Below are 56,194 nucleotides of genomic sequence, written 5' to 3' on the forward strand. Positions count from 1 at the left end.
CGCATAGGCGCCGCCGGTGGTTGCTTTCAGGTGATGTGAGTCAAAAGCAACAGCCCGCGAGCTGTTGCCTTTCAAATCTCCGCAAAGCCACAACACGCGCGCTCAGCGGGCGATAACGCCGGGGAGCGCCGTTCGTACTGATGTGCCGGAGCGCACAGCGCGACAGGATGCCGCGCGCCCGCGACCAGCACATGGACGTGCTGTTCGCGGGAAGCAGAGGTACATCGGTGCGAACGGCGCAAGCCTGTGCAGTCCACCCGCTGAGACAGCGCGCGCCTTACTGCCCCGCGCTCCACGCCTTCGGCATGCGATCGGCATCGAGGCCGCCGACTTCGAATTCGCCGGTCTGCTTCGGGCCACCCTTCACCGGAATCTCGATCGTCAGCACCTTGTGGTGCTGGATCGCCCGCCACAGCGCGCGATCGGGATTGATGAACATCGAGATCGCTTCCTTGGTGTCGGGACGCAGGCCATCGAGCATCTTCGTGGTGCCGTCGACCGTCACCTTGACCTTGCAACCCTTGTAGCAATCGATGTCGCCGCGCGACAGCACGATGTAGGTGCTGCGCTTCCATTCGGGATGGTCGCGGAAGATCAGCTGCACGTGCGACACGCCACCAGCGATCGTGATTTCGTTCTTCGAAACCAGCGCCGCGCTGATCTGCTGGCCCTTGCCCTCGGGATTGGTCTGGTAATCCCATAGCGAACGCAGGCGATCGTCCTCGCGACGCGCATCCGACTTCGACTTGATCTCGTCGTAATGCGCCATCGCCTGGGCCTCAGCCTTGGTGCCGGCGTGTTCCTGGTGCAACTCATCGGCCTTCAGGCGCGCACGCCCCCAATCACCCGCCGTGTAGGCGCTCTGGAAATCGGCAAGGACCGGGGCGGCATCCTGTTCGCGTTGCGCCGCATCGGCTTGCGTATTGGCGGGCGCATCGCCCTGCCCGCACGCCGACAACGCGAGGGCAAGCGCGACCACGACGGGCATGGCAGAAGCCGGCGAACGGTGATGCATCGTCACTTCGCCTTGTCCTTCAGCGCCGCCGACTTGTCCGCCTTGTCGATCAGGTCCTGCACGCTGCCGGTGGTGATCGGGTGGTACGACGGCTTGGCGCGCGCGAACACTTCCTTGGCGAACGCCAGTCCGTCCGGCGTCTTCACCAGCTCGGCATAGGTCGGCATGATCAGCTTGCGACGGCCGACGCGCTCGATGAACTTGCCGAGTTCGGTGCGCGCTTCGACATAACCGCTGCGCACGGTGAGCGGATACCAGCGCATCGCGATCTCGCCGTTGGGCGTGCCGGTGAAGTGGTAGGCATCATCCAGCGCCTTGAGCTGCTCGGTCTTGAGCGTCTGCGGCAGGCCTTCGAGGAAATGCACCCATTCCTGCGTGCTGTATTTCGCGGTGACCGCCTTGGGCGGCAGGATCCCGCCATCCAGCCAGGTCTTGAGCGAAGCATCGACGGCGTCGAACTTCTTGGAGTCGGTCTTGGGCGCATCATCCGGAATGCCGGGCTCGTAGACCCACTTCTCGACTTCCGCCATCGTCACCTTGCCCGGATGCGCATCGACCAGGTTGGTCTTGAGGTAATCGAGCATCTGCTTGGTGGTGATGCTCTGGAAGGCGAAGTGGTCGAAATAGCCCTTCAGGAAGGGATCGAACACGTCGCGGCCGTACTTCTGTTCCAGCCACTGCCAGAACCACGCGCCCTTGGTGTAGACGGTCGCGCTCGACGAACCATCGGGGTCGGCCAGCGTGCCCGGCTTCAGCGACAACAGCTGCAGCTTGGAATCGAGCGTCTTGTATTCGTCGGCCAGCTCGCTGCGGTCGATCGAGTTTTCCATGTCCTTGGCATCGACGCCGTACAGCGCTTCGGTGATGCGGCTCTGCACGTAGGTGGTGGTGCCTTCGTTCAACCACGCATCCTTGTCGGTCGCGAAGGTGACGAGGTTGCCCGACCAGCTGTGCGCGAGTTCATGCGCGACCAGCGACACCAGCGACTTGTCGCCGACGATCACCGTCGGCGTCGCGAAGGTCAGGCGCGGATTCTCCATGCCGCCATACGGGAACGATGGCGGCAGCACCAGCAGGTCGTAGCGATCCCAGCGATACGGACCGTACAGCTTCTCGGCGGTGTCGATCATCTTGCCGGTGTCTTCGAATTCCTTCTCGGCCTTGCCGACCATCGAAGGCTCGGCCCACACACCGCTGCGCTTGTTGATCGGCTTGAACACCAGGTCGCCCGCGGCGATCGCCAGCAGGTAGGACGGAATCTTCTGCGGCATGCGGAAGGTGTAATCGCCGGTGCGCTTGGCGTCCGGCTTGTTGTCGGCGCTCATCAGCACCATCACGTCCTTCGGCGCGGTCACGTGCGCCGAATAGGTGAAGCGGATCTGCGGCGTGTCCTGCAGCGGCACCCAGCTGCGCGCATGGATCTGCTGCGACTGGCTGAACATGAAGGGCGTCTTCTTGCCTTCGGTCATCGCCGGATCCAGCCATTGCAGGCCGGATGCGTTCGGCGAGGTGACGTAGGTGAGGCGCACCTTGGCGGGACGGTCCGGCGTTTCGACCGTGAGCTTGCTGCCGAGGATCTTGTCGCTCGGCGCCAGCGCGAACTTCAATTCCTTCCACTGGCCGTCGGCGCCCTGCCCCTCGGCCTTCTGGATGGTGATGTCGCGGGTATCGAGCACGAACTGCGTCGCGTTCTTGTCGAGCCAGTCCAGCGTGTAGGTCGAGGTGCCGGAGATCGTCTTCTTGGCGAAATCGAGCGCGAGATCGAGGGCGAGATCGGTGGTGCGGACCTTGTCCGGCTGCGAATAGGAATGCTCGTCCACCACCGCCTCCGTGGATTGGGGTGCCGGCGCGCTGGCCGCGGCCGGAGTCGTCGTCGCGGGCGCACTGGCCTGCGGCGCCTGCTGCTGGCAGGCGGCGATGCAAAGGGTGATGGAAGCGGCGAGCAGCGACTTGCGCATGGGAGGCACCGGGTGACGGAAACCTCCGAGTTTAGCGCCGCAGGTCTGATGCTGCCGTTGGCGCGACATGACCATCGTCACCCCGACTTGCAGCACTCCTGTTTCTTTCCGCATTCATGCACCGTTGATGCAAGCCCACCACCTTGCACCGACGCATGCTTCCGATTCGACACTGCGCCCTTGCGCTCGCCTGCCTGTCCGCCCTGAGCAGCCCCGCCTTCGCGCAGACGTCCGCCACGCCGGCCGCGGATGCCGGCTACGTGCCCGGTGGCAGCATCCCCAAGCTGCAAGGCGACATCACGATCGACGGCAAGCTCGACGATGCCGCGTGGCAGGGCGCGTTGGTCCAGGAGATCGCCTACGACATCCAGCCCGGCGACAACACCCCGGCGCCGGTGAAGACCATCGTGCGCATCGGCTACACCGCGGATGCGCTGTACGTGTCGTTCCACGCGCTCGATCCCGATCCGGCATCGATCCGCGCGCACCTGCGCGATCGCGACGCGATGTTCAACGACGATTGGGTCGGCGTGTTCCTCGACACCTTCAACGATCACCGTCGTGGCTACGAACTGGTGACGAACCCCCTGGGCGTGCAGGGCGACATCATCCGCGACGAATCCAACACCGACAACCAGGAGGATTCGAGCTGGGACGGCAAGTGGGAGAGTGCCGGGCGCATCACTGCGGAAGGCTATGACGTCGAGATGCGCATCCCGTTCTCCACCCTGCGTTTTCCCGTCGGCAGCGGCGAACAGCATTGGGGCATCTCGCTGTTCCGCAACTGGCCGCGCAACAAGCGCCACCAGCTCACCAGCCACCTCGTGCCGCGCTCCTCGAACTGCTTCGAATGCGAATGGGGCAAGTACACCGGCCTGGCCGGTGCGCGACAGGGTCGCAATCTGGAGATCGTGCCCACGCTCGTCGTCGGCAAGGAACAGACCCGGAGCGTCGCCGGTTCGGCGTGGCACAGCGAGAAGACCTCGATCGAACCCGGCGTGGACGTGAGCTGGGCGCCATCGCCGGCGATGACCTTGAACGCCACCATCAACCCGGATTTCTCGCAGGTCGAAACCGACCAGTTGCAACTCACCGTCAACAACAGCTTCGCCCTCTTCTACCAGGAAAAACGCCCGTTCTTCCTGGAAGGCGCCGATTACTTCAACAGTCCGTTCAACGTGCTCTACACCCGCCAGATCGCCAGCCCCGATTACGGCCTGCGCGTCACCGGGCGCAGCGGCGGCAATACCTACGGCGCGATCATTGCCCGCGATGCCGAACCACAAGTCCTGGTGCCCGGCACGCAAGGCTCCGGCTTCAGTGCGCTGAACGAAAAGGTCGACGTGGCGGTGGGCCGCTATCGCTACGACTTCAACACGCACCTTAGTGTCGGCGCGATCGGCACCTTCCGTCGTGGCGACGATTACGACAACAGCGTGGCCGGACTGGATGCGCGCTGGCAGCAGGGCTCGCATACCGCCAGCGCGCAATTCCTGCACAGCCAGTCCGAGTATCCGGCGGACATCGTCAGCATCTACGCGAATGACCTCGGCAACAACGCAAAACCGACGGGCGATGCCTGGCGGGTGGCGTACAACTTCGGCAACCGCAACTGGGGCTTCACCACCTGGCATGAAGACATCGATCCCGGCTTCCGCGCCGACCTCGGCTTCATCGGCAGGGTGGGTTACGACAAATCGCTGGTCGGCGGTGAACACACCTGGTACCGCGACGACTCGGCCTTCAACAAAATCAACCTGTACGCCGACTGGGACATCACCCACAGCTACGACGGGCAACTGCTGGAACGCGAGCTGGAAGCGCAGGTCACCGTGCAGGGACCGATGCAAAGCAATATCCGCCTGCATGGCCTGACCCGGGTGGCGTACTGGAACGGCAAGCTGTTCGACGAACACTATTCCGACATCAACGCCAACTTCCGCCCGACCGGCAACCTGCAACTCGGCGCCTACCTGCAAGCGGGCACGCTGATCGACCAGGGTGCGAACAAAACCGGCCAGCGCACGATGATCGAACTGTTCGGCAATGCCAATATCGGTCGCGGCATCGCGGTGGACTGGGACATCATCCGCCAGCGCATGCGCCGCGACGGCGGCACCGCGTTCGAGGCCACCGTGGTCAATGCCGGCGGCAGCTGGCAATTCGATCCGCGCCAGCGCCTGCGCCTGACCCTGCAAGGCAGCGAAGTGCTGCGCAACCAGGCGCTCTACCCCCAGGCGGTCAACGCAACCGCGCGCGACTGGGCCGCGCAGCTGGTGTATTCGTACAAGGTGAATCCCCGCACCGCGCTATACGCGGGCGCTTCCTACGGCGCCTTCATGGACGACGAACACCTGAACATGTTCGGCAATACGCGCAGCGTGTTCGTGAAGCTGAGTTACGGCTGGCAACCGTAGGCCACGAACCTGCGGCTACGCGGGCATCGCTGCATCAGACCTTGTAGCCCGTATGGATGGCGACGATGCCGCCCGACAGGTTGCGGTAATCGCAGCGCGCGAAGCCGGCCGCCTGCATCATCGATTTGAGCTCGCCCTGCGGCGGATGCTTGCGGATCGATTCGGCGAGGTACTGATAGCTGTCGCTGTCGCCGGCGAACAGCTTGCCGAGGTGCGGCAGCACCTTGAAGCTGTGGAAGTCGTAGATCGGCTTGAACCAGTCGGCGGTGACCTGGGAGAACTCGAGCACGCGCGCCTGCCCGCCCACCTTCAGCACGCGATGCATGTCGCGCAGGGCGGCGTCCTTGTCGGTGACGTTGCGCAGGCCGAAGGCGATCGTGACCAGATCGAAGCTGGCGTCCGGGAACGGCAGCGCCTCGGCGTTGCACTGCACGTACTCGAAGCCGTTGACGTTGCCGCGATCGGTCATGCGGTCGCGACCAACCTTGAGCATGGCGCCGTTGATGTCGCCGAGCACGATCTCGCCCGCATCGCCGACGCGATCGCGCAGCAGGGCGGCGATGTCGCCGGTGCCACCTGCGAGATCGAGCACGCGATCGCCGCGTGACACCGAAGAGGTGGCGACGAAGTAGCGCTTCCACGCCCGATGGATGCCCAACGACATCAGGTCGTTCATCAGGTCGTACTTGCCGGCCACCGAGGTGAAGACCTCGCCCACCAGCTTCTGCTTCTCGTCCCTGGGGACGTCGCGGTAGCCGAAATGGGTGGTGCCGGACTTGTCACTTGAATCGTTCATGGCGGGATTATCGCATCCACCGCCGGAACGGGCCGTGGCAGCCCTGGTGATGCTGTAATGCAGCATGCCGGCAATGGTCCAACCACGGGCCGATTCGATGCTAGCCTAGGTCCGTTTACGCACTCCCACCTCCCGACGACGAAACCATCATGACGAAGCAACAAACCCGCTGGTCGCAGTTCGGTGTACTCATTACCGTGTTCTTCTTCTGGGGCTTCGTCGCCGCCAGCAACGACATCCTGATTCCGGTGTTCAAGAAGGCCTTCAACCTCACGCAGGTGGAAAGCCAGATGGTGTCGTTCGCGTTCTATGTCGCCTACGCGGTCGGCTCGATCATCTACTTCTTCATTTCCAAGGCGCTGAAAGCCGACGTGCTCAACCGCATCGGCTACAAGAACGGCATCTGCATCGGCCTAGTGATTTCCGCGCTCGGCACCCTGCTGTTCTACCCCGCCGCCAACAGTGGTTCGTTCGCGCTGATGATCTCCGGCCTCTTCATCGTCGGGCTCGGCTTCTCGCTGCAGCAGATCGCCGCCAATCCGCTGGCGATCGTCATGGGCGATCCCAGCTCCGGTGCGCAGCGCCTGACCATGGCCGGCGGCGTCAACAACCTCGGCACCACCATCGGCCCGCTGCTGGTCAGCCTCGCCATCTTCGGCAGCGTCAGCAGCGGCAACACCAGCGCCAGCATCGAGAGCGTCAAGACGCCCTATCTGATCCTCGGCCTGGTCTTCGTGCTGGTCGCGCTGTTCATCAAGTTCTCGGGCGTGCCCAACCACATCGACCTCGAGCACCTCGCCGCCGAGGAAGCCGGTGACGGCGCCGGTTCCGACAAGCTGATCCACAGCGATTCCGCGTTCGCGGCCTTCAAGTACCCGCAGTTGGTGCTGGGCATGATCGCGATCTTCGTCTACGTCGGCGTGGAAGTGTCCACCGCATCCAACCTGCCGGCCTATCTGGAACTGGCGAAGGACAAGGGCGGGCTCGGCCTCGAGACCGCGGTGATCGCACCCTTCATTTCGTTGTACTGGGCGAGCCTGATGATCGGCCGCTGGTCGGGCGCGGCTGGCGCTTTCGACGTCGCCTCCTCCACCAAGAAACTGCTGGGCATCGTCCTGCCCTTCGTGGCCTTCGGCGTCTTCCTCGCCGTGAACACCATCGCCGGCCACGACGTCTCGATCTTCCTGCCCTACGCACCGGTAATCGTGGTGATGATCGTCGCCGGCCTGCTGGCGCGTGGCAATCCGGCGCGCATGCTGCTCAACTTCGCCATCTGCGGCATCGCCGCGCTGGTGATCGGCATGTTGACCACCGGCATGGTCAGCACCTTCGCCTTCATCTCGTCGGGCCTGTTCTGCAGCGTGATGTGGCCGTGCATCTTCGCGCTGGCGATCGCCGGCCTCGGCAAGAACACCAATGAAGGTTCGAGCTTCCTGATCATGATGATCATGGGCGGCGCCTTCGTCAGCATCTTCCAGGGCTGGGTGTCCGAGCAGATCGGCATCCACATGAGCTATTGGGTCGGCGTCGCCTGCTTCGCCTACCTCGCGTTCTATGCGGTCAAGGCCACCCAGGTGCTGCGCAAGCAGGGCATCGACCTCGACAAGCTGGCGGCATCCGGCGGCCATTGAGCCCCGCTATCCATGCAAGGAAAAAGCCGCCCGATGGGCGGCTTTTTCGTCTTGCGGCACCGTTCGCTTTCAACGGATGTTTTCTTCCTCGTGGTCTTCCGGCGCCATGGCGACAAGCAGCGGACGCCAGGCCGCGACCTTGGGATCGAGCGCGAGCGTATCGATCGCGACATGCTTCCTGCCCGGCACGCAGGTCTTGCACTGGCGATCAATTCCGTCTTGCTTCGCCCGGACACAGGCGTGGCGCTCGGTTCCGCGCGCGTCGACCACGCTGACGCACACTTCGCAATCCACCGACTCGCCCATGTCGGTTTCCAGGTACAAGCGGTTTCCGGAAACCCGGTACGCCAGCGGACCGTTTGTCGTGTCCAGTTCGCCTTGGCCTTCTTCGACGCGATGCCCGCACACGCACCAGGCGTATTTCGCTGGGAACGGCACCAGTCGCGTTTGCGCTTCGAACACGCCGCAGCGACTGACCGGACCTGAAACGCAGTACTCGCAGTTGTCCGTGATGTAGCTGGTCTGTTCCCCGCGCGCGATCACCGACCAACGCTGGACAAGTTCCAGCGATGCGACGGGCGTATCGAATGTCACCCATTCGAGGTTGAGCGCTTGCGTGAAGATATCGATCCAGGCCCGCACCTTGGCGAATCGCCCTTCCGACGTTCTCACGCCGAACACCACGGCATGCAACGGCATGAACGGGAAGTTCTGCGGGAAGGACACCGGGATCTGCCCGGATGCGATCTGCGTTCCGGAAAGCGGCATGCGTGCCACCTGCACCGGCGTCAGCGCGGCATAGGACGCGCCGGTGATCGTCAGGCCCGAAGCAGCATGCGTCCGCAGCACCCGATCGACGCCCCAGACGAGGTCCGACTTGGAGCTGGCCGTGGCGCTCACGACCCCGGTATCGAGATCGATCGCGAACGGTCCCGAGGCAACACGCGTTCCCTGCGACTTGATCGGCACGGACACCGATCTGACGATGCTGGAGCGCAACTCCAGATCGTCGAGCACGACGTTCGTCAGCGACAGTCCGCCACCGATCGGCCCGAGCGGGATCGAAGGAATCGAACCGATCGATCCGCTGATGCCACCCGACACCAGGCCACTGACGATGCCTTCGGCGACAGCCTGGACAACCGCCAGGACGACCGCGGCGATGATCGCGCCGGTGATGCCGCCAAAGAGCGCACCCAGTCCCAGCGACACCAGCCAGACCCACCAGGCGAGATCGACATCGGTCTCGGTTTGCGGCGTCGATGCGGTGACCGTGATCGATCCTCCCGAGATGCCCAGCGTGATGAAGAAGGTGAACTTGCATTCGGCATCCCAGCCGGTACCGGAATCGACGGCGCGGCCGGTGATCTTGATGCGATTGCCTTCCACGACGGCGTCGAGGTTGGTCAACGTTCCGTGTCCGCCGGGCGCCGGGACGTTCCGGTTCAAATGCATCGGCAGATCGAACGCACTGAGGGGCTGGCCGAGCGAACTGGCGACGCGCGGCCGCATGATCCGTCCGAGCAGCCATCCGTTGCTCATCATCACCAGGGACTGCTGGCCAGCCGGGATCATGCTGGTGGTGATGCCACCGATGTTGCCCGCGCTGCCCCCGCCCATCCGCACGCCGAAGGACAGGCAATCCTGATCCGCCGCCGAGGTGTCGTTGACGGTGCCGACGCTGATGTCGGCGACCACGATTGGATCTTCGCCATCGGTCACCGGGATCGCCGGCGTCAGGTTGATTTGGCGAATGCTGGTCCGCAATTGATCGCGAACGACGCCCGCCATGAAATTGCTGGCCTGGGCGAGATTCATTCCCGCCGCGGCAAGCAAGGGCGCCAACGCCGCCGCCGATGCCGCATCGAATGTCACGTGGACATCGGGCGACGTCGTTGCGAAGTCGAGCGCGGCCGTCTGCGCGCCGCCCGACGCCAGCATCACGATCGGCTGTTCGATGTCGATCGTTCCACCCAGGGGCGCGATGGTCAGCGGCAGTGGCGCGGTCAGCACCAGTTCCGAATTGAGGAACGGCAGCCTCAGTCCCATCCGCGGCGAAGGCCGATCCAGATCCGCGATCGGGATGCCGAAGTTCAGGTTGGCGGTGCCGGATGCACCGCCGCCCATGAAGGGCACGCTCAACGACGGCGAAACAACACCGCCGGCGAGGAACAGGGTTTCCAGTTGGTCGTTGATTTCGGCTTCCGAGATCTGCACCAGCATGTCGAAGCCGGAGGTACGGTCGAGTGACATGATCAGCCCTCCTTTCCGCAGCAGTTGGACGCATCGGACGCCGGTTTGCGTCCGCCACCATCTCCGCGGCCCTTGCTGCCTGGCCGGCGATCCGTTGCCGAAATGACGACTTCGGAAAGTCGCACGCCCGGCATCACGACGGCCTGGTTGCTGGCGTTGGCATGCGCGCGCGCAATCGCCTTGGCATCGCCGCGTTCCAGTTCAACGCCGGCCTTGGCGAGCGCGGCGACCGGATCGGAGAAGAACAGGCGCGCGTTCTCGTTGCTCTTGGCAAGCCACGTGGTGACTTGCTTGTCCGACGCCTTCAGTTTGTCGATCAACGCGGGGGACAGCGACGAAAGGCCTGGCTTGGTGTGCCCGAATCCGCACGGATCGGGATTCGGCAATGCGACGTCGCGTCCCGGGATGAGGCGGATACGAATCGCGGCGTCTTGATGTGGCGATATCTGGATTCGTGCCAGGGTGTCTGCGGCAGGGCTCCCAACCTGCGCTTGCGGTTCATGGCAGTTGCATGGCTTTTCCGTATCTTTTTTCGCTTGCGTTTGCATGGTCTCGCTCCTGAGTAGGCTCCGGAAGCGGACACGTCTGCAGTGCATGAGCACGCAGAAGATGCCCAGCAGCCGAAAATTGGATTAACGAAATGAACACGATCAGGGCTACGGGAGTCGGCCAGGCCACCCGTCCAACCGGGGTGGCTTTCCTGTGTGTTCGTTCGCGAGCGTGGACCTTGGGTGTTGCTGCGGCTATCGGTCCAGGCCGCGCCGTGGGGTAGGAATTTCCTGAACCTGTTTATTTCCGCGTAACGCTCTCGGCAAGCGCGGTGACGAGCTCGCGCACCAGCTTGCGTTGCGGCGCGGGCAGCATCAGATAGCCGTCGACCATGACACGGTCCTGCGCGGCCAAGCCAGCCGCCCATTCCTGCCTGCCCTCGCCCACTTTCGGCGTGCCGCCGAACTGCAATTCATGCGGATCGAGCCCGACGATCCCGGCCAATACGCGGATCTTGTCCTGGCGCGGCATGACCTTGCCGTTGAGCCATTGCGACACGACCTGCGGACTGACCGGCGCGCCTTCGTAGCGGGAGTTGAAGCGTTTCTCGACCACGGCGGCGCTGGCCTCGATGTCGGCCGCTTTCAGGGCCGCGCGAAGCCGTTTCGCAAATTCCGCTTTCTCGTCCTTCATGGATCAGGACGTTAGGAGGCATTGCGTGCGGATTGGAAAGTTGTGCTTTCGCTTGATTGAAAGATTTCCTTTCAACGAAAAAGGGCGACTGGTCGCCAGCCGCCCGTTGGCCGTCCCGGACGCCTTCCGGCATCCGGGATGCATGTCATCGGCCGCTTACGGCCACTTGATGTTGAACGACACGCCGACGATCCGCGGATCGTTGTAGACGGCGGCCATGTAGTTCTCGATCACGCCCTTGAGGTTCTTCTGGTTGGTGATGTTGCGCGCGAACAACGCCACTTCGTACTGGCCGTTGTTGCCGGAGTAACCGACCTGCAGGCCGCCTTCGAAGTTGCCGTTGGTGGTGAACTCCGGCGACTTGTAGAGCACGAAGCTGGTCTTGCCCTGCTTGTTCCAGTCGGTCGAGATGAACACGTCGCCATTGCGGCCGACCGGGATGTCGTAGCGCGCGGCCAGGTTGATGTTGTAGGTCGGCGCGTTCGGCAGCGGGTTGCCGTCGATCTGCGCGAAGGTGTTGGCGCCAATCTTGATGGTCGGATTCTCCACCGTGCACACCACTACGCCGTTGAGCGCGCACACCTGGGCGTAGACGCGCTTGTCCTGGATCTTGCTGCGCAGCACGCTGGCGCCGGCATTGATCGTCAGGTTCGGGATCGGACGCCAGTCGAGATCCGCTTCCAGGCCATAGGCGCGCGCCTTGTCGGCGTTGAACAGCACACCGTTGCCGTTGGAGTCGTTGCCGTTGAGCTGGATGTCGCGCACCGTGTAGGTGAAGCCGGCGACGTTCAAGCGCATCTTGTGGTCGAGCAGGTTGGTCTTGATGCCGCCTTCCCACGACAGGATGGTTTCCGAATTCGCGGTGGTGAAATCGGAATTGAACACCGCGGAACGGCCCTGGATGGTCGGGCCGCGGAAGCCCTTGGCGACGCGACCGTAGAGGCTGACGTCCTTGTTCACCGAATACAGCGTGCTCAGATCCCAGCTCGGCTTCTTGTCGTCCAGGCGCACGTCGGTGCGGCCCTTGTAGGTGACGACACCGGCGGCGGTATCGGCGGTCTTCAGCAAACGGGTGCGCTTGCTGTCATCGGTTTCGCGCACGCCGGCCGTCACCGTCCACGCATCGGACAGGCGATAGCTCACCTGGCCAAACAGCGCCCACGCGGTATTGTCGTCGCGCAAACGCACCCAGTTGTTCGGGTTGTGGGCGGCGGTGGTGAGGAACCATGCGCGCTGATAGAACTCGGTGATGTCGTGGCCGTTGAAGTAGTAGGCGCCGGCCTGCCACTGCAGCGCATCGTGGCCTTCGCTGGCGAGACGGAATTCCTGGGTGAACTGGTCGAGTTCGCGCACGCGGCCCATCGACTGGCCATAGCCATTCGGAACGCCACCAACCGGATAGTCGGCGGCGGCGCCGCCATCGGTATCGCCGCGGCTGTAACCGTGCGTGGTTTCGTAGGCGGTGATCGACGTCAGCGACACCTTGCCGAAATCGTATTTGGCGTTGAGCGAACCGCCGCTGGTCTTGTAGGCCTGCGGGTTGTTGTCGGCTTCGTCGTAGGCGACCTTGTCCCACGGCGTGTCGGCATTGCTCGATCCCTTCTTCAACGCGGCGCGACGGAACAGCGTCGAGGTGCCGGAGTAGTCGCGCACATGCGCCGAGGCCAGCAGCGAGAACGCCTTGTTCGGCGCCAGCAGCACCTGCAGGCGCGCGTTGCGGTCGTCGTAACCGCCCATCGCGTTGCGCTTGGGCGAAACGGTGCCGTCGGCACTCGGGCCGGTGTAGGTGTTGTCGACCCAGTTGTCGCGATGCTGCACCAGCGCGGAGACGCGGAACGACAGCACGTTGTTGATCGGCCCGCCGAAACCGGCGTCGACGACCGAGGTGTTGTAGCTGCCGTAGCTCAGCATGGCGCGGCCGGAATATTCGCGCGATGGCTTGATGTTGTCGAACTTGATGATGCCGGCGGTGGTGTTGCGGCCGAACAGCGAGCCCTGCGGACCACGCAGCACTTCCACCTTGTCGACGTCATAGACCGGGTTCGATTTCAGCACCACGTGCTCCAGCACGACATCGTCCTGGATGATCGACACCGGCTGCGAGGCGCCGAGGTAGAAGTCGATGTTGCCGAGGCCGCGGATGTAGAAGCGCGGGAAGATGCGACCGGTCGTGGTTTCGGCGTACAGGCCCGGCACGCGGCCCGACAGCGCGAGCAGCGTGTCGTCGCCGGCTTGGGTGTAGACGCGCATGGCATCGCCCTGCACCACGCCGACCGAGACCGGCACCTTCTGCAAGTCCTGTTCGCGACGCTCGGCGGTTACCGTGATGGTGTCGAGTTCCTTGGAATCGGTCTTGGCCGGACGATCGTTCGTCGCCACCGGCGTTTGCTGCGCGGGTGCCGGCGCGTCTTGCGCGGCGCTTTGCGCCTGCACGGAGGTCGAGGCCAGGATGCCGGCGCATGCCAGCGTGAGCAGGCTGAAACGCGGGCCGTTGAAAATACGGCGATGGGCAGCAGCGGCGCTGGACGCCGGCGTGGAAAGCGATGTCATGGATGGAACCCCCGTGGGCTGCCTGGATCGAATCCTCTCGGCATGCGCGGGGCCGGGGCAGCGTGACGAACAAGATGCGCGGCTGGAGATTATGCCGTTTTCGTGACATCCGGGTTGCAGTGCAACACGCCCGGCAAGCGATCAATCGCGTCGGATTAACAAAGGGAGGAGAAGAATCCGCGTGGGCAGCCGACATTGGCGCCGCCGATGGTCGGGACGGCCCCGGGGGGATCCAAAACGCAACGGAGATGCAGATGAAATTCGTGACCCTCTTCGGCGCCTGCCTGCTGCCCTGCTGCCTGCTCGCTGCCGAATCGCAACACAAATCGATGCCGATGCAGTCGCATGCAGGCATGCATGCCGCGTCAATGCAATGGGGCGATGCGCCACCGGGATTGCCCAAGGGCGCCAAACTCGCCGTGCTCTCCGGCAATCCGGGCGCTGCCGGCATGTTCACGGTGCGACTGAAGATGCCGCCGGGCTATCGCATTCCGCGCCACACCCATCCGACCGACGAAATGGTCACCGTGATCCAGGGCCACCTCGACTTCTCGATGGGAGAAGCTGCAAACGCGCACGGCGGCATGTACGGCGCGGGCGATTTCGTCAACCTGCCGACCGGCATGCAACACGCCGTCTCGACCAAGGGGGGCGCCATCGTCCAGGTGCAGGCGATGGGTCCGTTCGAAATCAATTACGTGAATCCCGCCGATGATCCCCGCGGCATGGCAAACATGAAGAAGTGACGCAACGATCGGGCAGCGGCGCGACGACGGCACCGCTGCCCTTTCCTCACAGGATGTAACGACTCAGGTCCGGATCCTTGACCAGTTCGCCCATGTGACCGTCGACGTAGGCGCGATCGATCACCAGCGTGCCGCCGCGATCGGGCGCTTCGAAGCTCAGCGTTTCCAGCAACCGTTCCAGCACGGTATGCAGCCGGCGCGCGCCGATGTTTTCCTGGCGCTCGTTGACATCAGCGGCGATCTCGGCGAGGCGATCGACGGCATCGTCGCTGAAACTCAGGTCCATGCCTTCGGTGCGCATCAGCTCGACGTACTGCTTCGTCAGCGCGGCCTTGGGTTCGGTGAGGATGCGCACGAAGTCGTTCTTGCTCAACGCGCCGAGCTCGACCCGGATCGGGAAGCGGCCCTGCATCTCGGGAATGAGATCGCTGGGCTTGGCGAGATGGAACGCGCCACTGGCGATGAACAGGATGTGGTCGGTCCGCACCGGCCCGTACTTGGTGCTGACCGTCGAGCCTTCGACCAATGGCAGGAGATCGCGCTGCACGCCCTCGCGGCTGACGTCGGCGCCATGGCCTTCGCTGCGCTTGGCGACCTTGTCGATCTCGTCGATGAAGACGATGCCGTGCTGTTCGCAGGCTTCGATCGCCGCTTCGCGCACTTCGTCCTCGTTGACCAGCTTGGCGGCCTCCTCGTCCTGCAGGAGCGTGCGCGCGGACTTCACCGTCACCGTCTTCTTGTGGGTCTTGCCGCCGGACAGCTGCGAGAACATCGAACGCAGCTGCTGGCCCATCTCCTCCATGCCCGGAGGCGCCATGATGTCGACGCCGACGTTCACCGCGGTTTCGATTTCGATCTGGCGTTCGTCGAGTTCGCCGGCGCGCAATTGCTGGCGCAGCTTGCGGCGGGTGTCGGACTCGACCGCCGACGGTTCGTCGCGCACGTCCGCGGCATTGAAGCCGAAGCTGGTCGGCGCACGCTGCGGCAGCAAGGTGTCGAGGATGCGATCCTCGGCGCGTTCCTCGGCCTGGGTGCGCACGCGCTGCTTGGCCTGTTCGCGATAGAGCTTGACCGCGGTATCGGCGAGATCGCGGATGATCTGCTCGACATCCTTGCCGACGTAGCCGACCTCGGTGAAGCGCGTCGCCTCGACCTTGACGAAGGGCGCATTGGCGAGCGTCGCCAGGCGCCGCGCGATCTCGGTCTTGCCGACGCCGGTCGGGCCGATCATCAGGATGTTCTTCGGCATCACCTCGTGGCGCAGCTCATCGGACAGCTGCGCGCGCCGCCAGCGGTTGCGCAGCGCGATCGCGACCGCGCGCTTGGCCTGGTGCTGGCCGATGATGTGGCGATCGAGTTCGGCGACGATTTCGCGCGGCGTCATCGACGAAGAATCGGTATTGATCACAGCTCCTCCACCACGATGTTCTGGTTGGTATAGATGCAGACGTCGCCGGCGATCTTGAGCGCTTCGGTCGCGATGGTCTTCGCATCGAGATCGGTGTGCGCGATCAGCGCGCGCGCCGCCGACAGCGCGTACATGCCACCGGAACCGATGGCGATCAAGCCGTCTTCCGGTTCGATCAGGTCACCGGTGCCGCTGATCACCAGCGAGGTTTCGGCATCGGCGACGGCGAGCAAGGCCTCGAGCTTGCCGAAGCGACGTTCGGTCCTCCAGTCCTTGGCGAATTCAACCGCCGCGCGCAGCAACTGGCCGTGCTTCTCCAGCTTCGATTCGAACAGTTCGAACAACGTGAAGGCATCGGCCGCCGCGCCGGCGAAACCGGCGAGCACGCGACCGTCCGTGCCGAGGCGCCGCACCTTGCGCGCGTTCGATTTCATCACCGTATTGCCAAGCGTGACCTGGCCGTCGCCGGCGATCACCACCTTGCCATTGCGGCGCACCGAACAGATGGTGGTCGCGTGGAAAACGGTCGGATTCTGACTGGGGTCCATCGGAGTCTCCTTTGAGTTTCCGATGTGGAGCCGCCAGAAGGGGTTTCAAGGCGCGCCGCGATGACCAACCCGGCGCAAATCAGCCCAGGCCGCCGCAGCGGCCTTGGACATGGACTCGGCGAGGCGCTTTAACTCCCCGACTTCCGCTTCGCCCGCGGATGCGCACCGTCGTAGACCTTGGCCAGGTGCTGGAAATCGAGGTGGGTATAGATCTGGGTGGTGCTGATGTCGGCGTGGCCGAGCAGCTCCTGGACCGCGCGCAGGTCACCCGAGGATTCCAGCATGTGACTGGCAAAACTGTGGCGCAGCAGGTGCGGATGCACGCGCTTGTACACGCCCTGGCGCTGCGCGAGTTGGCGCAGGCGGATCTGCACCGCGCGCGTGGTGATCGGCGCACCACCGCGACCGGGGAATACCGGCGCATCCGCACGCGGATGCGATTCCTGGCGCCACGCCTCCAGTGCGCGACAGGCATGCGAGCCCACCGGCACCGAGCGCTGCTTGTTGCCCTTGCCGGTCACGGTGACCAGCCCGTTGCCGAGATCGAGTGCATTCCAGTGCAGTCCGCACAACTCGCTCACGCGCAGGCCGGAGGAATACAGCAGCTCCAGCAGCGCACGATCGCGGGTGCCGAGTTGCGCATCGGTATCGAGTTCGACCAGTTGCACCGCTTCGTCGACATCGAGCACCTGCGGCAGGTTGCGCGGCGCTTTCGGCCCGCGCACGCCATCGGCGGGATTGGCCGCGACCACGCCGTTCTTCAGCAGCCAGCGGAACCAGCTGCGACAGGACGACAAGCGTCGTTGCAGGGTCTTCGCCGAAAGTTCCTTGCGATTTCCGTCGGCGACCCAGGCACGGATGTGGCTTGCGTCGGCGCGCGACGGATCATCGATGCCCTGCTCCGCGCACCAGCGCGCGAATTCACCGAGATCGCGGCGATAGGCGTCCAGCGTGTGCGCCGACATCGCCCGCTCGACCTTGAGGTGGTCGATGAAGGCGTCGATGCCGGATGCGGCGTTCACGATGCGGTATGACGATCCAGCGCAGTCGCGAAGGCTTCGCCCATCATCTTGGCGAATAGCGTGCCCATGCCCGGATAGAAGCGGTTGGCGTCGCTGCTGCCGACCGCCACCAGGCCGTGGCCGGTGATCGGCAACAACAGGCTGGACAGCACTTCATCGGCCGTCGCGCCGTACAGCACCGACTGCTTGTCGGCCTGCAGGCGACCCGAGATCGGCTGGCCATCGGCGATGCAGTCGCGGAACGGCGCCAGCGTCGACGAGCCCTCGTCGGCGTGCAATACCCATTCCTGGCCTTCCAGTTCCGGCACCGCGCGGAACAGCAGCACGCGCACGCGATCGCCGTGGAAATCCTCGGCCAGGCTCGCGGCCATCGCGCGGACGGTATCGGCCAGCGTCGATTGCCGCATCAAGGCCAGGGTCAGCTGGTGCGAACGCACGGCCAGGCGCTCGTTCTCCTCGGCGTTGGCGAAGAGATCGTGGAGGCGACGATTGAGTTCGCGATTCTTGTCGCGCAGCACTTCGAGCTGGTAGCTGGCGAGCGACGCGGCGCGTCCGTCTTCGCGCGGCACCTGCAGCGACTGCGCGAGATCTGGGAATTGCTGGAGGAAGCCCGGATGGTGTCGCAGCCAGGCCGCGACTTCGTGGGCACCGAGTTTTTCGTTGTGGTCCATGCGTTCCTTCATCCCGGAATGTGCTGCAACTCGCCTTCGAACACGAAGGCCGTCGGTCCCGCCATTGTGACGGCAGATGCGTCGTCCGGCCAAGCGATGCGCAGCGTGCCGCCGGGCAATTCCACCGCGACATCGCGACCGATGCGTCCGCGCCGCATCAACACCGTCGCCGCGGCGCAGGCGCCGCTGCCGCAGGCCAGGGTTTCGCCCGCGCCACGCTCGTACACGCGCAGGCGGATGCGATCGGGCGCCAGCACTTGCGCGAAACCGACGTTGGCCGATTTCGGAAACAGCGACGAGGCCTGCAAGGCGGGACCGATGTGGGCAACGTCGGCGCCCTGTACGTCATCGACTTCGATCACCGCATGCGGGTTGCCCATCGAAACCGCGCCGAAGGCGATGTCCTCGCCATCCACGCACAACACATAAGGGTCGGATTCGGTAGTGCCCGGCTTCAGCGGAACCGCCTGCACCGAAAAATCCGGTGCGCCCATATTGACGCGGTACTGGTCGCCATCGAGATGTTCGACATCGTGGGTCGCGACCGGGCTGTCGATGCGGAAGCGCTCGCCTCGTGCCGCGCCATCGCGCACCAGCCACGCGGCGACGCAGCGCGCGCCATTGCCGCATTGGCCGGACGGCGAGCCATCGGAATTCCAGATGCCGTAACTGGCGATCGAACCCGCGGCACGCGGCGCTTCGATGGTAAGGATCTGGTCGCAGCCGACACCAAGGTGGCGATCGCCAAGCAGGCGGCAGAGGTCGGCAGTCGGCGCGGGCGCGCCATCGCGCAAGTCGATCACGACGAAGTCGTTGCCGGCGCCATGCATCTTGCTGAAGCGCATGGCCGCCTCAGCGCTGCGGCGTCGTGGTCGCCGGCTGATCCTTGGGCGTCTCGGCCGGTTTCGGTTGCGTCTGATTGTCGGTCGACGGCGCCTGGGTGTCCGTCTGCGGAGCAGGCGTGGTCGTGGTTTCGACCGGCACCGGCTTCTGCGGCAGCACCAGCGGGCCCTTGTTGCCGCAGGCCGTCAGCAGGCAGGCGGTGACCAGCACGAGGGGAAGTCGGATGTTCATGCGGGCAGTGTAGCGCGGTTGCATGAACGCCCGCGCTCAGACCCCCAGCTGTTCCAGCATGAAGGCATACATTTCGGCGGTCTCGCGGTAACGGCGGAAACGCCCCGACTTGCCGCCGTGCCCGGCCTCCATGTTGATGCGGAATACCAGCGGATGCGACGAGGTGTCGACGTCGCGCAGCCGCGCCACGTATTTCGCCGGCTCCCAGTACTGCACCTGCGAATCCCACAACCCGGTGCCGACGAACATCGCCGGATACGCCTGCGGCTGCAGATTGTCGTAGGGCGAGTACGACAGCATGTAGTCGTAACTGTCCTTGCGCTCCGGGTTGCCCCACTCGTCGTATTCGTTGGTCGTGAGCGGGATGGTCGGATCGAGCATCGTCGTCACCACGTCGACAAACGGCACCTGCGACAGGATCACCCGGTAATCCTGCGGCGCCATGTTCGAGATCGCGCCCATCAGCAGGCCGCCGGCGCTGCCGCCCATCGCGGCGACGCGGTCCTTCGCCGCGTACTTGTTCTCTACCAGCCAGCGGGTGACGTCGATGAAATCGGTGAAGCTGTTCTTCTTGTGGAACATGCGGCCGTTGTCGTACCAGTCGCGGCCCATCTCCTCGCCACCGCGGATATGCGCCAGCGCATAGACCATGCCGCGATCGAGCAGGCTGACGATCGAGGCGCTGAACGACGGGTCCATCGAATGCCCGTAGCTGCCGTAGCCGTATTGCAGCATCGCCGCCGTGCCGTCGCGCTTGAAGTCCTTGCGATAGACCAGCGATACCGGCACCTGCGCGCCATCGCGCGCCGGCACCCAGACGCGTTCGGTGACGTAGTTGGCCTGGTCGTAGCCACCGAGCACCGGTTGCTGTTTCAGCAGGCGACGCTCGCCAGTCTTGATGTTCACCTCGTAGGTGATGACCGGCGTGGTCAGCGAGGTATAGCTGTAACGCAACCACTCGGTATCGGGTTCGGCATTGACCTCCAGCCCCATCGAATAGGCGGACTCGTCTACCTTGACGTATTCCTCGCGGCCATCGGCATGGAGGATGCGGACGCGCTCCAGTCCGCCCGAGCGTTCGTCGATGGCGCTGAAGCCGTCGAACAGTTCGATGGTTTCGATGAAGACCTTGGGATCGTGCGCGATCCAATCGACCCACTCCGCGCGCGATGTCGCGCCATCGGCGGCGGTGACGATCTTGAAATTCTTCGCGCCGTCCGCGTTGGTGCGGATCACCCAGCGCCCGCCGAAATGGTCGGCGTCGTATTCGAGATCGCGTTCGCGCGGCGCCAGCACCCTGAACTCGCTCGGATCGGACGCCGGCGCGTAGCGCTCCTCGTTCGACACCGTGCTGTGCATGCCGATGGTGATGAACTTGTCGTCGCGGGTGCGGCCCAGCCCCATGTAATAGCTGTCGTCGTCTTCCTCGTAGACCACGGCATCCTGTGCGACATCGCTGCCGAGCACGTGCTTCTTCACGCGCACGGTCAGCAGCGTTTCCGGATCGTTCTCGATGTAGAGCAGGGTGCGTCCGTCGTCGGCCCATTCGGCATCGGCGCTGGTGCCGGGAATCGCATCAGGCAGCAACGTGCCGCTGTCGAGATCGGTGAACCGCAGCGTGTACTGGCGACGTCCATTGGTGTCCTCGGCCCAGACCATCATGCGGTTGTCGCGACTGATCGCCACTGGATACGCGGAGTAGTAGTCGTGGCCCTGCGCCAGCGCATTGACGTCGAGCAGTACCTGCTCGCTGGCGTCGCTTCCAACAGCCGAATGGCTGTTCCAATCGCCGGCGGCGTTGGCCTGCTGGATCGAAGCCGCATCGACTCCGGCGCCATCCTTGCGTCGTGCATGCACCGGATAGTCCTGTCCGGCGACATAGCGCGAGTAGTACCACCAACCGCGCTCGCGATACGGCACCGAGCTGTCGTCCTGCTTGATGCGGGCGACGATCTCGCCGTAGAGGGTGTCCTCCAGCGGCTTGAGGTGCGCCAGCATCGCATCGGCATAGGCGTTCTCGTCCGCGAGATACGCCAGCATCTCGGGATTCTCGCGTTCGTCGTCGCGCAGCCAGTAGTACACGTCCTCGCGTTCGGCGCCGAAGGGCGCTTTGACGACGTGCGGCTTCCTGGCGGCGCGCGGCGGTTGCAGCTTGTGGTCTTGCGTCATCACTTCTTTCCGAGCACGTCCCACAGGAAGCCGTAGTTCAGCGCCCAGGTCTTGGCGGTCTGTTCGCTGGTGGAGCCGGCGCCGTGGCCGCCTTCGATGTTCTCGAAATAGCGCACGTCCTTGCCGGCCGCTTCCATCTTCGCCGCCATCTTGCGGGCATGACCGGGATGCACGCGGTCATCGCGCGTGGTCGTCCAGATGAAGGTCGGCGGGTACTTCTTCGCCGGATCGAACAACTGGTAGGGCGAGAAGGTCTTGATGTAGTCCCAGTCGGCCGTGTCGGGATCGCCGTATTCCGCCATCCACGAGGCGCCGGCCAGCAGGTGGCTGTAGCGCTTCATGTCGAGCAGCGGCACCTGGATCACGATCGCGCCGAACAGTTGCGGATACTGCGTCAGCATGTTGCCCATCAGCAGGCCGCCATTGCTGCCGCCCATGGTGCCGAGATGCTTGGGCGAAGTGATCTTGCGCGCGATCAGGTCCTGCGCGACCGCCGCGAAATCCTCATAGGCCTTGTGGCGGTTCTGCTTGAGCGCGGCCTCGTGCCAGCGCGGACCATACTCGCCACCGCCGCGGATGTTGGCGACCACGTAGACGCCACCCGGCTCCAGCCACGCCTTGCCGATGGTTCCGGAATAGCCCGGCATCATCGACACCTCGAAGCCACCATAGCCGTAGAGCAGCGTCGGATTCTTGCCGTCGAGCTTCAGATCCTTGCGATGGACGATGAAGTACGGCACGCGGGTGCCGTCCTTCGAGGTGACGAAGTGCTGTTCCACCACGTCCTTCGACGCATCGAAGAACGCCGGCATGGTCTTCAGCACTTCGGGTTTCTTGCCGATCTCGGCGATCGACAACGTGGTCGGGGTGAGATAGCCCGACGCCGTCATCCACACCGCATCGGATTCGACGAAGTCGACCGCCGACACTCCGATTGCACCGATCGCCGGCGCACCGACGAACTCGCTCTTCTTCCATTCGCCATTGCCGGGCGTCAGTACCTGCAAGTGGTTCTTGACGTCGTCCAGAACGTTCAGCACCACGTGGTTCTTCGTCCACGTCGCGCCAGCGAGGGATGTCGTCGCGGTCGGTACGAACAATTCGGTCAGTTCGCGCTTGCCGGCCATCCAGTCGTTGAAGTTGGCGACCAGCATCGAGCCGGCCTTGTACGTCTTGCCGCCCAGCGCCCAGTCCGTGCGCGGCTCCAGCACCAGCCAGTCGCGCACCACATAGCGCTGCATCGAATCGGGCACGTCGATCTTCGCCAGCGTGCCATCGGCTTTGCGCAGGAAGGTTTCGCTGCTGTAGAACCCGATGCCGCGATGGACCAGATCGCGTTCGTATCCCGGAGTGTCGTCGTGGCTGGCGCTGATCGACAGATCAGCCGGCTTGCCTTCGTACACCAGCTTCGCATCCGCCATCGGCGTGCCGCGCGTCCACAGCTTGGCGATGCGCGGATAGCCCGAGGTCGTCATCGAGCCGTCGCCGAAATCGGTCTGCACGAAGACGTGGTCGGCGTCGATCCAGTCGATCCCGCCCTTGGCCAGCGGCTTGACGAAGCCGTCCTTCACGAACTGGCGCGTCGTCATGTCGAATTCGCGGGTGGTGTCGGCGTCCGATCCACCCGGCGACAGCGAGACCAGGCACTTGGTGTACGCCGGGCGCAGGCAGCTCGCGCCATGCCACACCCAGTTGCTGCCCTCGGCCTTGTTGAGCGCGTCGAGGTCGATGACGGTTTCCCACTTCGGCTGCGCCTTGCGGTATTCCGCCAGCGTGGTGCGCCGCCAGATGCCACGGACGTGCTGCTTGTCCTGCCAGAAGTTGTAGTACCACTCGCCCTGCTTGTAGACGCCGGGAATCTTGGCGTCGGAATCGAGGATCGCGCGGATGTCCGATTGCAGCTTGGCGAAGCCCGGCTTGCCACCGAGCTCGGCCTCGGTGCGGGCGTTGTGTTCCTTGACCCACGCCATCTGCTTGTCGCCGTGGATGTCTTCCAGCCACTGGTTGGCGTCTTCCTGCTTCGGACCGTCCTGCTGCATCGTTGTCTCCGCGTGGGCCATGCCCCCGAAGGCAAGCGCGACGGCCAGGCCGAGGCGAGCGGTACGCAATCCATTCATGGGGCGGCATTCCTTGTATGGGGAAATGTGGTCGCCAACGCTAACACGCGACACGGCCGCCCTCACCCGCCAGAAGTCAGGCGCGCAGGCGTCGCGCCTGGACGCGGCGAGGGCCGCCGCGATGCACCACCCGCGTCGCCAGGCGCGGCAGCGGCAGGCCTTCGGCCACCCACAATGCGCAGGCCGGCATCAGCACCAGCCACAGCGGCATCCAGCCCAGCCAGGCGTTCGATCCGCGCGCCGCGGGTACCAGGGCGACCAGCGCCAATCCGCCCAACAGGGCGCGACGCAGCATCAACACGGCATGGGGGTGGATGAAGGAACGGGTCTGCATGGCGGGACTCCATCGTTGTGATGGGTCCAGCCTCGCCCAGCCTCATCTCAGAAGCTGCGACCTCGGGTCACGCGTCGTAATTCGAGGCCGCCAGCGTCAGCAAGGTGCGGGCCTGCTCGCGCAGGCTGCGCGGCTCGATGATCTCGGCGTCGCCGCCGTACTGCAGGATGTCCATCAGCAGTTCGCGGCCGTTGCTGTACGGCACCTTCAGTTCATAGGAGCCATCGGGCAGGAAGCGGCCCTCCTGGCGCGAATGCCAGTGCTCGTCGGCGACCCAGCGCGCGGACTTGGCGTTGAAGCGGATCGTCGCCGTGCCCTTGGGATCACCCGAGAAGATGCCGTAACCGCCTGCAAGGTGACGATCGAGCTCGGCATCGGGCACGTCGCGCGCGGAGGTTTCCAGCATCTTGGCGCCGGTGATGCGATCGACCGAGAAGCTGCGCAATGCTTCGCGATCATGGTCGAAGGCATCGAGATACCAGTTGCCGCGATAGTGGGTGAGTCGCTGCGGCGACACGCGACGACGCGTGGTCTCGTCGGTGGAGCGCGCGCGGTAATCGAAACTCAGTTCCTTGCGCTCCAGCGTCGCAGACGCCACGGTGCGGAAGGAATGTTCGTCGAGGCGGCGTGCCTTGTGCGCCAGCACGCGGATGCGCTCCATCGGCCAGCGTCGGCCGCCGGCCTGTTCTTCCAGCAACTTCTCGATGCGCGACTGCAGCGGCGCCAGCGCGCTGTTCAGCACGTTGCCGCCGGTGTGCCCCATCAACGCCTGCGCCGCCATCAACGCATGCAGTTCTTCGGAACTCAGCCACAGGCCGGGCAGCTCGAAGCGCGAATCGTCATGGCTGTCGTAGCGGAAACCGGCGTCGCCATCGCCGACGATCGGCGCCATCAGGGCATCGCGCAGATAGGCGATGTCGCGATAGACCGTGGCGCGCGAACAGCCCAGCTGTTCCTGCAGGCTCGGCACCGTCACCGCATAGCGCGACGACTTGAAGATGCGATGAAGGGCGTGGATGCGTTCGTGGCGGTCCATGGATGCGATGCAGGCGGCTCAGCCCATAGCTTAGCTCGCGGAGATCAACTCCCGGGCGCCGGCAGCCAGCAATTCATCCGCCAGTCGCTCGCCCAGCGCTTCCGGCGCCGCCGCATCGCCATGGCCACGCGCGCGCAGGCTGTGGCCGTCGCTGACCGAAGCGACCAGTCCCTGCAGGTGCAGGCGCTCGCCTTCCAGCCGTGCGTATGCGGCGATCGGCACGTGGCAACTGCCATCCAGGCGGCGATTCAGCGCGCGCTCGGCCTCCACGCAGGTGCGTGTCTCGGCGTGATCGAGCACCGCCAGCAACGCGGCGATCTCCGGGGCGTCATCGCGGCACTCGACTGCGATCGCGCCCTGCGCCGGCGCCGGCAGCCATTCCGGCGCATCCAGTCGCGCGCGGATGCGGTCGTCGAAGCCGAGACGTTGCAAACCGGCGCAGGCCAGCAGGATGGCGTCGTATTCGTCGGCATCGAGCTTGGCCAGCCGCGTGTTGACGTTGCCGCGCAGATCGGTGATCACGACATCGGGACGCAATGCGCGCAACTGCGCCTGTCGCCGCAACGACGCCGTGCCGACGCGGGCATGCATCGGCAACCCGGCGATGTTCGCATGGCGATTGCTGACGAAGGCATCGGCATGATCCGCGCGCTCGAGGATCGCCGGCAGCATGAAGCCGGGATCGAGCACCATCGGCACGTCCTTGAGCGAATGCACCGCGCAATCGGCTTCGCCGCGTTGCATCGCCAGTTCCAGTTCCTTCAGGAACAGGCCCTTGCCGCCAATCGCCGCAAGCGAACGATCGAGGATGTCGTCGCCTCGGGTCGACATCGGCACCAACTCGATGTCCAGCCTCGGGTGTGCTTCGCGCAGGCGGGCGGCGACGTGTTCGGTCTGCCAGAGGGCGAGCGGGCTTTTGCGGGTGGCGATGCGCAGCTTCATGCCACCATTATCGCGCTTCGCCGCTCAGTACTGCTCGATGGCGGATCGCACCGTCGGCAGGCAGCGCCGGCTGATTTCCAGCGGCTCGGCGATGCCGCGCAACAGCACCCGGTACTGGCCCTCGCCGTCGCGACGCAATCCCTCCAACGCCTTGCGCGCCACCAGGCAATTGCGGTGGATGCGCAGGAAGCGATCGGGGAACGCTTCTTCCAGCGACTTGAGCGAATCCTCGATCAGGTCGTGGCCATGCGCGTGATGGACCATCACGTATTTGTCGTCGGCCTGCAGATAGGTGACCTCGTCGATGGCGATGCGACGGACGCCGCCGCGCTGGCGCACCAGCAGGTGGCCGCGCCCGCCATCGCTGGCGAAACTGCCGCGCGTCGCCAGGAACAGGCGCGCGCGTTGCAGCGCGATCTCCAGGCGTTCGCGCCGCACCGGCTTGACCAGGTAGTCGACCGCTTCGACATCGAACGCGGCGGCGGCGTGTTCGGCGTGCGCGGTGACGAAGACGATGCCCGGGCGCGGGCGCAAACCCGCCAGTTCACGCGCGACCTCGAGGCCATCGCCGCCCGGCATCGCGATGTCGAGCAGGACGAGGTCGGGCAGCGATTCCCGCGCCGACGCGATCGCTTCCTCGCCATTGCCTGCGGCGCCGGACACGGTCACGCCGGATGTCTGTTGCAGCATTGAATGCAGGCGCTCGCGCGCCAGCGGCTCGTCGTCGACGACGAGCACGCGCAACACCTGTTGGCCCCGTGTGTCCTGCACCCACGCGTCCCCGCGATCCGTGTGCGGGGATGGTAACGCGCACTCAGCCGGCGCGGAACCGTGCCTCGAACCAGTCGGACAGATCGGAGATTTCCTGCGGCATTACCGCATGCATCATCGGATAGGCGTGCCACTCCACCGCGAAACCGCATTCGCGCAGCACGTCGGCGCTCATCTCGCCGGCGAGATACGGCACCACCGGATCGCCCAGGCCATGCGCCATGAACACCGGCGGCCGGGCGCCATCGGCGCGACATTCGGCCTTGGCGCGATCGGGCGCCGGAAGATAGGTCGACAACGCGACCAGACCGGCCAGCGGAAGCGCACGCCGCATGCCGAGCGCCAGCGTCACCGCCCCGCCCTGCGAAAACCCGGCGAGGATGATCCGCGACTCCGGCACCCCGCGCGCGACTTCGCGGGCAACCAGTGCTTCGGCCTGCGCCATCGATTCCTGCAATCCGGCTTCGTCGGCACGATTGGCGAGATCGAGATGGGCGATGTCGTACCACGCGCGCATGCGCATGCCGCCATTGATGGTGACCGGGCGCACCGGCGCGTGCGGGAACACGAAGCGGACGGTCGGCCAGCCCTCGCGGCGCAGTTCGGGAACGATCGGTGCGAAATCGTGGCCATCGGCGCCGAGGCCGTGCAGCCATATCACCGACCAGCGCGGATCGCCCTGACCGACAACGGTCTCGACGGTTTCAAGTTCAGTCGTCATGGCCGCAGTGTGCCATGCGTGACCGGATCAGCGCGCCTTGAGGGTGAAGCTCGCCAGCGACACGCCGATATCCCAGCCATCGCCCTTGCCCTTGAGCGCGAGCGAGACGTTGCCCTTGGTCACCACCTGCACCTGGCGCGAACGCACGGCGCCGATGTGCGCCTCGGCCGCCGCATAGGAACCGAGCACGTCGTGGATGTTGGCGATGCCGGTGAATTCACCGACGCCGTCGGTGATGCGCGATTTGCCGAAGGTCAGGCCGCCGCCGCGCGAGACGATGGTCACCGGCAGGCGGTCGCCATTGTTGCAACTCACCATGCCGGTTCCCGAAGCGGTCTTGTAGAACACCGACCAGCCTTCGAGGTTGAAACTGAGATGGCAGTCCAATGCATCCTCGGCCCGGACCTGCGGCGCCCATGCGGAGGTGCCGCAGGCGAGACAGGCGATCAGCAGGGCACGTCGGAATTGCGTCATGGCATCGCGATTGGGGCCCGTCACCGCGACGAGCACCCGGCACCATAGCACCGTCCAGTTGAACGGCAGCGAAGCCGGACAGGGTTACCGGCAGGCCTCGCGCACCCCGTCGTCCAGGGCGACCATGCGGTCGTAGGTCATGGTCTGGAACTCGCGGTCGCGGATGCGGTCGCGGCGATGGCGGGTCCGCTGGCAACGATCCAGGCCGTCGCCCCGTCCGCCCGATGCGACCCGGCCACCGCGGCGAACGCGCATCATCGCTGCGATTTCCGCGCGATTACTGCGTTGCCATTCCAGGGTTTCCTGTTGCCGCTGGCGGATCGAGCGCGCCTGTCCGGCGCGATCATCGTCATAGCTGCGGATCCAGCCGGCGCGGGTCCCCGCCGGGCAATCGCCATCGACATAGCTCACCGAGCCGCCCTGCCCCAGGCATTGATGGACTTCACCCGCCCAGGCATGGCCGCAGGCCAGTGCCAGCAGCACAACCATCATCCGGATCTTTTTCATGCCAGCTCCACGCGACTGCGATGGAGTCAGCTTCATGTACCGCCGCGAGCTGGTCTGTCAGCCGTTTCCGAAGGCGAGGTCGGCGACCGCCGCGGCGATCCCCGAGGCATCGCCGACCTGGCGCAGGCGCGGATGCGTCGCATCGACATCGTGCTCGGCCTCGTGCGCCCAGGTGACGTGATACGGCATGTGGACGCCGGCCCCGCCGAGATCGAGCACCGGGGCGATATCGGAACGCAGCGAATTCCCGACCATCACGAATTCCGCCGGCTGGATGCCGAATTCGCGCAGCAATCGGGCATAGGTCTTCGCGTCCTTTTCGCTGACGACCTCGATGCGCTGGAAACGCTCGGCCAGCCCCGAGGCCCGTACTTTCGCTTCCTGGTGGAACAGGTCGCCCTTGGTGATCAGCACGACCTGGTAGCGCTCGGCGATGGCATCGACCGCGGCGGGAATGCCCGGCAATACTTCGACCGGATGCAGCAGCAGGTCACGTCCCAGCGACACGATGCGATGGATGTCGGCGGCATCGATCCGCCCCTCGGTGATCTCGATCGCCGCTTCGACCATCGACAGCACCATGCCCTTGGCGCCATAACCGAACACCGCGAGATTGCGTTTCTCGACCTCGTAGAGGCGACCGCCCAGATCGGCGAGATCGACATAACCGCCGACGATGCGGCGGAATTCGGCTTCGGCGGCGCGGTAGTAATCCTCGCTCTTCCAAAGGGTGTCGTCGGCATCGAAACCGACCATGCGGATGGCAGTCGACATGCCGGCATTATCCCCCATGCCGTGGCGCACACGACGATAACCACGGATCGGCGATACTCGTGCCTCCACGCCGGGAGCCACCATGCACCTGCGTTTCGCACTGATGCTTCCCCTGTCCCTGCTTTGCGCCTGCAACAGCGGCGCCCGACAGGCGACGGACACCACGGCGGTCGCAAGTGGACAGGAACCGTTTTCCGTCCAGTCGATCGCACGCTTCGATGAACCGTGGGCGATGGCCTTCCTGCCCGATGGCAAGTTGCTGGTGACCGAAAAACGCGGTCGCCTGATCGTCTTCGATCCCGCCAACGGATCGAAAACCGTCATCACCGGCACGCCGACCGTGGATTACGGCGGCCAAGGCGGATTCGGCGACATCGCGCTCGCGCCCGATTACGCCAGCAGCCACCGCATCTATTACAGCTATGTCGAGGCGGGCGACGACGACACCCGCGGCGCAGCCGTCGACAGCGCCACGCTCGACCTCACCACCCATGCATTGGCCAACACGCGCCGCATCTGGACCCAGCAGCCGAAAGTCACCGGCAACGGCCACTTCAGCCATCGCATCCTGTTCTCACCGGACGGACGCTATCTCTTCATCAGTTCCGGCGAACGCCAGAAATTCGATCCCGCGCAGGACATGTCGACCAATCTCGGCAAGGTCGTGCGCCTGTTCCCGGATGGCAGCGTTCCACCGGACAACCCGTTCGCATCACGTGGCGGCGTGACCGCGCAGATCTGGACGCTCGGACATCGCAACCTGCTCGGACTGGCCTGGGACAGCCAGGGCCGGTTGTGGGAGGACGAGATGGGACCGCGCGGCGGCGACGAGCTCAACGTGATCGTGAAAGCCCGCAATTACGGCTGGCCGGTCGTCTCCAACGGCGATCATTACGACGGTCGGTCGATCCCGCGCCATTCGACGCGACCGGATTTCGAAGCACCGAAAACCTCTTGGAACCCGGTGATTTCACCGTCGAGCCTGGTGATCTACAGCGGAACGATGTTCCCGCAATGGCGTGGACACGCATTGATCACCGGACTGTCGTCGGAATCGCTGATCGATGTGCAGATCGACGGCGACCATGCCCGTGAAGCGCATCGCTATCCGATGGGCCATCGCCTGCGCGAAATCGAGCAAGGCCCGGATGGCGCGCTCTGGATCCTGCAGGACGGCAACGACGGCGAACTGCTCAAGCTGACGCCGAAAAACTCTAGATCACCCTGAAAACAAGCGAAAAATCGCTTATTGGGCAGCGCGCAACACGGGTTGCAACGGCGGCAGTTTCATCGCCATGCGATAGGCCGCGTGCAATGCGGTCACCTTCTGCACGTAATCGACCGTTTCCCGATACGGCGGAATCCCGCCGTACTTCGCCACCGCGCCGACGCCGGCGTTGTAAGCCGCGGCGGCCTTGCCGTAATCGCCTTTGTAGAGCGCCAGCAATCGCTGGAGAAGACGCGCACCACCACTGATCGACTGCTCGTGCGCATAAGGATCGGCGACGCCGAGTTCGTGCGCGGTCCCGGGCATCAACTGCATCACGCCCTGCGCACCCTTCGCCGAAGTCGCGCGTTCGTCGAAACCGCTTTCGGCATGGGCGATCGCGCGCAGGAAGGCATCATCCACTTTCGTTTTCTTCGCCGCCGACTTGAACTCCTTGGCATACACGTCGAGACGCGGCTTGCTGACCTTGCCCAGGCCCTCGTGCGCGGGAGATCCCGGCGGTGTCTGCACGAAAAACTTCAGGACCGGCGTCGATCCCGGCAGGTTGCGCGTGCTGTAGACGGTCTTGCCATCCTGCTGGCGTTCGTAGAGCGTGCCGTTGATCGCGCCGAGATCACCCCACAGGTTCGGCACCTTGGCGACGTTGTCGTCGATCTCCTTCGCAACGCACTTCGATCCCGGTTCCGGTGCCGTCGCCAGGCTCACGGTGTTGCCGCGCACGCAGCGATACACCGTGCGCGCGCCGGCATCCGTCGCCAATGACAGGGCGATCAGGCACAACAACAGGGCGGGCAGCGATTTCATCCGGGATATTGTCGCCAAACTGGCTGAACAGGGCGTGCGCCGGAGGTCACGAATCCCGGACAAAAAGAAATCCCCAGCCTTTCGGGCTGGGGAACGTGCAAAAGAGAAAGCCCCAGCTTTTGGCTGGGGCTTTCGGGGTAAAAACCTGGCGATGACCTACTCTCACATGCTGAAGTGCACACTACCATCGGCGCAGCTGCGTTTCACTTCCGAGTTCGGAATGGGATCGGGTGGGGCCACAGCGCTAATGTCGCCAGGAAACTGGTGAAGACATCGTCGAACACAAAGGCATCGACGCCGTCTTGCATAGGGTGGAATGTAGCGAGAACTTTGTTTTGCTTCAGACCGCCAATCGCGTCGATTGGGTCCAAGGCCACTTGAGGTTATATGGTCAAGCCGCACGGCTCATTAGTACTGGTTAGCTCAATGCATTACTGCACTTACACACCCAGCCTATCAACCACCTAGTCTTGATGGTGCCTTTAGGGGGCTTGTGCCCCGGGAAATCTCATCTTGAGGCGCGCTTCCCGCTTAGATGCTTTCAGCGGTTATCGCTTCCGAACATAGCTACCCGGCAGTGCCACTGGCGTGACAACCGGAACACCAGAGGTTCGTCCACTCCGGTCCTCTCGTACTAGGAGCAGCCCCTCTCAAATTTCCAACGCCCATGGCAGATAGGGACCGAACTGTCTCACGACGTTCTGAACCCAGCTCGCGTACCACTTTAAATGGCGAACAGCCATACCCTTGGGACCGACTACAGCCCCAGGATGTGATGAGCCGACATCGAGGTGCCAAACTCCGCCGTCGATATGAACTCTTGGGCGGAATCAGCCTGTTATCCCCGGAGTACCTTTTATCCGTTGAGCGATGGCCCTTCCATACAGAACCACCGGATCACTAAGTCCTACTTTCGTACCTGCTTGATCCGTCGATCTTGCAGTCAAGCACGCTTATGCCTTTGCACACAGTGCGCGATGTCCGACCGCGCTGAGCGTACCTTCGAGCTCCTCCGTTACTCTTTAGGAGGAGACCGCCCCAGTCAAACTACCCACCATACATGGTCCCCGACCCGGATTACGGGCCCAGGTTAGAACGTCAAGCACATCAGGGTGGTATTTCAAGGTTGGCTCCATGCCAGCTAGCGCCGACACTTCATAGCCTCCCACCTATCCTACACAGACGAACTCAACGTTCAATGTAAAGCTATAGTAAAGGTTCACGGGGTCTTTCCGTCTTGCCACGGGAACGCTGCATCTTCACAGCGATTTCAATTTCACTGAGTCTCGGGTGGAGACAGCGCCGCTGTCGTTACGCCATTCGTGCAGGTCGGAACTTACCCGACAAGGAATTTCGCTACCTTAGGACCGTTATAGTTACGGCCGCCGTTTACTGGGGCTTCGATCAAGAGCTTCGCCTTGCGGCTGACCCCATCACTTAACCTTCCAGCACCGGGCAGGCGTCACACCCTATACGTCCACTTTCGTGTTTGCAGAGTGCTGTGTTTTTGATAAACAGTCGCAGCGGCCTGGTATCTGCGACCTCCAATCGCTCAGCCACGCACGTGGCCACGATCGAAGGCGTACCTTCTCCCGAAGTTACGGTACCATTTTGCCTAGTTCCTTCACCCGAGTTCTCTCAAGCGCCTGAGAATTCTCATCCTACCCACCTGTGTCGGTTTACGGTACGGTCTTCGTAAGCTGAAGCTTAGGAGCTTTTCCTGGAAGCGTGGTATCAGTCACTTCGCTCTAAAGAGCTCGTCTCGGTGCTCGGTATAGAGTGTCCCGGATTTGCCTAAGACACATACCTACCTCCTTTCCCCCGGACAACCAACGCCGGGTAGACCTAACCTTCTCCGTCCCTCCATCGCACTTACGCGAGGTGCAGGAATATTAACCTGCTTCCCATCGACTACGCATTTCTGCCTCGCCTTAGGGGCCGACTCACCCTGCGCCGATTAACGTTGCGCAAGGAAACCTTGGGCTTTCGGCGTGCGGGCTTTTCACCCGCATTGTCGTTACTCATGTCAGCATTCGCACTTCCGATACCTCCAGCAGACTTCTCAATCCACCTTCATTGGCGTACGGAACGCTCCTCTACCGCGCATACAAAGTATGCACCCCAAGCTTCGGTTACATGCTTAGCCCCGTTAAATCTTCCGCGCAGACCGACTCGACCAGTGAGCTATTACGCTTTCTTTAAAGGATGGCTGCTTCTAAGCCAACCTCCTGGCTGTCTGTGCCTTTCCACATCGTTTACCACTTAGCATGTATTTGGGACCTTAGCTGTGGGTCTGGGTTGTTTCCCTTTTCACGACGGACGTTAGCACCCGCCGTGTGTCTCCCATGCAGTCTGTCTTGGTATTCGGAGTTTGCAATGGTTTGGTAAGTCGCGATGACCCCCTAGCCATGACAGTGCTCTACCCCCAAGAAGATTCACATGAGGCGCTACCTAAATAGCTTTCGAGGAGAACCAGCTATCTCCGGGTTCGATTAGCTTTTCACTCCTAATCACACCTCATCCCCTACCTTTGCAACGGGAGTGGGTTCGGGCCTCCAGTCCGTGTTACCGGACCTTCACCCTGGGCATGACTAGATCACCCGGTTTCGGGTCTATTGCCCGCGACTATGCGCCCTTATCAGACTCGGTTTCCCTTCGCCTCCCCTATACGGTTAAGCTTGCCACGAACAATAAGTCGCTGACCCATTATACAAAAGGTACGCAGTCACCCCGAAGGGCTCCTACTGCTTGTACGCACACGGTTTCAGGTTCTATTTCACTCCCTTCACCAGGGTTCTTTTCGCCTTTCCCTCACGGTACTGGTTCACTATCGGTCGGTCAGGAGTATTTAGCCTTGGAGGATGGTCCCCCCATGTTCAGACAGGGTTTCTCGTGCCCCGCCCTACTCAATTTCATCTGAATGGCCCTTTCAAATACAGGGCTATCACCTTCTATGGCCGGCCTTCCCAGGCCGTTTTTCTAGAACCAATCAGACTTTTGGGCTAGTCCCCGTTCGCTCGTCACTACTAAGGGAATCTCGGTTGATTTCTTTTCCTCCGGTTACTTAGATATTTCAGTTCACCGGGTTCGCTTCCAGCAGCTATGTATTCACTGCAGGATACCCTTGCGGGTGGGTTTCCCCATTCGGACATTTCCGGGTCAAAGCTTGTTGCCAGCTCACCGGAACTTTTCGCAGGCTACCACGTCCTTCATCGCCTCTGACCGCCAAGGCATCCACCGTGTGCGCTTATTCACTTGACCATATAACCCCAAGTCGCCTCAGGGTCATCGTAGTGCCGGGGAGTACAAATCCCGCAGCGTGAATATCAACGACAACTTCAAATGTTAGGGGATTAAATCCCCCGCCTTAGCCTCAATCGACACGTTTGAGCAGTCTTCTGCTCAAGCGCTCGCTACATTCCAGTTTTCAAAGAACAAACACCGGCCACAATGCCGATGTTTTTCAAATTAGGTGTACGCAATCCAGGAGCATTTCCGTTCGGGAGTTGGTGGGTCTGGGAGGACTCGAACCACCGGCCTCACCCTTATCAGGGGTGCGCTCTAACCACCTGAGCTACAGACCCAACGTCTCTTGCCTTCAGTGGTGGAGCCTGTCGGGATCGAACCGACGACCCCCTGCTTGCAAAGCAGGTGCTCTCCCAGCTGAGCTAAGGCCCCGAAGCGGGACGTTTCCACGACCTTCCGATCGGGAAACTTCTGGATTGCAGGATACTTGTGCGGACGCCTGACAGCTTTGCTGTCTTTTAGTCTCTAAAGGAGGTGATCCAGCCGCACCTTCCGATACGGCTACCTTGTTACGACTTCACCCCAGTCATCGGCCACACCGTGGCAAGCGCCCTCCTTGCGGTTAAGCTACCTGCTTCTGGTGCAACAAACTCCCATGGTGTGACGGGCGGTGTGTACAAGGCCCGGGAACGTATTCACCGCAGCAATGCTGATCTGCGATTACTAGCGATTCCGACTTCATGGAGTCGAGTTGCAGACTCCAATCCGGACTGAGATGGGGTTTCTGGGATTGGCTCACTCTCGCGAGTTTGCAGCCCTCTGTCCCCACCATTGTAGTACGTGTGTAGCCCTGGCCGTAAGGGCCATGATGACTTGACGTCATCCCCACCTTCCTCCGGTTTGTCACCGGCGGTCTCCCTAGAGTTCCCGACTTTACTCGCTGGCAACTAGGGACAAGGGTTGCGCTCGTTGCGGGACTTAACCCAACATCTCACGACACGAGCTGACGACAGCCATGCAGCACCTGTCTCAGAGTTCCCGAAGGCACCAATCCATCTCTGGAAAGTTCTCTGGATGTCAAGGCCAGGTAAGGTTCTGCGCGTTGCATCGAATTAAACCACATACTCCACCGCTTGTGCGGGCCCCCGTCAATTCCTTTGAGTTTCAGTCTTGCGACCGTACTCCCCAGGCGGCGAACTTAACGCGTTAGCTTCGATACTGAGAGCCAAGTTGCTCCCAACATCCAGTTCGCATCGTTTAGGGCGTGGACTACCAGGGTATCTAATCCTGTTTGCTCCCCACGCTTTCGTGCCTCAGTGTCAGTGCTGGTCCAGATAGTCGCCTTCGCCACTGGTGTTCCTCCCGATCTCTACGCATTTCACTGCTACACCGGGAATTCCACTATCCTCTACCGCACTCTAGTGATCCAGTATCAAATGCAGTTCCCAGGTTGAGCCCAGGGCTTTCACATCTGACTTAAACCACCACCTACGCACGCTTTACGCCCAGTAATTCCGAGTAACGCTTGCACCCTTCGTATTACCGCGGCTGCTGGCACGAAGTTAGCCGGTGCTTATTCTTCCGGTACCGTCATGATCCTGGGTTATTAACCCAGAACTTTTCTTTCCGGACAAAAGGGCTTTACAACCCGAAGGCCTTCTTCACCCACGCGGCATGGCTGGATCAGGCTTGCGCCCATTGTCCAATATTCCCCACTGCTGCCTCCCGTAGGAGTCTGGACCGTGTCTCAGTTCCAGTGTGGCTGATCATCCTCTCAGACCAGCTACGGATCGTCGCCTTGGTGGGCCATTACCCCGCCAACTAGCTAATCCGACATCGGCTCATCTATCTGCGTGAGGCCTTGCGGTCCCCCACTTTCTCCCGTAGGACGTATGCGGTATTAGCGTAAGTTTCCCTACGTTATCCCCCACAAATAGGCAGATTCCGATGTATTCCTCACCCGTCCGCCACTCGCCACCCAGAGAGCAAGCTCTCCTGTGCTGCCGTTCGACTTGCATGTGTTAGGCCTGCCGCCAGCGTTCACTCTGAGCCAGGATCAAACTCTTCACTTAAGTTTTTCTGGACTTCGCTCTGTTTAAGGAGCTGATCCAAATGTTTTGAGTGCAGAGTCCGATCGAGCTCGAAATCACTCGCTTGCTATGCAATTGAATTGACTTGCGCTCTTTCGAACATCTACGTGGACAACGCCACTATCAGACGTCCGCACAAGTTTCCTGCGTACACCTTTTCACAGAACCGGTTGGGCCTCAGCGCCTTCCCCGCTTTGCCCCGTTCGCGTTTCGCGTCAGGGAGCCAGCTACTATACAACGTTTTTCGCTACCGTCAACACCTTGCAGCGAAAATTTTTCTTTCGTTTCACTTCGAAGTTTTCGTCGAAGTGAGCCGCACATCTTAACTCAAATTTCACTGCCGTCAACACCTTGCAGCGAAATTTTCTTTCCTCTCGCCCCGACGTTTCCGTCGGAGTGAGCCGCACATGATAGCGCGATTTCCGTGTCCGTCAACTGCTTTCTTCGTTGCCGAAGGCCGCTGCGTCAGACCGGGCTGCGAATAATACGGATGCTGAATGGGGAGTCAAGCATTTTCTTCAACAAATTTTCTTGACGGCTACCGGGGAGCCGGCAAGATGCACGGATTCCCCTCATTTTCGTGGTCAAAACCGATGCGCAAGATCCGCCTCGCCCTGTTCGTTTCCCTGTCCCTGCTGGCCTCCGGCTGCGCGAGTTCGGCGCAATCCACCGCCTGGGTGGAGCTGCAGGGCCATCGTTATGACGTGGAATTGGCGAAAACCGAGGACCAGCGCGAGCGCGGCCTGATGTTCCGCGACAGCATGGCCGGCGACCACGGCATGCTCTTCATCCACGACAGCGAGGAACCGCAGGCGTACTGGATGAAAAACACCAAGATTCCGCTGGATATCCTCTATTTCGACAACGGCCTGAAGCTGGTGGCCCAGCAGCGCAATGTCCCGCCCTGCACTCTGGGCGACCAGTGCCCGCCCTATCCGAGCAATGTCCCGGCCCGCTACGTGCTGGAGCTGAACGCCGGCCAGGCCGACGCGATGAACCTGAAGGACGGCGCCGTGCTGGCGGTCAAGCCGGGCGTGACGCCGGCGAAATAAGGCGATTCGGCAGGGCCGAGGCCGGTTTTCAGACCTCGGTCATCTCGAAGTCTTCCTTGGTCACCCCGCAATCCGGGCACGTCCAGGTGTCCGGAACGTCTTCCCAGCGGGTGCCGGGGGCGATCCCCTCTTCCGGCAAGCCCTGCGCCTCGTCATAGATGAAGCCGCAGACCACGCACATCCAGGTGCGGAACGGGGCGGTTGCGACGGAATCGGACATGGTTTGCGGGATGCGGGAAGATGCGCCATTGTCCCACGCGCACCGCCCACGCTCCATGTCCCTGCGAAGCACCTTGTCGCCGCATCGCGGCCCCCTGACGGGCCTGTACCTGATTACGCCCGAAGATGCGGACAGCGCGCGCCTGATCGAACGCGTCCGTGCAGTGCTGCCGTTCGCGACGCTGCTGCAATACCGCGACAAGCAGTCCGATGCACGCATGCAGCTTGAGCGCGCGCGTGCGCTGAAGGCGCTATGCGATGAATCCGCGGTGCCGTTGATCATCAATGACGATGTCGCGCTGGCGGAAACCGTGGCCGCTGCCGGCGTGCACCTGGGCGAGGACGACGGCGCCATCGCCGATGCCCGCGCGCGGCTTGGCGAGAACGCGATCATCGGCGCGAGTTGCTATGACGACATCGATCTCGCACGCGCTGCTGTCGCGCAGGGCGCGGATTACATCGCCTTCGGCGCGCTGTTCCCATCGCCCACCAAGCCGCATGCGCGACGCGCGACGCCGGAACTGTTCGCGCAAGCGGCGTCGCTCGACGTGCCGCGAGTGGCGATCGGCGGCATCACGCCGGACAATGTGCGCACTGCGATCGCTGCCGGCGCCGACCTGGCCGCGGTGATCAGCGGCGTATTCGACGCACCCGACCCCGCGACCGCCGCGCGCATCTGCGCCGCCGCCTTTGACTGACACATTCACCAAGAGAATCATCCATGGATACCGCACGTTCGCACGCCCTCTTCACCCGCGCACAGGAACTGATGCCAGGCGGCGTCAATTCGCCGGTGCGCGCGTTCAAGTCGGTGGGCGGCGAACCGTTCTTCACCGCGCGCGCGGAGGGCCCGTACCTGTTCGACGCCGACGGCAATCGCTATATCGACTACGTCGGTTCGTGGGGCCCGATGATCGTCGGCCACAACCATCCCAAGGTGCTGGACGCGGTGATCGCCACGGCGCGCGATGGCCTGTCCTTCGGCACGCCGAATCCGTTGGAAGTGACGATGGCGGAAACGATCACGCGGCTGATCCCCAGTTGCGAGATGGTGCGGATGGTGAATTCCGGCACCGAAGCGACGCTGTCGGCGATCCGGCTGGCGCGCGGCGCGACCGGGCGCGCGCGCATCGTCAAGTTCGAGGGCTGCTACCACGGCCATGGCGATTCCTTCCTGGTGAAGGCCGGCAGCGGCGCACTGACCTTCGGCGTGCCGACATCGCCAGGCGTGCCCAAGGCGCTGGCCGATCTCACCCTGACCCTGCCGTACAACGACATCGAAGCGGCGCAGAAACTGTTCGACGAGCACGGCGCCGACATCGCCGCGCTGATCATCGAGCCCGTCGTTGGCAACGCCAATTGCCTGCCGCCGCGCGAAGGCTATCTGCAGGCGCTGCGCGAGCTGTGCACGCAACATGGCGCGTTGCTGATCTTCGACGAAGTGATGACCGGCTTCCGCGTCGCGCTGGGCGGCGCGCAGGCGCGCTATGGCGTGACCCCGGATCTTTCCACCTTCGGCAAGGTGATCGGCGGCGGCATGCCGGTCGGCGCCTATGGCGGTCGTCGCGAGTTGATGCAGCAGATCGCACCGGCCGGCCCGATCTACCAGGCCGGTACCCTGAGCGGCAATCCGGTGGCGATGGCGGCGGGACTGGCCATGCTCGATCTGATCCAGGCGCCGGGTTTCCATACCGAACTGGAAGCGAAGACGAATGCGCTGTGCGATGGCCTGGAAGCGGCCGCGCACGACGCCGGCATCGCCTTCACCACCCAGCGCGTCGGCGGCATGTTCGGCCTGTTCTTCAGCACGGAGAAGGTCGATACCTATGCGCAGGCGGTCGCCTGCGATACCGCGCGCTTCAACCGCTTCTTCCACGCGATGCTGGAACGCGGCGTGTTCCTGGCGCCTTCGGCATTCGAGGCCGGCTTCATGTCCTCCGCGCATGCGCAGGCCGATATCGACGCCACGATCGCGGCTGCGCGCGAGGCGTTCGTGGAGCTCGCCGGTTGATGGCTGCGCCCGCCTGCATCCTGTTCGACCTCGATCACACCCTGACCGACTACGACCACGAACGGCGCGTGCAGGCGCTGGCGCAACGCATCGGCTTCTCGCCGGCAAGCGTCCACGCCGAACTGTTCACTTCGGGACTGGAGCGCGAAACCGACCTCGGCCTGCACGATCCCGAAGGACACGCACGCGCGATCTCGCGGCGGCTGGGCGTTCCGGTGACGCTGCAAGACTGCATCGTCGCCCGCGCCGCGGCGATGACGCCGTATCCGGAGATGCTCGAACTGGTGCGGGAACTCTCTGGCCGCGCGACGCTGGCCATCCTCACCAACAACGGGCTGCTGGTGCGCGACCACTTCGCGGCGATCTGTCCGGAGCTGGCGGAATTCTTCGGCGACCGCGTGTTCTGTTCGGCGCTGTTCAAGCTCGCCAAACCCGATCCGGCGGTCTTCCTCGCCTGCGCCGAACGCCTGCAGATCGCACCGGAACGTATTCTCTTTACCGACGACAAGGCCGCGAACGCCGACGGCGCGCGTGTCGCCGGATTGCAGGGGCATCATTTCCACGATGCCGCGACCTTGCGCGCGGAATTGGTCGCGAACGGGTTGCTGGCGAGCTGAGCCTCTGCTTGTCTCAGGCCGCGATATAGGCCTGCAGCGCGCGCTCCAGCCTTACCAGACCCTCCGCAACATCCTCGTCACCGATATTGAGCGCGGGCACGAAGCGCAGTACATCGGGACCGGCCTGCAGCAGCAGCAATCCGTTGGCGGCTGCGTGATCGAGGATCGCACCGGCCTTGCCCGCGTGCTCCGGTTTCAGCACCGCGCCCAGCATCAGGCCGCGACCGCGCACCAGCGAGAACAGCCCAAGCCTCTCGTTGATCTTCGCCACGCCATCGCGGATCGCCTGTGATTGGCGGGCGACATTGGCGGCGATGGCGGGCGATGACAACTCGCGCAGCGCGACCCGCGCGACTGCCGCCGCCAGTGGATTGCCGCCGAAGGTGGTGCCGTGCGATCCGTACTGCATGGTTTCGGCAACACGCTCGCCAACCAGCATCGCGCCGATCGGAAAGCCGCCGCCAAGCGCTTTGGCCAGCGTGACGATGTCGGGCTTCACTTCGTCCTGCCAGTGGGCGAACAAGGTGCCGGTGCGGCCCATGCCGGCCTGGATTTCATCAAGCACCAAGAGCGCGCCATGACGATCGCAGAGTTCGCGCACGCCGCGCAGATAGCCGTCGGCTGCCGGGATCACGCCGCTCTCGCCCTGCACCGGCTCCAGCATCACCGCGCAGACGTCGCCGGCGGCCATCGCCGCGTCGAGTTGCGCGAGGTCGTTGAAGTCGACGTAGCGGAATCCCTGCGGCAGGGGTTCGTAGCCTTCCTGGTATTTCGGTTGCGCGGTCGCGGTGACCGCGGCCAGCGTGCGGCCATGGAAACTGCCATGGAACGTGATGATCACGCGGCGTTCCGGCGGACGGCCCTGCGCGGCGGCGTAACGGCGCACCAGCTTGATCGCGGCTTCGTTGGCTTCCGCGCCGGAATTGCAGAAGAACACGCGGCTGGCGAAGCGCGACGCCGCCACCAGTTCCTCGGCAAGCCGCAACGGCGGCTCGGAATAGAAGACGTTGCTGGTGTGCCAGAGCTTGCCGGCCTGCGCGGTCAGCGCATCGACCAGTGCGGGATGCGCGTGGCCAAGACCGCAGACGGCGATGCCGGCGCCGAAATCGACGTACTCACGGCCTTCGCCGTCCCAGACGCGCGAGCCCTGGCCGCGGTCCAGCACCATCTCGCGCTGGCGATAAACCGGCACGAGGCGATCGCGGCCGATGTCGAGGAGATCCTGAGTGGTCATGAATATGTGTCTCGCAAAACAGGTTCCGAGGCGACGCCCGGAACGACAATTAGGTGATTACCAGGTGCCGGTGTTCGGCATCGACGCCCACGGTTCCTGCGGCGGCAGGTGGCCGTCCTGAAGGATCTCGATGGAGATCAGGTCCGGCGAACGCACGAAGGCCATGTGGCCATCGCGCGGCGGACGATTGATCGTCACGCCCATCGCCTGCAGGCGTGCGCAGGTGGCATAAATGTCGGCGACACGGAAAGCCAGGTGGCCGAAATTGCGCGCACTGCCGTAGTCCTCGGTCTTGCCGTCGGCGTCCGGCCAGTTGTACGTCAGCTCGATCTCGGCGTTCGGGGTTTCATCGGCGGCGAGGAAGACCAGGGTGTAGCGGCCCTTCTCGTTCTCCATTCGCCGGGTTTCCTTCAGCCCCAGTCCTTCGCAGAAGAAGCGCAGCGTGGCGTCGAGATCGCGCACGCGAATCATGGTGTGGAGGTATTTCATCGATCAGGGATCCAGGTCGATCTAGTCAGAGAAACAGGTCGGGCAGCAACGGCTTCGTCGGGTCGACGGCGTACTGGTCGAAGTCGGTGACGCCGGCTTCGCGCAGGACGTCCTCGTCGATGAAGAAGCGACCGGTATTGGATTTGGCATCGCGCACCAGGATCGCCTGCGCGGCGTCCGCGACGATTTCGGGTTTACGGCAGCGATCGAGTTCGATGCCGGGAATCATGTTGAGCGCATCGGTGGCAACAATCGTCTTCGGCCACAGCGCATTGATCGCCACGCCCTTGCGGCCGAACTCGCCGGCCAGGCCCAATGTGACCAGGCTCATGCCCATCTTCGCCAGGGTGTAGGCGGTATGGCCGGCCCACCACTTCGGCTCCAGCGACGGCGGTGGCGCCAGGGTGAGGATGTGCGGATTCGCCGACTTCATCAGTTCCGGCAGGCAGGCCTGCGCGCACATGAAGGTGCCGCGCGAATTGACGCCCGTCATCAGGTCGTAGCGCTTCATCGGGGTATCGAGCGCGCCGGCCAGCCAGATCGCGCTGGCATTGTTGACGAGGATGTCGAGCCCGCCGAATTCCTTGACGGTCGCGGCGACCGCGGCATGGACCTGCTCTTCCTCGCGGATGTCGCACTGGATCGCCAGCGCCTGGCCACCGGCCGCGCGCACTTCCTCGGCGACGCTATGGATGGTGCCCGGCAGCTTGGGATTGGGCACGCCCGATTTGGCGACGATGGCGACATTGGCGCCATCGCGGGCGGCGCGCAGGGCGATGGCACGGCCGATGCCGCGCGAGGCGCCGGTGATGAAGAGGGTCTTGCCGCGCAATGTGGACATGGGGGGACTTCCGGGAGATCGAAACGGAAGTCTAAGGCACGATACGGTCAGGTGTGGTCGTGCAAGGCCTCGACGAAACGGCGCGGCGCGCCATCGAAGCCGCCGTTCGACATGAACACCACGTGGTCGCCGGCATGGACGCGCTTGCGCAGCTCGGCGATCAGGGCATCGGCGTCGGGCACCGCCACCGCTTCACCGCGGACGACGCCGATCACCTTGGCCGCGTCCCAGGGCAATTCGGGACGGGCGAGGAAGACCACCGTATCGGCGCCTTCCAGCGACGGCGCCAACGCATCGGCGTGGGCGCCAAGACGCATCGAATTGCTGCGCGGCTCCATCGCCACCACGATCCGCGCATTGCCGACGCGCGCGCGCAACCCGGCGAGCGTGGTCATGATCGCGGTCGGATGGTGGGCGAAATCGTCGTAGACAGTGACGTCATTCACTTCACCCACCACTTCGAGGCGGCGCTTGACGCTGCGGAAGTTGGCCAGCGCCGGGATGACCGAAACGACATCGACACCCACCGCATTGCAGGCGGCGAGTGCGGCAAGACCGTTCATCACGTTGTGGCGACCCAGCATCGGCCAGCGCACCGTTCCGACCTGGACGCCCTTGTGGATGACGTCGAAGACGCTGCCATCGGCCTCGACCAGTCGTGCCGACCAGTCGAACCCGTCTCCGATGCCGAAGGTCTCGACCGGCGTCCAGCAACCCATCTCCAGCACGCGCTTGAGGTTCCTGTCTTCGCCGTTGACGATCAGGCGGCCATTGCCCGGCACCGTGCGCACGAGGTGGTGGAACTGGCGCTCGATCGCGGCGAGATCGGGAAAGATGTCGGCGTGGTCGTATTCGAGGTTGTTGAGGATCGCGACCTGCGGCCGGTAGTGGACGAACTTGCTGCGCTTGTCGAAGAAGGCGGTGTCGTACTCGTCGGCCTCGACCACGAATTCCTTGCCCGAACCGATCCGCGCGGAGACGCCGAAATCCTCGGCGACGCCACCGATCAGGAATCCCGGCACGCGGCCCGCGGCTTCCAGCAGGAAGGTGGTGATGGTCGTGGTCGTGGTCTTACCGTGGGTACCGGCGACGGCGATCGTCGTGCGTCCCGGCAACACGTGGTCGCGCAGCCATTCCGCGCCCGAGGTGTAGGCGAGTGCGTGGTCGAGGACGTGTTCGACCGCCGGATTGCCGCGCGACAGCGCGTTGCCAATCACGATGGCGTCGCAGTCGGGCGAGATGTTGCCGGGCGCGTAGCCCTGGCTGAGCTGGATGCCGAGCTTCTCGAGCTGGGTGGACATCGGCGGATACACCGCCTGGTCGCTGCCTTCGACGGCGTGGCCGAGTTCGCGCGCGAGTGCGGCAACGCCGCCCATGAAGGTTCCGGCGATGCCGAGGATATGCAGTTTCATGTTGCCTTCGGGATGACGGAATTCCTCAACCGACCGCGCGGCCGGCGCCGAGCGATTCGACGATGCGGGCGAACACCTCGTCGAGGCTGCCGACGCCATCGACCGCACGCAGGATGTCGTGCTGGCGATAGTGGTCGACCACCGGTGCGGTCTGGTCGGAATAGACCTTGAGGCGGGTGCGCACCGATTCCGGGGTGTCGTCGGCGCGGCCTTCGGCCTTGGCGCGACCGGCGATGCGTTCGACCAGCAGTTCCGACGGCACTTCCAGCAGCACCGCGACATCGGCGGGTTGGCCGATCTTCGCCAGCAATGTATCCAGCGCCTGCGCCTGGGCGCGATTGCGCGGATAGCCATCGAGGATGAAACCGTTGGCGGTATCGGGGCGCGAGAAGCGGTCCTCCAGCATGCCGAGCAGGATGGCGTCGCTGACCAGTTCGCCGCGCGCCATCACTTCTTTCGCCTCCAGGCCCAGCTTGCTGCCGGCCGCCACTTCCGCACGCAGCAGGTCGCCGGTGGAAATGTGCGGAACCTGCAGGTGTTCCTTCAGGCGCACTGCCTGCGTGCCTTTGCCGGAACCGGGGGGCCCGAGGAGAACCAATCGCATGCTCACTCCATGTAAATGCCAACAATTCCCGGACGCTGGACTCCATCCGGACTCCGTGCCAGCTTAGCGCATCCCGCCCGAAAACCCAGCCAGGATCGCACTGATGGCCCGCTCGACCTCGCCCCAAGGCACCCTGCTCTACGCCCAGTCCGGCGGCGTCACCGCGGTCATCAACACCACGGCCGCGGGCGTGGTCGCCGAAGCACGCAGCCGCAAGGTCAAGGTGCTGGCCGCGCGCAACGGCATCCTCGGCGCACTTGGCGACGACTTGTTCGACACGTCCACGATGACGCCGGCGCAGGTGCGGATGTTGGCCCATACGCCGGGCGGCGCCTTCGGCAGTTGCCGGGTCAAGCTGAAATCGCTGGAGGAGGATCGCGCCCGCTACGAACAGTTGCTGGAGACCTTCCGTCGCCACGACGTGCGCTGGTTCCTCTACAACGGCGGCAACGATTCCGCCGATACCGCCTTGAAGGTGTCGCAGCTGGCCCAGGAATTCGGCTATCCGCTGACCTGCATCGGCGTGCCCAAGACCGTCGACAACGATCTCGCCGTCACCGATTGCTGCCCAGGCTTCGGATCGGCCGCGAAATACACCGCCGTTTCCGTGCGCGAATGCGCGCTCGACGTCGCCGCGATGGCCAAGACATCGACCAAGGTCTTCGTCTACGAGGCGATGGGCCGCCACGCCGGCTGGCTGGCCGCGGCGGCAGGACTCGCGGGCCGTTCGGAAGACGAAGCGCCGCACATCATCCTGTTCCCCGAACGCGCCTACGACGAAACCGCATTCCTGGCGCAGGTGAAGTCGGTGGTCGAACGCGTCGGCTGGTGCGCGGTGGTCGCAAGCGAAGGCATCCGCGACGCGGATGGCCGCTTCATCGCCGATGCCGGCGCCGCCAAGGACGCCTTCGGCCACACCCAACTGGGCGGCGTCGCCGCACATCTGGCCGGACGCGTGCAGCAGCAACTCGGGTTGAAGGTGCATTGGACGCTGCCCGACTACCTGCAGCGCTCGGCGCGCCACATCGCATCGCAAACCGATTTCGAGCAGGCGCGTGCGGTCGGTCGCAAGGCCGTGCAATACGCGTTGAAGGGATTGAACGCGACGATGCCGGTGATCCAGCGCATCTCGGATTCGCCCTATCGCTGGAAGATCGTGCCGGCGCCGCTGTCGTCGATCGCCAATGCCGAGAAGAAGATGCCACCGGAATTCATCCGCGCCGATGGCTACGGCATCACGGCGGAAGCGCGTCGCTACCTGCAACCGTTGATCCGCGGCGAAGCCTATCCGCCGTATGCGCGTGACGGGTTGCCGAAGTACCTGGAACTCGATCTCGGCTGATGCGCGTCCTGCAACTCAAGGTGAAGCCGAACGCCCGCGCGCAATCGCTGGCGCAAGGCGACGATGGCGTCTGGTTGGCGCAACTGAAATCACCGCCCGTGGATGGCAAAGCCAACGCGGAACTGATCGCGTTGCTGGCGGATCATTTCGATTGCCGCAGAGCCGACATCACCATCAAGGCCGGAGCCGGCGGGCGAATGAAACTGGTGACGATCAAGGATTGATCGTCTACTTGCAGGCCTTGCCTTCCACGTTCGTGGCGATGGCGTACTGCGGCAACTGATCGATGCTGTGGTTCTTCAAGGTGTCTTCCTTGCCGCCGATATACACGCGCGCACGCCCCTGCGCATCCAGCTTGGGCGGCACCGCGGTCGCCGACGGCTTGCGCCAGATCCGCACCACCGCGACCTGGCTGGGGCATTCCGCGCTCGGCACCTGGATCATGTCGTTGAAGATCCAGCCATCGGCCTTGTTCGGTTTCGCTTCACCGGCATCGCGCAGGCGCACGCGGGGATGGCAGGCCGGATTGGTATTCACCACTTCCGACAGGTAAGGCGAGGCCGGCTTGCCGGTGAACTGGCCTTCGATGCGCGCGCAGGCTTCGGGGATGGTGCGCAGGGTATGGCGCACGCCCACCGCTTGCGGCTTGCCGGGATCGCGATGGAGTTCCGGCGTTTCCCCGGCCATCAAGGCGAAGCTGGCGACGGATAGTGCTGTGAATACGATCAGGCGGCGCATGCGAATTCCCGTGGATGCGTTGCATTAACAGCCGTCAGGCTGGCACGGAACGCCTGAACGGTTTATTGCGCCACAGCAAGACAGGTCGCCGTGCTGTGCGATAGTCGATGCAGCTGCCGTTCATCTGTGTCATCCCACCCAACCCAAGGGAGGCTTCATGCTGGAGCAGTACGGTCTTGTCCTGGCGCTGATCTGCGCCCTGATCGCCATCGGCTACGGACTGGTGTCCGCTGGCTGGATCAACCGGCAACCTGCCGGCAACGAACGCATGCAGGAAATCGCCGGCGCCATCCAGGTCGGTGCCCGCGCCTACCTCAACCGCCAGTACACGACGATCGCCATCGCCGGCGTGGTGCTGTTCCTGGTCATCGGAATGTTCCTCAGCTGGCCGACCGCGGTCGGCTTCCTGATCGGTGCGGTGCTGTCGGGCGCCGCGGGCTACATCGGCATGAACGTCTCGGTGCGCGCCAACGTGCGCACCGCCGAAGCCGCGCGCTCGGGCATGGGCCCGGCGATGAACGTCGCCTTCAGTGGCGGCGCGATCACCGGCATGTTGGTGGTCGGCCTCGGCCTGCTCGGCGTCGCCGGTTACTACTATGTGCTGACGCACATGGGCAAGTCGCAGACCGAAGCACTGCACGCCCTGGTCGGCCTCGCCTTCGGTTCGTCGCTGATCTCGATCTTCGCGCGTCTGGGCGGCGGCATCTTCACCAAGGGTGCGGATGTCGGCGCCGATCTCGTCGGCAAGGTCGAAGCGGGAATTCCCGAGGACGATCCGCGCAACCCGGCGGTGATCGCCGACAACGTCGGCGACAACGTCGGCGACTGCGCCGGCATGGCCGCCGACCTGTTCGAGACCTACGCGGTCACGGTGATCGCGACGATGCTGCTGGGCGGACTGATGGCGGCATCACCGGGCGTCGATTTCGCCGGCAAGAACGCCGTGCTGTACCCGCTGGTGCTCGGCGGCGTATCGATCATCGCGTCGATCATCGGCACCTTCTTCGTCAAAGTCAGCGGCGACAAACCCAACATCATGGGCGCGCTCTATCGCGGCGTGATCGTCTCGGCGGTACTCGCCGCGTTCGCGTTCTATCCGGTCACCAAGGCGCTGATGGGCGATACCGGCCACGGCGCGATGAACCTCTACATCTGCGCGCTGATCGGCCTGCTGCTGACCGGCGTGATCGTGTGGATCACCGAGTACTACACCGGCACGCAGTACAAGCCGGTGCAGCACGTCGCCCGGGCATCGACCACCGGCCACGGCACCAACATCATCGCCGGCCTCGGCGTGTCGATGAAGTCGACCGCGCTGCCGGTGATCGCGGTCTGCCTGGCGATCTGGTTGTCGTACAAGCATGGCGGTCTCTACGGCATCGCCATCGCCGCGACCTCGATGCTGTCGATGGCCGGCATGATCGTCGCGCTCGACGCCTACGGCCCGATCACCGACAACGCCGGCGGCATCGCCGAAATGGCCGAGTTGCCAAGCGAAGTCCGCGCCGTCACCGATCCGCTCGACGCCGTCGGCAACACCACCAAGGCGGTGACCAAGGGCTATGCCATCGGTTCGGCGGCATTGGCCGCGCTGGTGCTGTTCGCCGACTACACCCACAACCTGCACACGCAGCATCCGGGTGCGACGTTCGCGTTCGATCTCTCCGACCACAAGGTGATCATCGGCCTCCTGATCGGCGGCCTGATCCCGTATCTGTTCGGCGCGATGGCGATGGAAGCGGTCGGCCGCGCCGCCGGTGCGGTGGTGGAGGAAGTGCGCCGCCAGTTCCGCGACATCAAGGGCATCATGACCGGCGAAGCGAAGCCGCAGTACGACAAGGCGGTCGACATGCTGACGCGCTCCGCGATCAAGGAAATGATCGTGCCGTCGCTGCTGCCGGTCGCCGTGCCCGTCGTGGTCGGCCTGCTGCTCGGGCCGGAAGCGCTGGGCGGTTTGCTGATCGGCACGATCGTCACCGGCATCTTCGTGGCGATCTCGATGACCACCGGCGGCGGCGCCTGGGACAACGCCAAGAAGTACATCGAGGACGGCCACTTCGGTGGCAAGGGTTCCGAGGCGCACAAGGCCGCGGTCACCGGTGACACCGTCGGCGATCCCTACAAGGACACCGCCGGTCCGGCCGTGAATCCGCTGATCAAGATCATCAACATCGTCGCGCTGTTGATGGTGCCGTTGCTGCCGGTGTCGAGCTCATCACAGGCCAGCAACATGGATGCCCAGGCCAATGTCGCGGCCGTTGCCACGCCGGCGACTGCATCCGGCAACGCAGCCGCCATGCCAGCCGCGGCAACCGCGGGCGCTGCAAACGCCGCGATGGATCCCGCGCGCGATGCCGTGCTGTATTTCGACAGCGGCTCGGCAGCCATCGAAGCCGTGGACGAGCCGGCGCTCGACACCCTGGCCAAGACCATGGCCGCGCATCCGGAAGTGCAGGCGACGATCAGCGGCTACAACGACGCCAGCGGCAACGCGGCTAAGAATGCCGAACTGTCCAAGCAGCGCGCCGAAGCGGTGCGTGACGCGCTGGTCGCCAAGGGCGTGGATACCGCGCGCATTACCCTGGACAAGCCGGCGGAAACCACTGCCGGCGGCGATCCCAAGGACGCCCGACGCGTGGAAGTGCACGTGCGCTGATCCCGCAACGATGCAATGCAAAGCCCCCGGAAATCCGGGGGCTTTCTTTTTTAGGGATGACGATGGGTCAGCCTGGTTCGCTGGAACGCACTCGCGCATCGAACAGTTCGACGACCCACAACCCGATCGCCGCGCCCACCAATTGCGCCAGCACGAAAGCGGCGACATCGTCGGGGCGGATTCCGGCGAAGGTCTGCGTGAGCGATCGCGCGATCGTCACCGCGGGGTTCGCGAACGAAGTGCTGGCGGTGAACCAGTACGCGGCGAAGATGTAGCTGGCGACCAGTGCCGGAATCGCGGCCGGGCGATGCCGGAGTCCGAGCAGGATCGTCAGCACCAGCCCGAAGGTCGCGACGCCTTCGCTCAACCATTGCGCCATGCCCGTCCGGGCATGGATTCCGGGCTGGACCAACGGCAGGCCGAACATCGCGTGCGCCAGCAACACGCCGACGATCGCCGCGATGACCTGCACGCCGACATAGGCCAGCGCCTCGCGCGTGCCGATCTCGCCACGCAGGCGAGCAGCAGCGCAGTCCCGAGGAATTCGGCGAACAACTTGCGCGACAGAGGCATCAGAGTTCCGCCAGCAACTTCTTGACGCGTTGGGCGATTTCATCGCGCACGGCGCGATAGCCGTCGTCGTCCATGTGCTTGGGATCCGGCAACGCCCAATCCTCGCGACGCCTGGCCGGCACCCACGGGCAGTTGTCGCCACAGCCCATGGTCACCACGGCATCGAATTCGCCGTCGATCTCGCCCAGCGATTTCGACGCATGCGTCGTCAGGTCATATCCGAGCTCACTCATGAAGCGGATCGCCTTCGGATTGATCACACCGGATGGTTTGGAACCGGCACTCAAGGCTTCAACCTGATCGCCGCCATGGATGTGCGCAAACGCCTCGGCCATCTGGCTGCGATTGGAGTTCTCGACGCAAACGAACAAGACGCGCTTCATCGCATCCGGCGCCGTCATGCCCGCGCCTTTTTCTTGCGCGGCTTGCAGCTCATGTCCGGGCCGCACTCCCCACCCGCGCAACAGTTCTCGGTGAGATAGGCGATCAAGCCGTTCATCTGGTCGTAATTGGCGCGCACGCGAATGACGCGCCCTTCGCGTTCGTCATCCACCAGGCTGGCCGCACGCAGCACGTTGAGGTGCGCGGTCAGCGTGGCGGAGGGGATATCCAGCTGTTCGCGCAGTTCGCCAACCGCCAGGCCATCGGGACCGGCCTGGACCAGCGACCGGAATGCGGCCAGGCGGGATTCGTGGCTCAGGGCATTGAGGGCGGAGACGGCGACTGCATGTTTCATATTTCCATATTTCTGGAAATATTGAATGATGTCAAGCCGCCGCCGGCAAGCCCCAGCCGAACGAATCCATCGACAAGGTTCCGTAGGTCATGCCGCCTTCGATCAACGCCGAGGCGTCATCGTCATTGCTCGCTCCCAGCGCGACCAGCAGCGGCAGGAAATGCTCTTCGGTCGGATGCGCGCGTTCCGCATAGGGCGCGCGACGGCGATAGTCGACCAGTGACTCGACATCGCGTCGTGCCACGGCATCCCGCACCCAATCGGCGAATGCCTGCGCGTACTCCGGATCGGAGATGTGCTGGCGGAATTCGTAGAGATTGTGGGTGAGGCTGCCCGACCCGATCACCAGGACGCCCTGCTCGCGCAACGAGGCCAACGCGCGACCAAGACGCAACGCGCCCTCGGTGTCGAGATCGTGCGGCATCGATACCTGCAGCACCGGAATGTCGCCCTGCGGGCGCAGATGGCGCAACGGCACCCAGGCGCCGTGATCGAGACCGCGATGATCGTTCGTCGCCACCGCGAAACCGGCATCGGCAAGCAAGCGCGCAACATCCTGTGCAAGCTCGGGTGCACCGCTGACCGGGTACTGCAGCTGGTACAGCGGCGCCGGGAATCCGCCAAAATCATGGATGGTGTCCAGCGTCGGCGCGGTGGTCACCTGCACGCCGCGCGTCTGCCAGTGCGGCGACACCACCACGATCGCCCGCACACCGTCCAGCGACTGGCCAAGCCGCGCGAGATTCGGACCGAGCAGGCCCGGTTCCAGCGCGAACATCGGCGAACCGTGGGAAATGAAGAGTGCGGGCGGGCGTGACATGACGATTCCGTAGGTGGAGGGATCAGTTGGCGACGGTGAAACGGCGTCCGCGATGCGCGGGCTTTTCCAGTTCGTCGACGATGGCGACCGCGTAGTCTTCGGCGCTGATGGAATCGCCGACCGGGCTGTCGGTTCCGAGTCGGTAACTGCCGCTGCGTTCACCAGGCGCGATCATTGGCGCCGGCGACAGCACCGTCCAATCCAGTCCCTGCGATGCACGGTACGCATCCAGCATCTCGCCCATTGTCGTGGCTTCCTTGTGGTACGCCGCCGGAAACTCGGGCAGGTCCTTGAGCTGGACGCCGCCGACTTCCAGCGAACCCGCGCCACCGACCACCAGCACGCGGTGCTTCGGCTTGGCGGCAATGAGCGCGCGATGGCCATTGAGGTAGGGATCGTGCGATCCGCCGGTGCGATCCGGACCGGTGGCGAGGACGGTGGCATCGGCCGCGTCGATCGCCTGGGCGATCTTCGCGGTGTCGGCGAAATCGATCGCCTCGGCTTGCGTGGCGCCTTGCGGGGCCGCGCCGGAGCGACTGATGGCGATCACTTCATGGCCACGACGGACAGCTTCGGCGGCGACGCGCGAACCGATCATGCCGGTGGCGCCAATGACGTTGATTTTCATATCGGTAGTCCTTGGTCAGACGGATTCGCGATCACTTGTTGCGCGAACGCAGGGCATCGATGCTGTACGCGCCGGCGCCATTGGCGAACAGCACGAGGAAACCGCCGGCCATCGCGATGTTCTTCCAGAAGTTGATCGCCTGCATCTGGTCGGCGAAGTTGTGGTGGAACAGCAGCGCCGAGATCACCGAGAAGCCGGCCAGCGCCAGCGCGACCCAGCGAGTGAAGAAACCGCTGAGGATGGCGAGGCCGCCACCGAGTTCGGTCAGGATCACCAGCGGCAACAGCACGCCGGGGACGCCCTGCGATTCCATGTATTGCTGGGTGCCGGCGTAGGCGGCGATCTTGCCGAAGCCGGAGATGATGAAGATCAGCGAGAGACCGACGCGGCCAAGCAGGGTTGCGAAAGCATTCATGGGGAAATGTCCTTTGGATTTGGGGTGATGGCATCCAGCCGGAAGATCCTCTGGACGTGTCGCCACTGTATTGATCGATCCCGCCGGGATAAACAGCAATTCGATTGACAGATTGGATCGTTTTTCGAAACAATCCCGGCATGGACAAGGTTCGGGAAATGGCCAGCTTCGTGGCCGTGGTCGATGCCGGCAGCTTCGTCGGGGCGGCGGATGCGACCGGAGCCTCCAAGGCGGCGATCTCGCGCCACATCGCCGAACTGGAGCAGCGGCTGGGCGTGCGCCTGCTCAACCGCACCACCCGCCGGCTGTCGCTGACCGACGATGGCCAGCGCTTCTACAGCCGCGCCAGGGAACTGCTGGCCTCGCTCGACGAATTCGAGTCGGAGATGACCTCCCGCACCGGCGAGCCCAGCGGCCTGCTGCGCATCAACGCCCCGCTGACCTTCGGCGTGCTGCACCTGGCGCCGCTATGGGGGCGCTTCTCGGCACTCCACCCCAAGGTCGCGCTCGACGTCACCCTCAACGACCGCATGGTCGACCTGGTCGACGAAGGCTTCGACCTCGCGATCCGCATCACCAGCATGCCCAGCTCGCAGCTGGTGAGCCGCAAGCTGGCTTCGACCCGGATCGTGCTGTGCGCGTCACCCGCCTACCTCGAAGCGCACGGCACGCCGGCGCACCCCGACGAGCTGACGCGTCATCGTGTGATCGGCTATTCCTACTGGTCGGGCCGCGACGAATGGGGCTTCACTGGACCCGACGGCAACGTCCGCGTCCACACCTCGCCGTGGATGCGCACCAACAATGGCGACACCTGCCGCGCCGCCGCGCTGGAAGGCCAGGGCATCATCCTGCAACCGGATTTCCTGGTCGGCGGCGACCTCAAGCAAGGCACGCTGGTCGAGCTGATGCCGAACTACCACTCGGTCGAAACCGGCATCCACGCGGTGTGGCCGTCGCGCAAGCATCTGCCGATGAAGCTGCGTCGCCTGATCGATTTCCTGGTCGCGGAATTCGAAAGCCCGATCTGGACACGTTGCTGAAGCATCGATCCACCATCGTTCCCGTGATGGAACGATGCAAGCCGATTCCGCGCGCTGGTGGTGTCATCGTCCCTGTCCTAAGCTGACTCGACTCCCCCAGACACCGGATCATCGATGAAGACGATTGCCCACGCCGGCATCAAGTCCACCGGCGCCAACTATCTCCACGACATCGAGGCCGGCCACTTCGCGCTGCAGGCGGACGAACCCGCCACGCTCGGCGGCCAAGGCAAGGGCCCGGCGCCCTTCGATCTCTACCTGGCCTCGCTGGCGGCCTGCACCGCGATCACCCTGCGCATGTATGCCGAACGCAAGGGTTGGGATCTCGGCGAATTCAGCGCCGAACTGAAACTCACCCGCGACGACGACGGCAGCTTGCATGTCCATCGCGTGCTGCACGCGACCGGACCGCTCGACGATGCGCGGTGGCAGCGCCTGCTCGAGATCGTCGCCAACACCCCGGTGACCAAGGCGATGCGCGAAGGCGTCGACATCACCAGCGAACGCGGCAACGCGAACGCCTGACCCCATCTTTCATTCCAGGAGATTCATTCCATGTCCGCTCCGGTTTCCGTCCCTCCCGGTCACGCCAATGGCCCCGTGCTGGAACTCAGCACCGCACGCAGCAGCATCGTCGGCAACGATCTGACGGTGAAGCGTGCCCTGCCCGGCAAGCCGCGGCGGATGGTCGGCGCCTGGTGCTTCCTCGACCACGCAGGTCCGATGGATTACGCGCCCGACCACGGCCTCACCGTCGGTCCGCATCCGCATATCGGCTTGCAGACCTTCACCTGGATGATCGAAGGCGAAGTGATGCACCACGACAGCCTCGGCAATCGCCAGATGATCCGTCCCGGACAGGTGAACCTGATGACGGCCGGTCGCGGCATCAGCCACGCAGAAGTGTCACCGGGCGGCGAGTCCGGGCGCATCCACGCCGCGCAGCTGTGGATCGCCCTGCCCGACGAGGAGCGCGAGCGCGATCCGGCGTTCCAGCATTGCCCCGACATGCCGCGCATTGCACAGGATGGTTTCGACATCACCGTGCTGGTGGGATCGGCATTCGGACAGACCGCTGCGCCGAAGGTCTACACACCGCTGATCGGTTTCGATCTCGAATCGAAAGCCGCCGCGCGCACCACGCTGGCGCTCGATCCATCCTTCGAACATGCGGTGATGCCACTGGAAGGCAGCGCGATTGTCGGCGGACAGGAAGTGCACGATGGCGAGCTGCTCTATCTCGGCACCGGTCGCGACAGCATCGACATCAAGACGACCGCCGCCGGCCGCCTGCTGCTGATCGGCGGCACGCCGTTCGGCAAGGACGTGCTGCTGTGGTGGAACTTCGTCGGCCGCACACAGGAAGACATGGAGATCGCGACCGAGGACTGGAACGCCGGGCGTCGCTTCGGCACTGTTCCCGATACCGGCCTGGAACCGCTGAAGGCGCCGCCGTTGTCCGGCCTGCATCTGCGCGGCTAATCCGATCACATAAGGAAAATCACGATGGCACGAATCCTCGCCCTCTCCGGAAGCCTGCGCCACGGCTCGTTCAACACTGCTCTGGCACGCGCCGCGCGTGCGCAGGCGCCCGAAGGCACGACCGTCGAAGTCGCGACATTGCACGGCATTCCGCTCTACGACGGCGATGACGAAGCCGCGCATGGCATCCCGGAATCGGTGCAGCGACTGCGCGCGCAGATTCTCGCGAACGACGGCCTGCTGATGGTGACGCCGGAATACAACAACGGTATCCCCGGCGTGTTCAAGAACGGCATCGACTGGTTGTCGCGCTCAGGCCTCGACATGTTCGATGGCTTGAACGTCGCGATGATCGGTGCATCGCCCAGCGGATTCGGCACCCTGCTCTCGCAAAGCCACTGGCTGCCGGTGCTGCGCACACTGAAAACGCAGTTGTGGACGGAAGGCCGGATGATGGTGTCGCGCGCGAACACGCTCATCGACATGAACGGAGAAGTCTCCGACCCCGCCACGCTCAAGCTGGTCGGGGATTTCGTGGCCGGATTCGCGCGTCATCTCGACGGTCGCTAACGAAATTCGAACACGCATCACGAAAACTTCGCATAGGGTGCGGGGCGTTTTCGGCCAAAATTTGCTGAATGGATTCTTCCGACACACTTCCCGTCGTCATTGCCGGTGCCGGTTTCTGCGGACTCGCGCTTGCCGCGCAATTGCTGGAGCGCGGCCAAGCAGTCGTGCTGGTCGGCTGCGCCGCGAATTTCGGCCGCGGCACCGCGTATGGCGATGCCTGGCGCGAGC

General features: G+C 63.9%; 53 protein-coding genes, 2 tRNA genes, 3 rRNA genes and 1 pseudogene (1 of these 59 cut by a window edge). 17 read left to right on the forward strand and 42 right to left on the reverse strand.

The window, feature by feature from the left end; genetic code table 11:
• Positions 1 to 277 precede the first annotated feature (277 nt).
• Together ABE093_RS12835 and ABE093_RS12840 are read right to left on the reverse strand one after the other, a co-directional pair.
• Positions 278 to 988: a hypothetical protein gene (locus ABE093_RS12835; protein WP_430761309.1), complete on the reverse strand. Its 711-nt coding sequence runs from the start codon at positions 986 to 988 to the stop codon at positions 278 to 280.
• Between the two features lie 29 nt (positions 989 to 1,017).
• The gene (locus ABE093_RS12840) at positions 1,018 to 2,973 is read right to left on the reverse strand and encodes a M1 family metallopeptidase (protein WP_430761310.1); all 1,956 of its coding nucleotides are present in this window, start codon (positions 2,971 to 2,973) and stop codon (positions 1,018 to 1,020) included.
• Positions 2,974 to 3,128: 155 nt separating this feature from the next.
• Here ABE093_RS12840 and ABE093_RS12845 point away from each other — a divergent pair, with 155 nt between their 5' ends.
• Positions 3,129 to 5,390, forward strand: coding sequence for a DUF5916 domain-containing protein (locus tag ABE093_RS12845; RefSeq protein WP_430761311.1), 2,262 nt, complete (start codon positions 3,129 to 3,131; stop codon positions 5,388 to 5,390).
• A gap of 34 nt (positions 5,391 to 5,424) precedes the next feature.
• Here ABE093_RS12845 and ubiE read toward each other — a convergent pair whose 3' ends face one another.
• Positions 5,425 to 6,186: a bifunctional demethylmenaquinone methyltransferase/2-methoxy-6-polyprenyl-1,4-benzoquinol methylase UbiE gene (gene ubiE, locus ABE093_RS12850; RefSeq protein ID WP_430761312.1), complete on the reverse strand. Its 762-nt coding sequence runs from the start codon at positions 6,184 to 6,186 to the stop codon at positions 5,425 to 5,427.
• Positions 6,187 to 6,335: 149 nt separating this feature from the next.
• On the opposite strand from ubiE, the gene ABE093_RS12855 reads away from it, so the two are divergent.
• Entirely contained in the window at positions 6,336 to 7,817 is a 1,482-nt protein-coding gene (locus tag ABE093_RS12855) for an MFS transporter (protein WP_430761313.1), read from the forward strand.
• Between the two features lie 69 nt (positions 7,818 to 7,886).
• Here the strand turns inward: ABE093_RS12855 and ABE093_RS12860 are convergent, their stop codons facing one another.
• The 4 genes from ABE093_RS12860 to ABE093_RS12875 all read right to left on the reverse strand — a co-directional run bounded on the left by ABE093_RS12860 (position 7,887) and on the right by ABE093_RS12875 (position 13,802).
• Positions 7,887 to 10,070, reverse strand: a complete 2,184-nt coding sequence (locus ABE093_RS12860; protein WP_430761314.1) for a hypothetical protein — start codon at positions 10,068 to 10,070, stop codon at positions 7,887 to 7,889.
• A gap of 2 nt (positions 10,071 to 10,072) precedes the next feature.
• Entirely contained in the window at positions 10,073 to 10,390 is a 318-nt protein-coding gene (locus ABE093_RS12865; RefSeq protein WP_430761315.1) for a hypothetical protein, read from the reverse strand.
• Between the two features lie 469 nt (positions 10,391 to 10,859).
• Complete coding sequence (locus tag ABE093_RS12870) at positions 10,860 to 11,252, reverse strand: hypothetical protein (RefSeq protein ID WP_430761316.1); 393 nt, start codon at positions 11,250 to 11,252, stop codon at positions 10,860 to 10,862.
• Positions 11,253 to 11,408: 156 nt separating this feature from the next.
• On the reverse strand, positions 11,409 to 13,802 hold the full coding sequence (locus tag ABE093_RS12875) for a TonB-dependent receptor (protein ID WP_430761317.1): 2,394 nt from the start codon (positions 13,800 to 13,802) through the stop codon (positions 11,409 to 11,411).
• Between the two features lie 254 nt (positions 13,803 to 14,056).
• Between ABE093_RS12875 and ABE093_RS12880 the strand changes: the two genes are divergently transcribed.
• A complete protein-coding gene (locus ABE093_RS12880) occupies positions 14,057 to 14,548 on the forward strand; it encodes a cupin domain-containing protein (protein WP_430761318.1) in 492 nt (163 codons plus the stop codon).
• 46 nt (positions 14,549 to 14,594) lie between these two features.
• Here ABE093_RS12880 and hslU read toward each other — a convergent pair whose 3' ends face one another.
• The 16 genes from hslU to ABE093_RS12960 form a co-directional block, all read right to left on the reverse strand.
• Entirely contained in the window at positions 14,595 to 15,932 is a 1,338-nt protein-coding gene (gene hslU / locus ABE093_RS12885; RefSeq protein WP_430761382.1) for an ATP-dependent protease ATPase subunit HslU, read from the reverse strand.
• Between the two features lie 20 nt (positions 15,933 to 15,952).
• Positions 15,953 to 16,504: an ATP-dependent protease subunit HslV gene (gene hslV / locus ABE093_RS12890; RefSeq protein ID WP_430761319.1), complete on the reverse strand. Its 552-nt coding sequence runs from the start codon at positions 16,502 to 16,504 to the stop codon at positions 15,953 to 15,955.
• Between the two features lie 128 nt (positions 16,505 to 16,632).
• The gene (gene xerC, locus ABE093_RS12895) at positions 16,633 to 17,469 is read right to left on the reverse strand and encodes a tyrosine recombinase XerC (RefSeq protein WP_430761383.1); all 837 of its coding nucleotides are present in this window, start codon (positions 17,467 to 17,469) and stop codon (positions 16,633 to 16,635) included.
• 53 nt (positions 17,470 to 17,522) lie between these two features.
• A complete protein-coding gene (locus ABE093_RS12900; RefSeq protein WP_430761384.1) occupies positions 17,523 to 18,197 on the reverse strand; it encodes a DUF484 family protein in 675 nt (224 codons plus the stop codon).
• An 8-nt stretch (positions 18,198 to 18,205) separates the two neighbouring features.
• Positions 18,206 to 19,042, reverse strand: coding sequence for a diaminopimelate epimerase (gene dapF / locus ABE093_RS12905; protein ID WP_430761320.1), 837 nt, complete (start codon positions 19,040 to 19,042; stop codon positions 18,206 to 18,208).
• A gap of 7 nt (positions 19,043 to 19,049) precedes the next feature.
• A complete protein-coding gene (gene lptM / locus ABE093_RS12910) occupies positions 19,050 to 19,271 on the reverse strand; it encodes an LPS translocon maturation chaperone LptM (protein WP_430761321.1) in 222 nt (73 codons plus the stop codon).
• Positions 19,272 to 19,307: 36 nt separating this feature from the next.
• Positions 19,308 to 21,440 carry a S9 family peptidase gene (locus ABE093_RS12915; RefSeq protein WP_430761322.1) on the reverse strand — a complete coding sequence of 711 codons (2,133 nt, stop codon included), beginning with the start codon at positions 21,438 to 21,440 and terminating at the stop codon, positions 19,308 to 19,310.
• Entirely contained in the window at positions 21,440 to 23,557 is a 2,118-nt protein-coding gene (locus ABE093_RS12920) for a prolyl oligopeptidase family serine peptidase (RefSeq protein WP_430761323.1), read from the reverse strand. Before ABE093_RS12920 ends, ABE093_RS12915 begins: the two co-directional genes overlap by 1 nt.
• Before the next feature lie 76 nt (positions 23,558 to 23,633).
• Positions 23,634 to 23,891 carry a hypothetical protein gene (locus ABE093_RS12925; RefSeq protein ID WP_430761324.1) on the reverse strand — a complete coding sequence of 86 codons (258 nt, stop codon included), beginning with the start codon at positions 23,889 to 23,891 and terminating at the stop codon, positions 23,634 to 23,636.
• Between the two features lie 67 nt (positions 23,892 to 23,958).
• On the reverse strand, positions 23,959 to 24,927 hold the full coding sequence (locus ABE093_RS12930; protein WP_430761325.1) for a helix-turn-helix transcriptional regulator: 969 nt from the start codon (positions 24,925 to 24,927) through the stop codon (positions 23,959 to 23,961).
• A 30-nt stretch (positions 24,928 to 24,957) separates the two neighbouring features.
• Positions 24,958 to 25,869: a hydroxymethylbilane synthase gene (gene hemC, locus ABE093_RS12935; RefSeq protein WP_430761326.1), complete on the reverse strand. Its 912-nt coding sequence runs from the start codon at positions 25,867 to 25,869 to the stop codon at positions 24,958 to 24,960.
• Between the two features lie 24 nt (positions 25,870 to 25,893).
• On the reverse strand, positions 25,894 to 26,613 hold the full coding sequence (locus ABE093_RS12940) for a LytR/AlgR family response regulator transcription factor (protein WP_430761385.1): 720 nt from the start codon (positions 26,611 to 26,613) through the stop codon (positions 25,894 to 25,896).
• Positions 26,614 to 26,683: 70 nt separating this feature from the next.
• Positions 26,684 to 27,361 (reverse strand): alpha/beta hydrolase, encoded by a 678-nt coding sequence (locus tag ABE093_RS12945; protein ID WP_430761327.1) that lies wholly within the window; start codon positions 27,359 to 27,361, stop codon positions 26,684 to 26,686.
• Positions 27,362 to 27,388: 27 nt separating this feature from the next.
• Positions 27,389 to 27,835, reverse strand: a complete 447-nt coding sequence (locus tag ABE093_RS12950; protein ID WP_430761328.1) for a hypothetical protein — start codon at positions 27,833 to 27,835, stop codon at positions 27,389 to 27,391.
• An 84-nt stretch (positions 27,836 to 27,919) separates the two neighbouring features.
• A complete protein-coding gene (locus ABE093_RS12955) occupies positions 27,920 to 28,342 on the reverse strand; it encodes a hypothetical protein (protein ID WP_430761329.1) in 423 nt (140 codons plus the stop codon).
• Between the two features lie 57 nt (positions 28,343 to 28,399).
• Complete coding sequence (locus ABE093_RS12960; RefSeq protein ID WP_430761330.1) at positions 28,400 to 29,116, reverse strand: HAD family hydrolase; 717 nt, start codon at positions 29,114 to 29,116, stop codon at positions 28,400 to 28,402.
• Between the two features lie 82 nt (positions 29,117 to 29,198).
• On the opposite strand from ABE093_RS12960, the gene ABE093_RS12965 reads away from it, so the two are divergent.
• Positions 29,199 to 30,344: a PQQ-dependent sugar dehydrogenase gene (locus ABE093_RS12965; RefSeq protein ID WP_430761331.1), complete on the forward strand. Its 1,146-nt coding sequence runs from the start codon at positions 29,199 to 29,201 to the stop codon at positions 30,342 to 30,344.
• An 18-nt stretch (positions 30,345 to 30,362) separates the two neighbouring features.
• Here ABE093_RS12965 and ABE093_RS12970 read toward each other — a convergent pair whose 3' ends face one another.
• The 6 genes from ABE093_RS12970 to ABE093_RS12995 form a co-directional block, all read right to left on the reverse strand.
• The gene (locus ABE093_RS12970) at positions 30,363 to 31,148 is read right to left on the reverse strand and encodes a lytic transglycosylase domain-containing protein (RefSeq protein ID WP_430761332.1); all 786 of its coding nucleotides are present in this window, start codon (positions 31,146 to 31,148) and stop codon (positions 30,363 to 30,365) included.
• A 143-nt stretch (positions 31,149 to 31,291) separates the two neighbouring features.
• Positions 31,292 to 31,406 (reverse strand): 5S ribosomal RNA (rrf, locus tag ABE093_RS12975).
• Positions 31,407 to 31,535: 129 nt separating this feature from the next.
• Positions 31,536 to 34,409: ribosomal RNA gene (locus tag ABE093_RS12980) — 23S ribosomal RNA — on the reverse strand.
• A gap of 246 nt (positions 34,410 to 34,655) precedes the next feature.
• A tRNA-Ile gene (locus tag ABE093_RS12985) sits at positions 34,656 to 34,732 on the reverse strand.
• An 18-nt stretch (positions 34,733 to 34,750) separates the two neighbouring features.
• Positions 34,751 to 34,826 (reverse strand) — tRNA-Ala (locus ABE093_RS12990).
• A gap of 95 nt (positions 34,827 to 34,921) precedes the next feature.
• Positions 34,922 to 36,466, reverse strand: a 16S ribosomal RNA gene (locus tag ABE093_RS12995).
• Together the 16S, 23S and 5S rRNA genes with 2 tRNA genes alongside form the textbook arrangement of a ribosomal RNA operon.
• Positions 36,467 to 37,077: 611 nt before the next feature.
• Between ABE093_RS12995 and ABE093_RS13000 the strand changes: the two genes are divergently transcribed.
• Entirely contained in the window at positions 37,078 to 37,536 is a 459-nt protein-coding gene (locus ABE093_RS13000) for a DUF192 domain-containing protein (RefSeq protein ID WP_430761333.1), read from the forward strand.
• Positions 37,537 to 37,564: 28 nt separating this feature from the next.
• Here the strand turns inward: ABE093_RS13000 and ABE093_RS13005 are convergent, their stop codons facing one another.
• The gene (locus ABE093_RS13005) at positions 37,565 to 37,756 is read right to left on the reverse strand and encodes a rubredoxin (RefSeq protein WP_430761334.1); all 192 of its coding nucleotides are present in this window, start codon (positions 37,754 to 37,756) and stop codon (positions 37,565 to 37,567) included.
• A 55-nt stretch (positions 37,757 to 37,811) separates the two neighbouring features.
• Here ABE093_RS13005 and thiE point away from each other — a divergent pair, with 55 nt between their 5' ends.
• From thiE to ABE093_RS13020, 3 genes are read left to right on the forward strand one after another with little or no spacing between them, the layout of a single operon-like run.
• A complete protein-coding gene (gene thiE, locus ABE093_RS13010; RefSeq protein ID WP_430761335.1) occupies positions 37,812 to 38,453 on the forward strand; it encodes a thiamine phosphate synthase in 642 nt (213 codons plus the stop codon).
• 23 nt (positions 38,454 to 38,476) lie between these two features.
• Entirely contained in the window at positions 38,477 to 39,766 is a 1,290-nt protein-coding gene (hemL, locus tag ABE093_RS13015) for a glutamate-1-semialdehyde 2,1-aminomutase (RefSeq protein ID WP_430761336.1), read from the forward strand.
• Entirely contained in the window at positions 39,766 to 40,383 is a 618-nt protein-coding gene (locus ABE093_RS13020; RefSeq protein ID WP_430761337.1) for an HAD family hydrolase, read from the forward strand. Before hemL ends, ABE093_RS13020 begins: the two co-directional genes overlap by 1 nt.
• 13 nt (positions 40,384 to 40,396) lie before the next feature.
• On the opposite strand, the gene ABE093_RS13025 is transcribed toward ABE093_RS13020, so the two are convergent.
• Genes ABE093_RS13025 through ABE093_RS13045 form a run of 5 tightly spaced genes read right to left on the reverse strand, consistent with a single transcriptional unit; the run spans position 40,397 to position 44,963 of the window.
• Positions 40,397 to 41,617 carry an acetylornithine transaminase gene (locus ABE093_RS13025; RefSeq protein WP_430761338.1) on the reverse strand — a complete coding sequence of 407 codons (1,221 nt, stop codon included), beginning with the start codon at positions 41,615 to 41,617 and terminating at the stop codon, positions 40,397 to 40,399.
• A gap of 57 nt (positions 41,618 to 41,674) precedes the next feature.
• On the reverse strand, positions 41,675 to 42,106 hold the full coding sequence (locus ABE093_RS13030; RefSeq protein WP_430761339.1) for a VOC family protein: 432 nt from the start codon (positions 42,104 to 42,106) through the stop codon (positions 41,675 to 41,677).
• Positions 42,107 to 42,131: 25 nt separating this feature from the next.
• Positions 42,132 to 42,947, reverse strand: a complete 816-nt coding sequence (locus tag ABE093_RS13035) for an SDR family oxidoreductase (RefSeq protein ID WP_430761340.1) — start codon at positions 42,945 to 42,947, stop codon at positions 42,132 to 42,134.
• Positions 42,948 to 42,994: 47 nt separating this feature from the next.
• Positions 42,995 to 44,359: a UDP-N-acetylmuramate:L-alanyl-gamma-D-glutamyl-meso-diaminopimelate ligase gene (gene mpl, locus ABE093_RS13040; RefSeq protein ID WP_430761341.1), complete on the reverse strand. Its 1,365-nt coding sequence runs from the start codon at positions 44,357 to 44,359 to the stop codon at positions 42,995 to 42,997.
• A gap of 25 nt (positions 44,360 to 44,384) precedes the next feature.
• A complete protein-coding gene (locus ABE093_RS13045; protein WP_430761342.1) occupies positions 44,385 to 44,963 on the reverse strand; it encodes an adenylate kinase in 579 nt (192 codons plus the stop codon).
• Between the two features lie 103 nt (positions 44,964 to 45,066).
• Between ABE093_RS13045 and ABE093_RS13050 the strand changes: the two genes are divergently transcribed.
• Complete coding sequence (locus tag ABE093_RS13050; RefSeq protein ID WP_430761343.1) at positions 45,067 to 46,305, forward strand: 6-phosphofructokinase; 1,239 nt, start codon at positions 45,067 to 45,069, stop codon at positions 46,303 to 46,305.
• Positions 46,305 to 46,529 (forward strand): DUF167 domain-containing protein, encoded by a 225-nt coding sequence (locus ABE093_RS13055; RefSeq protein WP_430761344.1) that lies wholly within the window; start codon positions 46,305 to 46,307, stop codon positions 46,527 to 46,529. The genes ABE093_RS13050 and ABE093_RS13055 overlap by 1 nt, the downstream gene beginning before the upstream one ends.
• 4 nt (positions 46,530 to 46,533) lie before the next feature.
• On the opposite strand, the gene ABE093_RS13060 is transcribed toward ABE093_RS13055, so the two are convergent.
• A complete protein-coding gene (locus ABE093_RS13060) occupies positions 46,534 to 47,043 on the reverse strand; it encodes a hypothetical protein (RefSeq protein WP_430761345.1) in 510 nt (169 codons plus the stop codon).
• 157 nt (positions 47,044 to 47,200) lie between these two features.
• Between ABE093_RS13060 and ABE093_RS13065 the strand changes: the two are divergent.
• Positions 47,201 to 49,243: pseudogene (locus ABE093_RS13065) on the forward strand (sodium-translocating pyrophosphatase); the annotation flags it as partial.
• A 135-nt stretch (positions 49,244 to 49,378) separates the two neighbouring features.
• Positions 49,379 to 49,699 (forward strand): OmpA family protein, encoded by a 321-nt coding sequence (locus ABE093_RS13070; RefSeq protein ID WP_430761386.1) that lies wholly within the window; start codon positions 49,379 to 49,381, stop codon positions 49,697 to 49,699.
• A 67-nt stretch (positions 49,700 to 49,766) separates the two neighbouring features.
• Here the strand turns inward: ABE093_RS13070 and ABE093_RS13075 are convergent, their stop codons facing one another.
• Genes ABE093_RS13075 through ABE093_RS13100 form a run of 6 tightly spaced genes read right to left on the reverse strand, consistent with a single transcriptional unit; the run spans position 49,767 to position 52,871 of the window.
• Entirely contained in the window at positions 49,767 to 50,315 is a 549-nt protein-coding gene (locus ABE093_RS13075; RefSeq protein WP_430761346.1) for a hypothetical protein, read from the reverse strand.
• A complete protein-coding gene (locus tag ABE093_RS13080) occupies positions 50,272 to 50,673 on the reverse strand; it encodes an arsenate reductase ArsC (RefSeq protein ID WP_430761347.1) in 402 nt (133 codons plus the stop codon). Before ABE093_RS13080 ends, ABE093_RS13075 begins: the two co-directional genes overlap by 44 nt.
• Positions 50,670 to 51,008 (reverse strand): ArsR/SmtB family transcription factor, encoded by a 339-nt coding sequence (locus ABE093_RS13085; RefSeq protein WP_430761348.1) that lies wholly within the window; start codon positions 51,006 to 51,008, stop codon positions 50,670 to 50,672. Before ABE093_RS13085 ends, ABE093_RS13080 begins: the two co-directional genes overlap by 4 nt.
• 31 nt (positions 51,009 to 51,039) lie before the next feature.
• Positions 51,040 to 51,828: a dioxygenase family protein gene (locus ABE093_RS13090; RefSeq protein ID WP_430761349.1), complete on the reverse strand. Its 789-nt coding sequence runs from the start codon at positions 51,826 to 51,828 to the stop codon at positions 51,040 to 51,042.
• A 22-nt stretch (positions 51,829 to 51,850) separates the two neighbouring features.
• Positions 51,851 to 52,456, reverse strand: a complete 606-nt coding sequence (locus ABE093_RS13095) for an NAD(P)-dependent oxidoreductase (protein WP_430761350.1) — start codon at positions 52,454 to 52,456, stop codon at positions 51,851 to 51,853.
• A 31-nt stretch (positions 52,457 to 52,487) separates the two neighbouring features.
• Positions 52,488 to 52,871 carry a DoxX family protein gene (locus tag ABE093_RS13100; protein WP_430761351.1) on the reverse strand — a complete coding sequence of 128 codons (384 nt, stop codon included), beginning with the start codon at positions 52,869 to 52,871 and terminating at the stop codon, positions 52,488 to 52,490.
• Between the two features lie 140 nt (positions 52,872 to 53,011).
• Between ABE093_RS13100 and ABE093_RS13105 the strand changes: the two genes are divergently transcribed.
• The 5 genes from ABE093_RS13105 to ABE093_RS13125 all read left to right on the forward strand — a co-directional run.
• Complete coding sequence (locus ABE093_RS13105) at positions 53,012 to 53,914, forward strand: LysR family transcriptional regulator (protein ID WP_430761352.1); 903 nt, start codon at positions 53,012 to 53,014, stop codon at positions 53,912 to 53,914.
• A 123-nt stretch (positions 53,915 to 54,037) separates the two neighbouring features.
• A complete protein-coding gene (locus ABE093_RS13110; protein ID WP_430761387.1) occupies positions 54,038 to 54,439 on the forward strand; it encodes an OsmC family protein in 402 nt (133 codons plus the stop codon).
• A gap of 75 nt (positions 54,440 to 54,514) precedes the next feature.
• Positions 54,515 to 55,396 carry a pirin family protein gene (locus ABE093_RS13115; protein ID WP_430761353.1) on the forward strand — a complete coding sequence of 294 codons (882 nt, stop codon included), beginning with the start codon at positions 54,515 to 54,517 and terminating at the stop codon, positions 55,394 to 55,396.
• 24 nt (positions 55,397 to 55,420) lie between these two features.
• Positions 55,421 to 55,966, forward strand: a complete 546-nt coding sequence (locus ABE093_RS13120; RefSeq protein ID WP_430761354.1) for an NADPH-dependent FMN reductase — start codon at positions 55,421 to 55,423, stop codon at positions 55,964 to 55,966.
• 68 nt (positions 55,967 to 56,034) lie between these two features.
• A protein-coding gene (locus ABE093_RS13125; protein ID WP_430761355.1) for an FAD/NAD(P)-binding protein crosses the window boundary here: on the forward strand, positions 56,035 to 56,194 show its beginning. Its footprint extends 1,151 nt past the window's final position; only the first 160 of its 1,311 coding nucleotides appear in the window; the start codon lies at positions 56,035 to 56,037; its stop codon lies off the right edge, out of view.

Origin of the sequence: Solilutibacter silvestris (genome assembly GCF_050574925.1) — a bacterium.
In the GTDB taxonomy this organism is placed as follows: Bacteria; Pseudomonadota; Gammaproteobacteria; order Xanthomonadales; family Xanthomonadaceae; genus Solilutibacter; species Solilutibacter silvestris_A.

Bases quoted from the DNA above. Each gene is read 5' to 3' on its own strand.
- ABE093_RS12970 (WP_430761332.1), bottom strand. From the start codon at position 31,148: ATGAAATCGCTGCCCGCCCTGTTGTTGTGCCTGATCGCCCTGTCATTG.
- ABE093_RS12860 (WP_430761314.1), bottom strand. From the start codon at position 10,070: ATGTCACTCGACCGTACCTCCGGCTTCGACATGCTGGTGCAGATCTCG.
- ABE093_RS12925 (WP_430761324.1), bottom strand. From the start codon at position 23,891: ATGCAGACCCGTTCCTTCATCCACCCCCATGCCGTGTTGATGCTGCGT.
- ABE093_RS13100 (WP_430761351.1), bottom strand. From the start codon at position 52,871: ATGAATGCTTTCGCAACCCTGCTTGGCCGCGTCGGTCTCTCGCTGATC.
- hemC (WP_430761326.1), bottom strand. From the start codon at position 25,869: ATGAAGCTGCGCATCGCCACCCGCAAAAGCCCGCTCGCCCTCTGGCAG.
- ABE093_RS12880 (WP_430761318.1), top strand. From the start codon at position 14,057: ATGAAATTCGTGACCCTCTTCGGCGCCTGCCTGCTGCCCTGCTGCCTG.
- ABE093_RS12855 (WP_430761313.1), top strand. From the start codon at position 6,336: ATGACGAAGCAACAAACCCGCTGGTCGCAGTTCGGTGTACTCATTACC.
- ABE093_RS13085 (WP_430761348.1), bottom strand. From the start codon at position 51,008: ATGAAACATGCAGTCGCCGTCTCCGCCCTCAATGCCCTGAGCCACGAA.
- ABE093_RS12920 (WP_430761323.1), bottom strand. From the start codon at position 23,557: ATGAATGGATTGCGTACCGCTCGCCTCGGCCTGGCCGTCGCGCTTGCC.
- ABE093_RS12870 (WP_430761316.1), bottom strand. From the start codon at position 11,252: ATGAAGGACGAGAAAGCGGAATTTGCGAAACGGCTTCGCGCGGCCCTG.
- ABE093_RS13055 (WP_430761344.1), top strand. From the start codon at position 46,305: ATGCGCGTCCTGCAACTCAAGGTGAAGCCGAACGCCCGCGCGCAATCG.
- ABE093_RS13050 (WP_430761343.1), top strand. From the start codon at position 45,067: ATGGCCCGCTCGACCTCGCCCCAAGGCACCCTGCTCTACGCCCAGTCC.
- lptM (WP_430761321.1), bottom strand. From the start codon at position 19,271: ATGAACATCCGACTTCCCCTCGTGCTGGTCACCGCCTGCCTGCTGACG.
- ABE093_RS13060 (WP_430761345.1), bottom strand. From the start codon at position 47,043: ATGCGCCGCCTGATCGTATTCACAGCACTATCCGTCGCCAGCTTCGCC.
- ABE093_RS13020 (WP_430761337.1), top strand. From the start codon at position 39,766: ATGGCTGCGCCCGCCTGCATCCTGTTCGACCTCGATCACACCCTGACC.
- ABE093_RS13005 (WP_430761334.1), bottom strand. From the start codon at position 37,756: ATGTCCGATTCCGTCGCAACCGCCCCGTTCCGCACCTGGATGTGCGTG.
- ABE093_RS12965 (WP_430761331.1), top strand. From the start codon at position 29,199: ATGCACCTGCGTTTCGCACTGATGCTTCCCCTGTCCCTGCTTTGCGCC.
- ABE093_RS13035 (WP_430761340.1), bottom strand. From the start codon at position 42,947: ATGTCCACATTGCGCGGCAAGACCCTCTTCATCACCGGCGCCTCGCGC.
- ABE093_RS13105 (WP_430761352.1), top strand. From the start codon at position 53,012: ATGGACAAGGTTCGGGAAATGGCCAGCTTCGTGGCCGTGGTCGATGCC.
- ABE093_RS12835 (WP_430761309.1), bottom strand. From the start codon at position 988: ATGCCCGTCGTGGTCGCGCTTGCCCTCGCGTTGTCGGCGTGCGGGCAG.
- xerC (WP_430761383.1), bottom strand. From the start codon at position 17,469: ATGTCGGCGCACACGCTGGACGCCTATCGCCGCGATCTCGGTGAATTC.
- ABE093_RS12875 (WP_430761317.1), bottom strand. From the start codon at position 13,802: ATGACATCGCTTTCCACGCCGGCGTCCAGCGCCGCTGCTGCCCATCGC.
- ABE093_RS12845 (WP_430761311.1), top strand. From the start codon at position 3,129: ATGCTTCCGATTCGACACTGCGCCCTTGCGCTCGCCTGCCTGTCCGCC.
- ABE093_RS13030 (WP_430761339.1), bottom strand. From the start codon at position 42,106: ATGAAATACCTCCACACCATGATTCGCGTGCGCGATCTCGACGCCACG.
- ABE093_RS12840 (WP_430761310.1), bottom strand. From the start codon at position 2,973: ATGCGCAAGTCGCTGCTCGCCGCTTCCATCACCCTTTGCATCGCCGCC.
- ABE093_RS13075 (WP_430761346.1), bottom strand. From the start codon at position 50,315: ATGAAATCGCCCAACGCGTCAAGAAGTTGCTGGCGGAACTCTGATGCC.
- ABE093_RS13000 (WP_430761333.1), top strand. From the start codon at position 37,078: ATGCGCAAGATCCGCCTCGCCCTGTTCGTTTCCCTGTCCCTGCTGGCC.
- hslU (WP_430761382.1), bottom strand. From the start codon at position 15,932: ATGACGCCGCGCGAAATCGTCGCCGAACTCGATCGCCACATCATCGGC.
- ABE093_RS12960 (WP_430761330.1), bottom strand. From the start codon at position 29,116: ATGTCGACTGCCATCCGCATGGTCGGTTTCGATGCCGACGACACCCTT.
- ABE093_RS13090 (WP_430761349.1), bottom strand. From the start codon at position 51,828: ATGTCACGCCCGCCCGCACTCTTCATTTCCCACGGTTCGCCGATGTTC.
- ABE093_RS13045 (WP_430761342.1), bottom strand. From the start codon at position 44,963: ATGCGATTGGTTCTCCTCGGGCCCCCCGGTTCCGGCAAAGGCACGCAG.
- ABE093_RS12930 (WP_430761325.1), bottom strand. From the start codon at position 24,927: ATGGACCGCCACGAACGCATCCACGCCCTTCATCGCATCTTCAAGTCG.
- ABE093_RS12950 (WP_430761328.1), bottom strand. From the start codon at position 27,835: ATGACGCAATTCCGACGTGCCCTGCTGATCGCCTGTCTCGCCTGCGGC.
- ABE093_RS12915 (WP_430761322.1), bottom strand. From the start codon at position 21,440: ATGACGCAAGACCACAAGCTGCAACCGCCGCGCGCCGCCAGGAAGCCG.
- mpl (WP_430761341.1), bottom strand. From the start codon at position 44,359: ATGAAACTGCATATCCTCGGCATCGCCGGAACCTTCATGGGCGGCGTT.
- ubiE (WP_430761312.1), bottom strand. From the start codon at position 6,186: ATGAACGATTCAAGTGACAAGTCCGGCACCACCCATTTCGGCTACCGC.
- hslV (WP_430761319.1), bottom strand. From the start codon at position 16,504: ATGGACCCCAGTCAGAATCCGACCGTTTTCCACGCGACCACCATCTGT.
- hemL (WP_430761336.1), top strand. From the start codon at position 38,477: ATGGATACCGCACGTTCGCACGCCCTCTTCACCCGCGCACAGGAACTG.
- dapF (WP_430761320.1), bottom strand. From the start codon at position 19,042: ATGCGCTTCAGCAAGATGCATGGCGCCGGCAACGACTTCGTCGTGATC.
- ABE093_RS12900 (WP_430761384.1), bottom strand. From the start codon at position 18,197: ATGGACCACAACGAAAAACTCGGTGCCCACGAAGTCGCGGCCTGGCTG.
- ABE093_RS13025 (WP_430761338.1), bottom strand. From the start codon at position 41,617: ATGACCACTCAGGATCTCCTCGACATCGGCCGCGATCGCCTCGTGCCG.
- ABE093_RS13120 (WP_430761354.1), top strand. From the start codon at position 55,421: ATGGCACGAATCCTCGCCCTCTCCGGAAGCCTGCGCCACGGCTCGTTC.
- ABE093_RS12955 (WP_430761329.1), bottom strand. From the start codon at position 28,342: ATGAAAAAGATCCGGATGATGGTTGTGCTGCTGGCACTGGCCTGCGGC.
- ABE093_RS13095 (WP_430761350.1), bottom strand. From the start codon at position 52,456: ATGAAAATCAACGTCATTGGCGCCACCGGCATGATCGGTTCGCGCGTC.
- ABE093_RS13080 (WP_430761347.1), bottom strand. From the start codon at position 50,673: ATGACGGCGCCGGATGCGATGAAGCGCGTCTTGTTCGTTTGCGTCGAG.
- ABE093_RS12945 (WP_430761327.1), bottom strand. From the start codon at position 27,361: ATGACGACTGAACTTGAAACCGTCGAGACCGTTGTCGGTCAGGGCGAT.
- ABE093_RS13070 (WP_430761386.1), top strand. From the start codon at position 49,379: ATGGATCCCGCGCGCGATGCCGTGCTGTATTTCGACAGCGGCTCGGCA.
- thiE (WP_430761335.1), top strand. From the start codon at position 37,812: ATGTCCCTGCGAAGCACCTTGTCGCCGCATCGCGGCCCCCTGACGGGC.